52 protein-coding genes (1 of these 52 only partly in view) are annotated in these 57,497 nt (G+C 61.4%); 15 read left to right on the top strand and 37 right to left on the bottom strand.

All coding sequences use genetic code 11. The annotated features are described in order from the left end of the window. Positions 1-408, top strand: partial view of a type IV pili methyl-accepting chemotaxis transducer N-terminal domain-containing protein gene (locus tag IE095_RS05030; protein WP_189410517.1) — the end only. Its footprint begins 516 nt before the window's first position; the window shows 408 of its 924 coding nt (coding positions 517-924); its start codon lies beyond the left edge, outside the window; its stop codon occupies positions 406-408. Between the two features lie 49 nt (positions 409-457). On the opposite strand, the gene IE095_RS05025 is transcribed toward IE095_RS05030, so the two are convergent. From IE095_RS05025 to IE095_RS05010, 4 genes are read right to left on the bottom strand one after another with little or no spacing between them, the layout of a single operon-like run. Further along, entirely contained in the window at positions 458-1,183 is a 726-nt protein-coding gene (locus IE095_RS05025; RefSeq protein WP_189410516.1) for a proteasome-type protease, read from the bottom strand. A gap of 30 nt (positions 1,184-1,213) precedes the next feature. Continuing rightward, positions 1,214-2,017, bottom strand: coding sequence for a transglutaminase family protein (locus IE095_RS05020; protein ID WP_189410515.1), 804 nt, complete (start codon positions 2,015-2,017; stop codon positions 1,214-1,216). Further along, the gene (locus tag IE095_RS05015) at positions 2,017-2,967 is read right to left on the bottom strand and encodes an alpha-E domain-containing protein (RefSeq protein WP_189410514.1); all 951 of its coding nucleotides are present in this window, start codon (positions 2,965-2,967) and stop codon (positions 2,017-2,019) included. Before IE095_RS05015 ends, IE095_RS05020 begins: the two co-directional genes overlap by 1 nt. 4 nt (positions 2,968-2,971) lie before the next feature. Beyond that, complete coding sequence (locus tag IE095_RS05010; RefSeq protein ID WP_189410546.1) at positions 2,972-4,363, bottom strand: circularly permuted type 2 ATP-grasp protein; 1,392 nt, start codon at positions 4,361-4,363, stop codon at positions 2,972-2,974. Positions 4,364-4,573: 210 nt separating this feature from the next. On the opposite strand from IE095_RS05010, the gene IE095_RS05005 reads away from it, so the two are divergent. The 3 genes from IE095_RS05005 to IE095_RS04995 are packed head-to-tail and all read left to right on the top strand — an operon-like array spanning position 4,574 to position 8,607. Further along, positions 4,574-5,908, top strand: coding sequence for an Nramp family divalent metal transporter (locus tag IE095_RS05005; RefSeq protein ID WP_229804515.1), 1,335 nt, complete (start codon positions 4,574-4,576; stop codon positions 5,906-5,908). 42 nt (positions 5,909-5,950) lie between these two features. Then, positions 5,951-7,021 carry a ligase-associated DNA damage response exonuclease gene (locus IE095_RS05000; protein WP_189410512.1) on the top strand — a complete coding sequence of 357 codons (1,071 nt, stop codon included), beginning with the start codon at positions 5,951-5,953 and terminating at the stop codon, positions 7,019-7,021. After that, on the top strand, positions 7,018-8,607 hold the full coding sequence (locus tag IE095_RS04995; RefSeq protein WP_189410511.1) for an ATP-dependent DNA ligase: 1,590 nt from the start codon (positions 7,018-7,020) through the stop codon (positions 8,605-8,607). Before IE095_RS05000 ends, IE095_RS04995 begins: the two co-directional genes overlap by 4 nt. Here the strand turns inward: IE095_RS04995 and IE095_RS04990 are convergent. Continuing rightward, complete coding sequence (locus IE095_RS04990; protein WP_189410510.1) at positions 8,604-10,733, bottom strand: calcium-binding protein; 2,130 nt, start codon at positions 10,731-10,733, stop codon at positions 8,604-8,606. The genes IE095_RS04995 and IE095_RS04990 overlap by 4 nt on opposite strands. A 166-nt stretch (positions 10,734-10,899) precedes the next feature. Here IE095_RS04990 and IE095_RS04985 point away from each other — a divergent pair, with 166 nt between their 5' ends. The 3 genes from IE095_RS04985 to IE095_RS04975 all read left to right on the top strand — a co-directional run bounded on the left by IE095_RS04985 (position 10,900) and on the right by IE095_RS04975 (position 14,724). Then, positions 10,900-12,717 (top strand): M3 family oligoendopeptidase, encoded by a 1,818-nt coding sequence (locus IE095_RS04985; protein WP_189410509.1) that lies wholly within the window; start codon positions 10,900-10,902, stop codon positions 12,715-12,717. A gap of 154 nt (positions 12,718-12,871) precedes the next feature. Beyond that, the gene (locus IE095_RS04980) at positions 12,872-13,720 is read left to right on the top strand and encodes a hypothetical protein (protein ID WP_189410508.1); all 849 of its coding nucleotides are present in this window, start codon (positions 12,872-12,874) and stop codon (positions 13,718-13,720) included. Between the two features lie 101 nt (positions 13,721-13,821). Further along, positions 13,822-14,724 (top strand): hypothetical protein, encoded by a 903-nt coding sequence (locus IE095_RS04975; RefSeq protein ID WP_189410507.1) that lies wholly within the window; start codon positions 13,822-13,824, stop codon positions 14,722-14,724. Here IE095_RS04975 and IE095_RS04970 read toward each other — a convergent pair. The 8 genes from IE095_RS04970 to IE095_RS04930 all read right to left on the bottom strand — a co-directional run bounded on the left by IE095_RS04970 (position 14,721) and on the right by IE095_RS04930 (position 24,185). Further along, the gene (locus IE095_RS04970) at positions 14,721-15,707 is read right to left on the bottom strand and encodes a Gfo/Idh/MocA family protein (protein WP_189410506.1); all 987 of its coding nucleotides are present in this window, start codon (positions 15,705-15,707) and stop codon (positions 14,721-14,723) included. The genes IE095_RS04975 and IE095_RS04970 overlap by 4 nt on opposite strands. Positions 15,708-15,743: 36 nt before the next feature. Continuing rightward, on the bottom strand, positions 15,744-16,751 hold the full coding sequence (locus IE095_RS18270) for a hypothetical protein (protein WP_229804513.1): 1,008 nt from the start codon (positions 16,749-16,751) through the stop codon (positions 15,744-15,746). 105 nt (positions 16,752-16,856) lie between these two features. Then, positions 16,857-17,969: a hypothetical protein gene (locus tag IE095_RS04955; protein ID WP_189410503.1), complete on the bottom strand. Its 1,113-nt coding sequence runs from the start codon at positions 17,967-17,969 to the stop codon at positions 16,857-16,859. A 20-nt stretch (positions 17,970-17,989) separates the two neighbouring features. Continuing rightward, a complete protein-coding gene (locus tag IE095_RS04950; RefSeq protein ID WP_189410502.1) occupies positions 17,990-19,837 on the bottom strand; it encodes a DUF4422 domain-containing protein in 1,848 nt (615 codons plus the stop codon). Between the two features lie 17 nt (positions 19,838-19,854). Then, entirely contained in the window at positions 19,855-20,796 is a 942-nt protein-coding gene (locus IE095_RS04945) for an NAD-dependent epimerase/dehydratase family protein (RefSeq protein WP_189410501.1), read from the bottom strand. 1 nt (position 20,797) lies between these two features. Next, positions 20,798-21,964 carry an NAD-dependent epimerase/dehydratase family protein gene (locus IE095_RS04940; RefSeq protein WP_189410500.1) on the bottom strand — a complete coding sequence of 389 codons (1,167 nt, stop codon included), beginning with the start codon at positions 21,962-21,964 and terminating at the stop codon, positions 20,798-20,800. 116 nt (positions 21,965-22,080) lie between these two features. Continuing rightward, complete coding sequence (locus tag IE095_RS04935; RefSeq protein WP_229804511.1) at positions 22,081-23,034, bottom strand: glycosyltransferase; 954 nt, start codon at positions 23,032-23,034, stop codon at positions 22,081-22,083. Further along, positions 23,031-24,185: a UDP-galactopyranose/dTDP-fucopyranose mutase family protein gene (locus IE095_RS04930; protein WP_189410499.1), complete on the bottom strand. Its 1,155-nt coding sequence runs from the start codon at positions 24,183-24,185 to the stop codon at positions 23,031-23,033. Before IE095_RS04930 ends, IE095_RS04935 begins: the two co-directional genes overlap by 4 nt. A 109-nt stretch (positions 24,186-24,294) precedes the next feature. Between IE095_RS04930 and IE095_RS04925 the strand changes: the two genes are divergently transcribed. Beyond that, on the top strand, positions 24,295-25,122 hold the full coding sequence (locus IE095_RS04925) for an inositol monophosphatase family protein (protein ID WP_189410498.1): 828 nt from the start codon (positions 24,295-24,297) through the stop codon (positions 25,120-25,122). 88 nt (positions 25,123-25,210) lie between these two features. Next, positions 25,211-26,203 carry an MDR family oxidoreductase gene (locus IE095_RS04920; protein WP_189410497.1) on the top strand — a complete coding sequence of 331 codons (993 nt, stop codon included), beginning with the start codon at positions 25,211-25,213 and terminating at the stop codon, positions 26,201-26,203. Positions 26,204-26,339: 136 nt separating this feature from the next. Here IE095_RS04920 and IE095_RS04915 read toward each other — a convergent pair whose 3' ends face one another. From IE095_RS04915 to choX, 18 genes are all read right to left on the bottom strand, one after another. Then, positions 26,340-26,762, bottom strand: coding sequence for a c-type cytochrome (locus IE095_RS04915; RefSeq protein ID WP_189410496.1), 423 nt, complete (start codon positions 26,760-26,762; stop codon positions 26,340-26,342). A 45-nt stretch (positions 26,763-26,807) separates the two neighbouring features. Beyond that, positions 26,808-27,953, bottom strand: a complete 1,146-nt coding sequence (locus IE095_RS04910) for a fumarylacetoacetate hydrolase family protein (protein ID WP_189410495.1) — start codon at positions 27,951-27,953, stop codon at positions 26,808-26,810. Beyond that, positions 27,946-28,854, bottom strand: coding sequence for an SMP-30/gluconolactonase/LRE family protein (locus tag IE095_RS04905; RefSeq protein ID WP_229804510.1), 909 nt, complete (start codon positions 28,852-28,854; stop codon positions 27,946-27,948). The genes IE095_RS04910 and IE095_RS04905 overlap by 8 nt, the downstream gene beginning before the upstream one ends. A 99-nt stretch (positions 28,855-28,953) precedes the next feature. Next, entirely contained in the window at positions 28,954-29,652 is a 699-nt protein-coding gene (gene urtE / locus IE095_RS04900) for an urea ABC transporter ATP-binding subunit UrtE (protein ID WP_229804509.1), read from the bottom strand. Next, entirely contained in the window at positions 29,649-30,392 is a 744-nt protein-coding gene (gene urtD / locus IE095_RS04895) for an urea ABC transporter ATP-binding protein UrtD (RefSeq protein ID WP_189410494.1), read from the bottom strand. Before urtD ends, urtE begins: the two co-directional genes overlap by 4 nt. Beyond that, positions 30,389-31,621 (bottom strand): urea ABC transporter permease subunit UrtC, encoded by a 1,233-nt coding sequence (gene urtC / locus IE095_RS04890; protein ID WP_189410493.1) that lies wholly within the window; start codon positions 31,619-31,621, stop codon positions 30,389-30,391. Before urtC ends, urtD begins: the two co-directional genes overlap by 4 nt. 187 nt (positions 31,622-31,808) lie before the next feature. Beyond that, entirely contained in the window at positions 31,809-33,755 is a 1,947-nt protein-coding gene (gene urtB / locus IE095_RS04885; RefSeq protein WP_189410492.1) for an urea ABC transporter permease subunit UrtB, read from the bottom strand. Positions 33,756-33,811: 56 nt separating this feature from the next. Further along, on the bottom strand, positions 33,812-35,107 hold the full coding sequence (gene urtA, locus IE095_RS04880) for an urea ABC transporter substrate-binding protein (RefSeq protein WP_189410491.1): 1,296 nt from the start codon (positions 35,105-35,107) through the stop codon (positions 33,812-33,814). A gap of 278 nt (positions 35,108-35,385) precedes the next feature. After that, the gene (scpA, locus tag IE095_RS04875; RefSeq protein WP_189410490.1) at positions 35,386-37,524 is read right to left on the bottom strand and encodes a methylmalonyl-CoA mutase; all 2,139 of its coding nucleotides are present in this window, start codon (positions 37,522-37,524) and stop codon (positions 35,386-35,388) included. 94 nt (positions 37,525-37,618) lie between these two features. Further along, positions 37,619-39,604, bottom strand: a complete 1,986-nt coding sequence (locus IE095_RS04870; RefSeq protein ID WP_189410489.1) for an acetyl-CoA carboxylase biotin carboxylase subunit — start codon at positions 39,602-39,604, stop codon at positions 37,619-37,621. A gap of 93 nt (positions 39,605-39,697) precedes the next feature. Further along, a complete protein-coding gene (locus tag IE095_RS04865) occupies positions 39,698-39,940 on the bottom strand; it encodes a YMGG-like glycine zipper-containing protein (protein ID WP_189410547.1) in 243 nt (80 codons plus the stop codon). 354 nt (positions 39,941-40,294) lie between these two features. Further along, positions 40,295-40,690: a hypothetical protein gene (locus IE095_RS04860; protein ID WP_189410488.1), complete on the bottom strand. Its 396-nt coding sequence runs from the start codon at positions 40,688-40,690 to the stop codon at positions 40,295-40,297. Between the two features lie 42 nt (positions 40,691-40,732). Further along, positions 40,733-40,861 (bottom strand): hypothetical protein, encoded by a 129-nt coding sequence (locus tag IE095_RS18570; protein WP_268247710.1) that lies wholly within the window; start codon positions 40,859-40,861, stop codon positions 40,733-40,735. Positions 40,862-40,964: 103 nt separating this feature from the next. Then, a complete protein-coding gene (locus IE095_RS04855) occupies positions 40,965-41,306 on the bottom strand; it encodes a DUF6497 family protein (RefSeq protein ID WP_189410487.1) in 342 nt (113 codons plus the stop codon). Between the two features lie 7 nt (positions 41,307-41,313). Next, positions 41,314-42,846, bottom strand: a complete 1,533-nt coding sequence (locus IE095_RS04850; protein ID WP_189410486.1) for an acyl-CoA carboxylase subunit beta — start codon at positions 42,844-42,846, stop codon at positions 41,314-41,316. Between the two features lie 110 nt (positions 42,847-42,956). After that, positions 42,957-43,991, bottom strand: coding sequence for a choline ABC transporter ATP-binding protein (gene choV, locus IE095_RS04845; RefSeq protein WP_189410485.1), 1,035 nt, complete (start codon positions 43,989-43,991; stop codon positions 42,957-42,959). Beyond that, positions 43,988-44,848 carry a choline ABC transporter permease subunit gene (gene choW / locus IE095_RS04840; protein WP_189410484.1) on the bottom strand — a complete coding sequence of 287 codons (861 nt, stop codon included), beginning with the start codon at positions 44,846-44,848 and terminating at the stop codon, positions 43,988-43,990. Before choW ends, choV begins: the two co-directional genes overlap by 4 nt. A 71-nt stretch (positions 44,849-44,919) precedes the next feature. Beyond that, positions 44,920-45,837, bottom strand: coding sequence for a choline ABC transporter substrate-binding protein (choX, locus tag IE095_RS04835; protein ID WP_189410483.1), 918 nt, complete (start codon positions 45,835-45,837; stop codon positions 44,920-44,922). A 108-nt stretch (positions 45,838-45,945) separates the two neighbouring features. Between choX and betI the strand changes: the two genes are divergently transcribed. From betI to IE095_RS04815, 4 genes are all read left to right on the top strand, one after another. Further along, a complete protein-coding gene (betI, locus tag IE095_RS04830; protein ID WP_229804508.1) occupies positions 45,946-46,515 on the top strand; it encodes a choline-binding transcriptional repressor BetI in 570 nt (189 codons plus the stop codon). A 17-nt stretch (positions 46,516-46,532) separates the two neighbouring features. After that, positions 46,533-48,044 (top strand): choline-sulfatase, encoded by a 1,512-nt coding sequence (gene betC / locus IE095_RS04825; RefSeq protein ID WP_189410481.1) that lies wholly within the window; start codon positions 46,533-46,535, stop codon positions 48,042-48,044. Next, entirely contained in the window at positions 48,044-49,693 is a 1,650-nt protein-coding gene (gene betA, locus IE095_RS04820; protein WP_189410480.1) for a choline dehydrogenase, read from the top strand. The genes betC and betA overlap by 1 nt, the downstream gene beginning before the upstream one ends. Before the next feature lie 70 nt (positions 49,694-49,763). Continuing rightward, positions 49,764-49,997 (top strand): HP1242/YdcH family protein, encoded by a 234-nt coding sequence (locus IE095_RS04815; RefSeq protein ID WP_189410479.1) that lies wholly within the window; start codon positions 49,764-49,766, stop codon positions 49,995-49,997. Positions 49,998-50,069: 72 nt separating this feature from the next. On the opposite strand, the gene IE095_RS04810 is transcribed toward IE095_RS04815, so the two are convergent. From IE095_RS04810 to IE095_RS04785, 6 genes are all read right to left on the bottom strand, one after another. After that, a complete protein-coding gene (locus IE095_RS04810) occupies positions 50,070-51,434 on the bottom strand; it encodes a helix-turn-helix domain-containing protein (protein WP_189410478.1) in 1,365 nt (454 codons plus the stop codon). 59 nt (positions 51,435-51,493) lie between these two features. Continuing rightward, positions 51,494-52,702: a multidrug effflux MFS transporter gene (locus IE095_RS04805; RefSeq protein WP_189410477.1), complete on the bottom strand. Its 1,209-nt coding sequence runs from the start codon at positions 52,700-52,702 to the stop codon at positions 51,494-51,496. Between the two features lie 72 nt (positions 52,703-52,774). Beyond that, positions 52,775-53,128 (bottom strand): DMT family protein, encoded by a 354-nt coding sequence (locus tag IE095_RS04800; RefSeq protein ID WP_189410542.1) that lies wholly within the window; start codon positions 53,126-53,128, stop codon positions 52,775-52,777. Between the two features lie 182 nt (positions 53,129-53,310). Further along, positions 53,311-53,613: a hypothetical protein gene (locus tag IE095_RS04795; protein ID WP_189410476.1), complete on the bottom strand. Its 303-nt coding sequence runs from the start codon at positions 53,611-53,613 to the stop codon at positions 53,311-53,313. Between the two features lie 114 nt (positions 53,614-53,727). After that, a complete protein-coding gene (locus tag IE095_RS04790) occupies positions 53,728-54,189 on the bottom strand; it encodes an REP-associated tyrosine transposase (protein ID WP_189410475.1) in 462 nt (153 codons plus the stop codon). Positions 54,190-54,396: 207 nt separating this feature from the next. Then, entirely contained in the window at positions 54,397-55,671 is a 1,275-nt protein-coding gene (locus tag IE095_RS04785; protein WP_189410474.1) for a 4-aminobutyrate--2-oxoglutarate transaminase, read from the bottom strand. Positions 55,672-55,787: 116 nt separating this feature from the next. Here IE095_RS04785 and dprA point away from each other — a divergent pair, with 116 nt between their 5' ends. Together dprA and IE095_RS18265 are read left to right on the top strand one after the other, a co-directional pair. Further along, entirely contained in the window at positions 55,788-56,885 is a 1,098-nt protein-coding gene (gene dprA / locus IE095_RS04780; RefSeq protein ID WP_189410473.1) for a DNA-processing protein DprA, read from the top strand. A 114-nt stretch (positions 56,886-56,999) separates the two neighbouring features. Continuing rightward, the coding region (locus tag IE095_RS18265) for a toprim domain-containing protein (protein ID WP_229804506.1) at positions 57,000-57,497 on the top strand (498 nt) is incomplete at its 3' end.

The following is a 57,497-nucleotide window of genomic DNA, read 5'->3' as shown; positions in this document are numbered from 1 at the left end:
CCGCCGGAACTGCTTCAATCGCACGCTCTGACGCTGGACATCGTGGGTCGTCAGCGGTCGCTGGCCCTGCAAATGGCGAAAGAGGCCTGTGGTCTGGCGAATGGCAACAAGGTGGTGGGCAACAGCTTCCGCTTTGCGAAAACCGTGCGCCTGTTCGAGGCGTCGCTGAACGCCTTGGCGAACGGCTTCCCCGCCGCCGGGGTCATCACCCCGCCGACGCCGGAAATCGCGGCCAAGATGGCCGAGATCCAGGCCGATTGGGCTGCGGTCAAGCCGGATGTCGAAGCGGCGGTGACGGGTGTCGATCCGGCAGCCTCGGTCGAGCTATACAAAAAGCTGGATGCGATCACGACGAAGTTCGATGAAGTCACGCTGATGTATGTGACGGCCAGCAAGTCGGGCATCTGACCTCTGGTCCCGGAAACAAAAAGGGCGGCCCTTGGGCCGCCCTTTTTCGTTACAGCGTGATCCGCGTGAACCCGTCCCGCAGGGCTAGACTCCAGGCCTCGCTCATCGCGCGGAAACTTTCGTCCCCCGCCTCGATCCGCCGCTTGCTGTCCACCTTGCAGGCATCGCGTTCGATGACCAGCAAATCAAGGGGCATCCCCACGGACAGGTTCGACCGCAGCGTCGAATCCATCGACAGAAGCACCGCCTTTTGCGCATCGGCAAGGCTCGTCGTCCGCTTGACCACACGGTCCAGAATAGGCTTGCCGTATTTGTGTTCGCCAATCTGCAAAAAGGGTGTGTCCTCGGTCGCTTCGATAAAGTTCCCTTCCGGATAGATCAGGAACATCCGCATCTCGCCGCCCTTGCGCTGCCCCGCCACGATCATGCTGGCGCTGGCCAACTGGTTCATCGCCGACAGCTTTTCTTCGACCTCGGACCGCACCTTGGCCAGCATCGCGCCGACGATATCGGCCACCTTCAGCATGGTCGGGGCCAGCAGGATCGAGGTTTCGGGCGTGGACTCGGGGTCTTCCATCGCCTCGCGCAGGCGGGCGATGGTGGTCTGCGTGACCGACAGACTGCCCGCTGTCATGATCGCAATGATCCGCTCGCCCGGCTCTTCAAAGATGAACATCTTGCGATAGGTCGAAATGTTGTCCAACCCCGCATTGGTGCGGGTGTCAGACAAGAGAACCATACCCTCGTTCAAAAGAAGGCCCACGCAGTAAGTCATCGGAAACTGTCCCCGGTCTTTTGTGACAGCCTATTGCTGCGCTGCCAGAACCGCAACGGTCACATCCATCGCTTCTTCGGCAATTCCCCGCGAAATGCCCCGGATCGGGGCCGCATTCTGCGCATCCAGCCCAGAACCCAACCGGATATAGCGGTCATCCGGACAGCAGCGGTTTGCCGGATCAAACCCCACCCAGCCATAGCCCTGCACATGCAGTTCCGCCCAAGCATGCGCCGCCTCATGCGCCTGCCCTTCCGCATCGGCAAACAGATAGCCCGAGACATAGCGCGCCGGAATCCCCCGCGCCCGCGCCATGGCGATCAGCGCATGGGCATGGTCCTGACAGACCCCCTGCCCCTGCGCCAAAGCCTCGGCCGCCGTGGTATGCGCATGGGTCGTGCCCGGCGCATAGGCGATGGCGCCCGCCACCGCCTCGGCCATGCGGTGCGCCACGGCCAAAGGCTCGCCCTCGCCCACCTGTGCCAGTTCGGTCAGCGCCACATCGGCCTCGGTCGGCGCGGTGCTGCGCAAATAGCTTTGCGGGGGCGTTGTTTCCTTGTGCCCCTTCAAGACCCCCACCAGATCGGTGGTTTCCACCCGTCCCGTCACCGTCACCAGAATTTCCGACACCGGCCCCCGGATCGACCAGGATTCGATCCTGTCCCCCGCCCCATCGCGAAAGCTGCCGCCCTTTTGCCCGTCGCTGACCGTCACTTGCCAGTCGATCACCTTTTGCCCGGCAAAGACCGAAGGTGTCAGCCGATGGCTTTGCACCACGCCGCGCACCGGTCGGTCGTAAACATAGCGGGTTACATGGTTCACCTGCAAAAGCATCAGCGCACATCCCCCGTCAGATAGGCATCCCGGATCGCCAAGCCCAAAGCCGCCGCATCGCCAATGAACCGCGTCAGAAATTCATGCAGCCCCTCGTCAAAGATATCCTCGACCGTCGCGCCTTCGATCCCCGCCAGCAGCGCCGCCGCCTGTTCCTGCGCCGCCAGACGCGGGCCATAGGCCGCGGCCAGCCGATCCAGATGGTTCACAAGGCCCCTTGCACAGGTGATCAGCGAACGCGGGCATTGCGGGTTCAAGATCAGGAAATGCGCGATCTTGGCCGCCGTGATGTCGCCGCCATAGGCCCAATGAAACGCCCGATGCGCCGACATTGCCCGCAACAGGGTGCCCCATTGATAATTGTCCAAGCCTGAACCAACGAATTCGACCCTTGGCAGCAGGACATAGTATTTCACATCCATCAGCCGCGCCGTGGCATCCGCCCGTTCCAGATAATAGCCGATGTTCAGAAAGTTATAGCCGTCATTGCGCAACAGCGTCGCGTCAATCGCCCCCCGCACCTGCGCCGAATTGCGCATCGTCCAGTCGGTCAGCAGGCTTAGGTCCAGCTCGCTGCGCGGTTTCCGCTCCAGCGCCCGCAATTCCTGAAAGGCCGTGTTCAGCGCATCCCAGACTTGGCTCGTCAAAGCCGTCCGCACGATCCGCCCATTCTCCCGCGCCCGCGTCACGCAGGATGATACGGAGGAGGCATTTTCCGGGTCAAAGAACAGGAAACTTTCAATGTTCCGCTGCCCCGGCTCGCTGTATTTATGCGCAAACAGATCGCGCGCGCCCAAGGCTTGCAGCAGGCTGTCCCATTCGCTGCGATAGCCATGGGCCGAGGGGATCAGGCTGATCCGGCTGCCCACCTCTAACAGACGCGCGGCGGTTTCGGCGCGTTCCATGTAACGTGCAATCCAGAACAGGTTGTCGGCGGTGCGGCTTAACATCTGATCACTCCGCCAAGACCCAAGTGTCTTTCACGCCCCCGCCCTGCGAGGAATTCACCACCAGCGACCCATCGGTCAGCGCCACCCGCGTCAGCCCGCCGGGCACAAGGTCGATGCTTTCGCCGCACAGGCAATAGGGCCGCAGATCGACATGGCGCGGCGCGATGCCTTCTTCCACAAAGGTTGGCGTTGTGGACAGTGCCAGCGTGGGCTGCGCAATGTAATTGCTGGGGTCCGCCTTGATCTTGTCGCGGAACAATTCGATCTGCGCCTGCGTCGATTTCGGGCCCACGAGCATCCCATAACCGCCCGAGCCATGCACCTCCTTCACCACCAGATCGCCCAGATTTTCCAGCACATATTGGCAATCATCCGCCTTGCCGCATTGCCATGTCGGCACGTTTTGCAGGATCGGTTCTTCGCCCAGATAGAACCGCACCATTTCCGGCACAAAGGTATAAACCGCCTTGTCATCCGCCACACCCGCGCCGGGGGCCGAACAGATGGAAACCCCGCCCGAACGATAGACATCCATCAGACCGGGAATGCCCAGCATACTGTCAGGGCGGAAACACAGCGGGTCGATATAGGCATCATCCATCCGCCGATAAATCACATCCACCCGGCGCGGGCCTTCGGTGGTGCGCATCCAGACGAATTCGCCCTCGACAAACAGATCCTGCCCCTCGACCAGTTCGATCCCCATCAGATCGGCCAGAAAGCTGTGTTCGTAATAGGCCGAATTGAAATGCCCCGGCGTCAGGATCACCACCGTTGGCTCGCCCTTGCATTTCGCGGGGGCCACGCTGGCCAAGGTCCGCCGCAGTCGGGCGGGATAGCTGTCCACCGGCTGAATCCGATTTTCGCGGAACAGGTCGGGGAACATCCGCATCATGATTTCCCGGTTTTCCAGCATATAGGACACGCCCGATGGCGTTCGGCAATTGTCCTCCAGCACAAAGAAATCCTCGGGGCCCGTCCGCACGATGTCGATGCCCACGATATGGCTATAGACCCCCTTGGGAGGCACGATCCCCACCACGGCCTGCTCATAGGCCTCGTTCTGATAGACCAACCGCGCCGGAATACGCCCGGCCCGCACGATCTCACCACGGCCGTAAACATCCAGCAGAAAGGCGTTCAGCGCCCGCGCCCTTTGCTTGATCCCCCGTTCCAGCTTTGACCATTCCTGCCCGGTGAACACCCGTGGGAACATGTCAAAGGGGATCAGCCGATCCGGATCGCCGCCTTCGCCATAGACCGCAAAGGTGATGCCGATCCGCCGGAACAAGGCCTCTGCCTCGGCCTGTTTCATCTGCCGCAGGGGGGCGGGCATGCTTTCCGTCCAGTTGGCCAGCCTTGCATAGGGCGGACGGGTTTTGCCGTCCTGGAACATCTCGTTGAAATAGGTCACCGGGCACCCCCTTTGACCCAAGGTTAAGCGCCGCTTGCCATGCCGCGAAAGGGGCTTTGCACGATTTTCGCCCAATGCGCGGCATATGCCCAATATTTGGGCATATGCCGCGTGCTTTCCGCCCCATCACCGGGCTTGACAAGCACGCCACCCGCGTCATTTATGCAATTGCAAATCATTCGCAGGTTCTTGATGTCCACTCCCACCCAAGGCTGGCGCCGCCAGAACGACCGCCCCTCGTTGTCCGAGGTGTTCCGCTCCATCGCCGTCACCACTGGCACCACCCCCTTCCGCCGCTTCTTTGCCTTTGTCGGGCCGGGCTATCTGGTGGCTGTCGGCTATATGGATCCCGGCAACTGGGCCACGTCCCTCTCGGGCGGGGCGATGTTTGGCTATGCGCTGCTGACGGTCGCCCTGCTGTCGAACATCATGGCCATCCTGCTGCAATCGCTTTGCGCCCGCCTTGCCATCGCCTCGGGCCGCGACCTAGCCCAAGCCTGCCGCGATGCCTATCCGGCCTGGGTGGCCTGGCCTTTGTGGATCTTTGCGGAACTGGCGATCATTGCGACCGACTTGGCCGAGGTGATCGGCACCGCCATCGGTCTGAACCTGCTGTTCGGCATCCCCTTGGAAATCGGCATTTTCATCACCGCAGGCGATGTCTTCCTGATCCTCTGGCTGCAAAACAAAGGTTTCCGCAAGATCGAGGCGCTGATCATCGCCCTGTTGATGGTGATTGCCGTTTGCTTCGTGCTGCAAATCGCCATGGCTGACCCCGATTGGGGCGCGGTGATCAAGGGCTTTGCCCCGACCACCGAAATTGTGACCAACCCGGCCATGCTTTATCTGGCCTTGGGCATCATCGGGGCCACGGTCATGCCACATAACCTTTATCTGCATTCCGGCATCGTTCAGACCCGCGCCTATGGCGACACGACGGGCGAAAAGCGCCACGCACTGCGGATGGCCACATGGGATTCGACCATTGCCCTGATGTTCGCCCTGACGATCAACGCCTCGATCCTGATCCTGGCCGCCGCGACCTTCCAAGCGAATGGCGAACATGAAGTGGTCGAAATTGACCGCGCCCATGCCCTGCTGACCCCCCTTCTGGGTTCGTCGCTGGCCCCTATCCTGTTCGGCATCTCGCTGCTGGCCTGCGGCTTGAACGCAACGGTGACGGCCACCATGGCGGGGCAGATCGTTATGGAGGGTTTCGTAGCCCTGCGCATCCCGCCTTGGGCGCGGCGGTTGGTCACGCGGATGCTGGCGATTGCCCCGGCCATGGCGGTGATCCTGATCTGGGGATCGAAAGAGACCGGCCAATTGCTGATCTTGTCGCAGGTTGTCCTGTCCTTCCAACTGCCCTTTGCCATCGTGCCCTTGGTCATGTTCACTGCCAGCCGCGCCAAGATGGGCGATCTGGTCGCCCCCCGCTGGCTGACCGCCGCCTGTGCGGTGATTGCCGTCGTCATCATCGCGCTGAACGTGAACCTGCTTTACACGGTGGCGATGGAAGGCCTCTGACGCAGCCCTTCCCAAAGCCGCGCGCCGTGCTAGCTTTGCCGCATGGCGCGCGACAACCTTCTGACCTTCACCGACAAAGGCATCTTCTGCCCCGAAGGCGGTTTTTACATCGACCCCTGGCGTCCGGTGGACCGCGCCCTGATCACCCATGGCCATTCCGACCACGCCCGCCCCGGACACAACCGCTACCTATCCACCGACAAAGCCGCCCCCGTGATCCGCGCCCGTCTGGGTGACATCACCATCGACACCATCCCCTATGGCGAAACGCGGGCGATTGGCGGCGTCAACGTCACCTTCCACCCCGCAGGCCATGTGCCGGGATCGGCGCAGATTGCCGTGGAACGGGGCGGCGAGGTCTGGGTCGTATCAGGGGATTACAAGGTGGAAAATGACGGGCTTTCCGAAGCGTTCGCCCCCGTCCCCTGCCATACCTTTATCAGCGAATGCACCTTCGGCCTGCCGCTGTTCCGCTGGCAGCCGCAGGCGGCAATCACCGCCGACATCACCGACTGGTGGGCCAAGAACCGCGCCGAGGGTCGCATCTCCATCATCTCCGCCTATTCCCTCGGCAAAGCCCAGCGCCTGATGGCGATGCTGGGGCATCAAGGCCCGATCCTCACCCATGGGGCCGTCACCCACATGACCGACATCCTTCGTGATCAGGGCTACAACCTGCCCCCCACCATCCACGTCACCCCCGACATCACCCACAAAACCCACCCCGGCGCGCTGGTCGTTGCCCCCGGTTCCGCCCTTGGCACCCCTTGGGCCAAACGCTTTGGCGATGCCGCCGAGGCCACCGCCTCGGGTTGGATGGCCCTGCGCGGCATCCGCCGCAGGCGGGGGGCGACCACGGGCTTTGCCCTGTCCGACCATGCCGATTGGCCCGGCCTGAACCAAGCCATCCGCGCTACAGGCGCTGAACGCGTCTTTGTCACCCATGGCTACACCGCCCCCTTCCGCCGCTGGCTTTCGGAACAGGGCTATGACGCGGGCATCATCGAAACCGCCTATCATGGCGACGATGCCCAAGACCCTGATTTCATGTTGCCAGAAATACCTCCAGGGGGTGCGGGGGGCGGGCAGCCCCCCGTTGCGACAGAGACATGAAGCGTTTCGCTGAACTTTTCGCGGCCCTCGACACCACCACCTCCACCGCCGCCCGCACCAAGGCGCTGGCCGAATACTTCCGCACAGCCCCCGAAGCCGACCGTGTCTGGACCGTGGCCCTGCTGTCCGGTCGCCGCCCCAAGCGCGTCGTCAACGCCACAGAACTGCGCAACTGGGCGGCTGAGGCGGCGGGTCTGCCGCTTTGGTTGTTCGAGGAATCTTACAATGTCGCAGGCGATCTGGCCGAAACCATCGCCCTTCTCCTCCCCCCCGCCACCACCGACGCCGATCCTACGCTTGACCAAGCCCTCCGCCAGCTCATCCAACTCGCAGGCCAGCCCGAACCCATCCGCAAACAAGCCACCCTCGCCGCTTGGGCCCAGCTTCAGGGCGATGCCCGTCTCCTCTACACCAAACTCATCACCGGCGGCTTTCGCATGGGCGTGGCGCAAGGCCTCATGACTCGTGCTTTGGCGCAAGCGACGGGCGTCGAGGAAACCACCCTCGCCCACCGTCTGATGGGCGATTGGAAACCCGAAACGACAGGCTTTCATGCCCTGATCGAAGGCGACGGCCAACAGGGGGCCCGCCCCTACCCCTTTGCGCTCGCCTCGCCTTTGGAAGCCGAACCCGAAACCCTTGGCCCCGTCACCGACTGGCTTGCTGAATGGAAATGGGACGGCATCCGCGGCCAGATCATCGCCCGTCCCGGCGCTTTCGCGGTCTGGAGCCGAGGGGAAGACCTGATCACCGACCGCTTCCCCGAATTCGCCGCCTTGGCCGATTTCCTGCCCCCCGGCACGGTGATTGACGGCGAAATCCTCGCTTGGGACGGCGTGGCCCCCCTGCCCTTTGCCGCCCTGCAAACCCGGATTACCCGCAAGACGGTTTCCAAGGCCCAAATGGCCAAGGCCCCCGCCCATATCCTCGCCTATGACCTGCTGGAAGACGCCGGTGAAGACATCCGCCAACAGCCCCTTGCCCATCGCCGCGCGCGTCTGGCCACCATCCTTGCACAAATTCCCCCCAGCTTGCCCCTGTCCCTATCCCCCCAGATCACCGCGCAAGACTGGCCAGAACTGACCGCCGAGCGCGCCAAAGCCCGCGACAAACAGGCCGAAGGCCTGATGCTGAAACGCCTTTCCTCCCCCTATCATCAGGGCCGCAAGCGCGGCGATTGGTGGAAATGGAAGCTGGATCCCTATGCCGTCGATGCCGTCATGCTCTATGCCCAAGCGGGCCACGGTCGCCGCGCCAATCTTTACACCGATTACACCTTTGCCGTCCGCGACGGGAACGATCTGGTGCCTTTCACCAAGGCCTATTCCGGCCTGACCGATGCCGAATTCAACCAGATTACCGCTTGGGTGAACCGCAACACTTTGGAACGCTTTGGCCCGGTTCGGCGGGTCAAGCCGGAACTGGTGTTCGAGATCGGGTTCGAAGGCATCCAAGCCAGCCCGCGTCACAAATCGGGCCTCGCGCTGCGCTTTCCCCGAATGTTGCGTTGGCGGCAGGACAAGGCGCTCGATCAAATCGACACTTTGGAAAGCCTGCGCGCCTTGTTGGCCGGGACCAAGCCCTAAAGCCGCAGATAGTCATATTCGGGCTTGAGGCTGTAGATCACGAAATCAGCCGCTGTCAGAAGCGGCTTGTTGTCCAGAATGGCCACCAGAATGGCCGCATCGCCGCCCGCGCCATCGGCATCATGGAACAGACGGCCTGTGCTGCGGTCATAAAGAATGCGGTCGCTGGCATCCTTGGCCGTAGTGCCCAGAACGAAGGCCCCCGCCGCCAGCATTTGATGTTTCTGCGCCCAAACCAGATTTGCATAGCCATCGGCATAGAAATGAATCGTGTCATCTTTCGCGTTGAAATCCGTGATGTGATCCACGCCCTCGGCAGACCAAAGCAGGCCGTCCTGCAAAACCGGCAGCGGGGCATTGATGCTGGTCAGACCTGCGGCGATGACAAAGGTGTCTGCCCCCCCGCCGCCTGTCATGGTGTCCAGACCTTCGGCCCCTTCCAGCCTGTCCTGGCCGCCCCCGCCGTTCAGCCGGTCATCACCGCCCTGCCCCACAAAGGTATCCGCCCCGCCCGCGCCTGTCAGGTTGTCGGCCCGGTCAGAGCCGATGACATCCAGCCGTTCAAAGCCACGGATTTCCAGCGTCGCAATCGACACCTGCGAAACACCGCCGGAAACCAGCGTCAGATCAATGGCATGATCCCAATCCAGCCGCAGTTCCAACAGGTCATTGCCCGCACCGCCGTCCAATGTGTCCAGCCGATAGTTGCCCTCCCAGACGGGGATTCCGTCATAGAGAAAGCAGGTGATCCGATCATCGCCTGCGCCGCCCTGAACCAGATCGGCCCCACCTTCGCCGTCCAGACTGTCATTCCCTGCACCGCCAGCCAGCGTATCGTCGCCCCTTGCGCCGGTGATGGTATCGGCCAACTGGCCCCCTGTCAGACGATCCGCCTGCCAACTGCCCCCCAGTCTGACCTTTTCGATGCCCGTCGCGACGAAGCCGTCAAAAGAGGTGACGACCGTGCCATTGGCCTTCAGTTCAAAATTCAGGGCCGGGCCGCCTTCGAAGGCGCCGTAGTTGTAAAAGTTCAACGTATCGATGCCCGCGCCGCCATAGATCGTATCCCGGCCATCGGTCAGAAGGCTGAATTCTTCAAGGCCGGTGCGCCGACCGATCCAGTGAAACTGGTCATTGCCCCCACCGCCAAACAGCAGATCATCCCCGTTGGCCCCGCTGATCGTATCGGCATAGGCCCCACCGCGCACCGTATCGTTCAGAGGGCCCGTCATCGAATTGCTGCCGTAAAAGCTTAACTTCTCGAACCCTTTGGCCTGAAGGCCGGGCAGATTGACCGGCTTTGAGATATCGACCGATACCGCTGTCGACCCGTTAAAACCAAAAGGATAATTGCGATAAGGTTCGCCCGAGTCCAGCCGCAGTTCCAGCGTATCCACGCCCTTGCCGCCTTGGAGGACATTGCCCGCGATGCTGGAGAGAACCTTGATGGCCAGCCGATCATCGCCTGCGCCCAGATCAACCTTGTTCCGCCCCAGTTCCACCCAGACATCGTCGCGACCCGCGCCGGTGCGGATGTCGGTGTTGAAAAACAGCGTCTGTTCACTTTCGGGCGTGCCGATGACCACGCGGTCGGCCAGCGCGCCGCCGCGAATGGTCCAAAGGTTCACCGGGGGCGCTGCACTGTCGAACTGGCGCCAGATTTCCACGTCCAGCCGCTCAAACCCGGACAGGATGGCCCCCGGCAGCGTGTTGCCGCTGGCTGCACCGACTGAAATTCTGATCTGCGCGATGGGGGTCGTCATTTCAGAAACCGTCAGTTCCAACTTTAGCAGATCAATCCCCGCGCCTCCGTCAAGCCGGGTCAGGACGGGGGCATTGAGGTCATCGGGCCTTAGATAGATAAGCCCGGCGTAAACCTCGTCATTGCCGGCACCGCCGTAAACGTGCATCCCGTCCCGCGGGTCGGTAGCGGTCCGCCCGCCGAAAAGAAAACCGGCCGAGATATCGTCGTCGCCCTTGCCGCCATAAAAACGGTCATAGGTCGGCATCAAGTCGGACGGAATGTTCGTGCTGGCCAGCGTATCATTCCCTGCCCCGCCATAGATCAAATCTCCGTTCTCGCCGCCCTTCAAAATGTCAGCGGCCCCGGTTCCCAACAGCTTCATTGCGTCCCCCACCCCTTACTATAACGTTTGCATAAAGATTCCCGGCGGGTTGAGTCAACGGATTTGGCGAGGACGGGATCGGGGGATCCGGTGCCGAAAACTTGGTCCATGCCTTGCGCTTTTGCCCCCCCCGCGCCTAGATGCTGTCGATACATAGGAGAGCGCGATGCAACAGATGGTCTGGGATGCCAACGCAAACGGGGCGGGAAACTTCGGCGACCTGCCGGAATGGGATCTGAACGATCTGTACACCGGGCCGGAATCGAACCAGTTCAAACATGACATGGGCTGGCTGGAAAAAGCCTGCACCGATTTCGCCGCGCAATACGAAGGCAAACTGGCGGGCCTTTCCGCCGCCGCACTGCTGACCTGCGTGCAGGATTATGAACAGATCGACATCACAGCCGGGCGGATCATGTCTTATGCGGGCCTGCGCTATTACCAGAACACGATGGACAGCGACCGCGCCAAGTTCATGGCTGATGCGCAGGACCGTGTGACCCAATTCACCACGCCGCTCGTCTTCTATAGCCTCGAATTCAACCGGCTGGACGATACCCACCTTTCGGGTCTTCTGGCCGCCAACCCAGACCTTGCCCGCTACAAGCCCGTCTTTGACCGCATGCGCGCCATGCGCCCGCACCAGTTGTCGGACGAGATGGAAAAATTCTTGCACGACCAATCCGTCGTGGGCGCCGCCGCTTGGAACCGCCTGTTCGATGAAACCATGGCAGGCCTGATGTTCGACGTGGCGGGGGAAGCGGAACCGCTGAACCTTGAATCGACCCTGAACCTTTTGACCGACGCCGACCGCAGCAAACGCGAGGCCGCGGCACGCGCCTTGGCCGTGGTCTTTGACAAACATGTCAAACTGTTCGCACGCGTCCACAACACGCTCGCCAAGGAAAAGGAAATCGAGGATCGCTGGCGCAAGATGCCCACGCCCCAGACCGGGCGGCATCTGTCGAACCATGTGGAGCCCGAAGTGGTGGAGGCGCTGCGCAATGCGGTGGCTGCCGCCTATCCGAAACTGTCGCACCGCTATTACCGGCTGAAGGCGAAATGGATGGGGCTGGACCGTTTGCAGGTCTGGGACCGCAACGCCCCCCTGCCCACGGAAACGCCCCGTGTGATCGACTGGGCCGAGGCGCGGGAAACGGTGTTGTCGGCCTATGGCGCGTTTTCGCCCGCCTTGGCCGATCTGGCGAAACCTTTCTTTGACAAGGGCTGGATCGACGCCGGGGTGAAACCGGGCAAAGCGCCGGGGGCCTTTGCCCATCCGACCGTCACCACCGTTCACCCCTATGTCATGCTGAACTATTTGGGCAAACCGCGTGACGTGATGACCCTGGCGCATGAGCTGGGCCATGGCGTCCATCAGGTTTTGGCGGCGGGTCAGGGGGAATTGCTGTCCTCCACCCCCTTGACGCTGGCCGAAACCGCCTCCGTCTTCGGCGAAATGCTGACCTTCCGCCGCCTGCTGGATGGCGCGAAAACCCCCGCCGAACGCAAGACCCTGCTGGCAGGCAAGGTCGAGGATATGATCAACACCGTCGTTCGGCAGATCGCCTTCTATGATTTCGAATGCAAACTCCACGCCGCGCGGGCCGAAGGGGAACTCACCCCAGACGACATCAACGCGCTGTGGATGTCGGTTCAGGCGGAATCCTTAGGCGATGCCTTTGACTTCATGGACGGCTACGAAACCTTTTGGGCCTATATCCCCCATTTCGTCCATTCCCCCTTCTACGTCTATGCCTATGCCTTTGGCGACGGTCTGGTGAATGCGCTTTATGCGGCCTATGCCAGCGGCCTGCCGGGGTTCGAGGACAAGTATTTCGACCTGCTGAAAGCGGGCGGGTCAAAGCACCACAAGGAACTGTTGGCCCCCTTTGGTCTGGACGCCAGCGACCCGAAATTCTGGGACAAGGGCCTGTCGATGATCGCGGGCTTTATCGACGAGCTGGAGGCGATGGAGGGCTAACCCCCCAAAGCCCAAAGCAAAATGGCCCCCGCACCACGGGGGCCATTTATTTTTCACGAACACTTGATCGCACCCCCAGCTTGCATAAATCACGCGTCCCGGCGGTTGCGTGGTCTTGCCACGGATCAGCCCGGCCTGACAAAAAGGCTGGACGATGCCCCTGTTTATCCAATCCCTCCCCCTCTCCCTCAGCACCTTCTGGCGCTATCTCATCCTGCTGCCGTTTTTGGCACTGGCGACGGTCCTCATCCTGTTTGCCACGGCCTTCGTGCCCCTTGTCGGCTTTCTTTTGCCTGGTATGGCCAGCGCCTTTGTCACCCTCATCGGCCTGCGCTGCGCCCTTGCCGCCAAAGGCTATGCCAACACGCCTGACTTGGGCAAACTCGTCGGCGGCAGCCTTCTGTTCAGCCTCTTGAACATCTTTGTCAGCCTGCTTGTCACCGCCCTTTTCGTCGCCAGTCAAATGGCGCTTACCCTTGCAGGGCTTGAAACGGGCGCGGGTGTGGCCATGGCCAGCTTGATCCTTCCGATGGTGCTTTTGACGGCCTATTCCTGCGCCATGGCCGTGCCCATGACCGCCACCGCCGTCGCCGCAACCGACAAGGCCCAAAAGCCCGACCCCTTCTGGGGTTTCGGCGCGGGCCTGTTCAGCATCGCCGTGCCCGTTGTCCTTGGCGTCATTCTCACCTTACCCACGGGCCTTGCCACCGAAATCTGGCTGTTCGGCATGGCGCTCTATTCGGCACTTGTCACCGCCCTCTCGTCGGTTGAAAATCCCGAGCCTTGGGGGATTCAGATCGCTTGGGGTGCGGTGATCCTCAGCACGCTGATCCTGACTTGGTTCTCCAGCTGGTTTTTTGCCACTGCGGTTCTCGCATGGGAGAAAACGAAATCCCAACGCGAGGAACGCCGCAAGGCCCCCGCCATCGAGCGCGTCAGCTCCGACAGCCTCCGCGCCCTGCGCGAGGCGCGCGAACGGGGTCAGCGCGGCCCGATGGGTTGAAAAGCGCAAGGGCCCGAAGGCCAATCCCTTCGGGCCGCCACAATCTTTGCACCCTGCCCTGCTAGGTCCAAGGCCAAGATCACCCCACCCAAGGCCTTCCCATGTTCCTGTTTTTCCAATCCATCCCCTTTTCCCTCGCCGTCTTCTGGCGTTTTCTCATCGTCTTTCCGTTCATCCTCGTCCCCGCCTTTGTGATCATTGCAGGCACCGCCCTGATTTTTCCGCCGGTCGCCCTGTTGCTCACCGCCGTTGTCTATAATTTCTGGGTTCTTGTCGGCATCCGCGCGGGGCTTGGTGCCCAAGGCTATGGCAATGGTCCTGATTTCTTTGCCCTTGTCCGCTGGGCCTTTGTCTTCACCCTGTTCCAGACAGCCTATACCATCTTCCTTGGCGCGCTGGTCTGGGCGCTTGTCACCGGCGCATCCATGCTGGGCTACAGTGAACTCGCCCCCCTGCTCTCGCCGCATGCCTTGCAAGATTGGTGGGGTCTTTTGACCGGCGCCCCCCTGCTCGCCGGTTCGGCGGCGGCTTTCTGGCTGATCAGCACGGCCCTTTGGTCTATGTCGCTGGTGCCGCAGGCCGCGGCCGCTTGGTCTTCTACCACCAAGGCTCCGCCCACCAATCTGTTCAGCGGCTTTGGCGCAGGTTTCTTTGGCCTGTTCCTCGTGACTACGGCCAGCACAGCCCTGATCCTGTGGACCCGCGCCACCGATCATATGTTGATGTTCTTTGCCCGGCTGATCAAATGGGCCATCGACGAATACACCGGTTTGCTCGAACTGCCGCCCACCGTTGGGGAACTGCTGCCCGGCCTGTTGGGCATGTTGCTCTGGGTCTGGGCCTCTTGCTGGGTCTTTGGTGCGGCGGCCTTGGCCTTTATCCACCACAGGCGCCGCGTCGAACGCGCCGCCCTTTCACGCGGGAAAGAGATTGCTCCACCCACCGACGACATCCGCAACTTGCGGCAGGCCCGCGAGCGGGCCCAGCAGGGTCTGGCCGACTAGACGGGCTTGGCCACCGCAAAAATCTGATCCACCATCGCCTGCGTCCCCTTGGAAAATTCCAGCGGGCAGGGATAGGCAACACCCTCGCGCACCGAACGCCCGAAGTTTTCCACCTGCAACTTGTAGTGTCTTGCCATCGGGAACCGTTCATAGGTCGACACAAAGCCCATCCGGTGCAATTCAAGCACCGGCTCGGCAAAGACCTCGGCGTTGAACGGTGCGGTCAGCCGGATCATCCCCGTATCGCCCTGAAACACTGCCTCTTGTCGTGGGAACAATCGCATCGAGGTCATGCCCCGATACGTGAAATCGCCCTGAGGCGCGGTCATCTTGCCCGACACCTCGGCGAAAACATCCACCCCGTTTTCATAAGCGATCCGCGCCTCCAGTGCCACAGGCTCCGCCCCCAGCACAAACCGCGCCGAGCCATAGGCATAAACCCCAATATCCGGGATTGACCCACCCCCGGTCTCGGGCCGGTTGCGGATATTCGCCCCATCCGCCCGGTTGTCATAGGTAAAGGCCACTTCCACGTGGTTTACTTTGCCAATGGCCCCCTCGGTCAGCAACTGCTTGGCCCGGATCCATTGCGGATGATGCACGATCATAAAGGCCTCAGCCGCCAGCAGGCCCGTCGCGTCCCGCTTGGCGATCACCGCGTCAAATTCCGCCGCGTTCATCGCCAGCGGCTTTTCGCACAGCACATGCTTGCCCGCGTCCAGCGCCTTCATCACCCATTCCACATGCAGATGGTTAGGCAAGGGAATGTAAACCGCATCCACTCCCGGATCGGCCAAAAGCGCCTCATAGCTGGAATGCACCTTCAGACTGGGACAGAAATCTTGAAACCCCACCGCTTTGGCCGGGTTCGACGTCGCCAATGCCACCAACTCTGCCCCAACCGCCGCATGAATCGCCGGTGCCATATGCCGCAGCGCAAAGTTCGACGCCCCCAGAACGCCCCAACGCAATACTTTTCCCATCCTTTAAACTCCCCTCGCTGTCCGGCGGCCCACGGCCTAGCCTGACTTGTTATTCGCTGCCGCTTCATCCGCTGCATTGCGAGCCTTGATCATTTCACCGATCATGGGCCCAACGAAAATCTGCATCAATTCACTTGTATCACTTGGCAACTTGGTATCGGCCAGCGCCGCCTCCGGCCCCGGCAGCGGTTCATGGAAAAGCCGATCCCGCCCGAAATAACGTTCTGCCACCTTTTGGTTCGATTCGGCAAAGCCCTCCATGTAGGCTGACCTTTGCGCATGATCCATATAATAGGACGAAACTTTTTCCAAATGTATCGCCCGATCAACCCGACCGCAGGCGCGTTCAATAAAACCGCGAAACTGTGCTTTGGCTGTGTTCAAAGGCAAATGCCGCACAAATTCTGTCATCAGCGGTGTCATGCTGGCATTGCGCTGCGACGGCATGACAAAGCCTTCATCCGCCCCAATGCCCACCAGACTCATGAACTCTTGCACCGGCCCCTCACCCATCGCCGCTCGCTCAAAGATCGCCAAGTGAATATGATCTGGCGCAACAAAATTTTCCAACTTTCGGATCACCTGATCATAATCCATCCAGAAAAAATCTTCCCGCAGGTCAAAAAATTCAGCAAAGGTCAGGTGGCAATACTTCTTAAAAAACTGCCATTTGACATTCTGCATATACCAGCTTTCCAGCCAAAGATCTTGCCGCCGCATGAACAGCACAAAATGCAGATCAAATTGCTCTTTCAGCTTGGCGAAAACCTCCAAATCCTGCACAAAACAAATGTCCTCATCGCTCAGGATCACTTTGGAAATCTTGCGCTGCGCCGCCACTTGCTCCATCAGCTTTTTTTCCAACATATCCATCTTGCCGCGCTTGGTCGCCAAGTTGATCTGCGCCTGATGCCTGCGGACGTCGAACGGATATAGCACCCCCTGCTTTGCCAAGGCCGCACGGTTTTCATACAGAAAGCTCTGGATCGACGTAGTCGCCGTCCGATGCGTGCCCATATGAATATAGAGTTTTGGCTTGGCCACGTCGCGCTGCCCTTTTGGTTGGTCTAAGCCCCCGCCAAATACGGGGTTCGCCCAGTTTTAAAGCCTTCGCTTGGCAATGGCCAGCCCAGAGGCCCCGGCCTGACCCTACGGTCGGTGGCCCCGTACCCAGGCGATGTCTTCCCCATCGTCTAGGTTTTGCAACAACCAATCCCGCAGCGCCGGCCAACTGGCCCTCGCCGCGTCCACATCCGACAATATGCCCATCTCCAGCATCCCGTCCAGATCGGGGAAGAACGGGGCTTTCCCCGCCATTTTCCCCAAAGCCACATGGACCTTATCGAACTCCTTCCGCATCAGATCGCGGTTGAAACGACCAAACATTTCAACCTCCCGATCCGCAGCCCTAGGCAACTCGGCCGGGGCCACATAGATCGCCCGAATGATCCGCCGTGACGCTTCGGCCGACAGTTCCATCCGCGCGGCCCGGCAGATCATGGAATAGGCTCTGGGAATCGACGCATTCGTATCTTCCAGCGGTGTCAAAAGCCCGGTGTTCGGCACATCCAAAAGGCGCACGATCTGCTCCACCGTGCCGCCCTCTTTTCGCACATCGGCCAAATTTCTCAGGTGAAAATCGGCTTTTGGCAACAGCTTACGCCAAGCCTCGATCAGCCGAACATAGTCGAAATGCACCCCCTGCAGATAGTCCAGCAAAGCCTCACCCCGCAGCGGCCCTGGCTTCTGTCCCACGCGCAGCCGTTGAATATCCCAGGAGGCCAGATGCAGGTCCGGTCGCCGCAGGTTCAGCACCACCCGCACTTCGTATTTTTCCAAACGCCAAGCCAACCGTTGCAAGCCCGTCGCCTCAGGCGTTCCAGCCAAGGCCGACAACACCTCGCCCGCGATCAAGACCTGCTTCGGCGCCAAAGCCTCCACCTGCCGCATCATGGTGTCCAGCATTGCCTTGCCACTGGGCAGATCGGGGTAATAGTCCGGGATCGTATGCCCGTCCTCTTCGTTCTTCAGTCGCAAAGCCAGCGCGTTATGGGGCTCATAGATGTTCAGGCTTCGCCGCCCATCATCCGCCTCGGCCCCATGCAGCAGCTCTTTCATATTCTGCGCCACGCTTTGTGGCTCGGTCGCGGGATAAAGCACCCCTTGCAGCGCCAAGGCCCGCCAATTCACCGCAAAGAACCGCTGCAAGGAACTGGATCCGGTCTTGAAATGCCCCGCATAGACGGTGATTTGCGTGCCCACGGCTGGCTCCTGATTGAATCCTAGGATTTCCGGAAAAACATTGTCCGATAGATTTTGTGCAAGGTTGGTCGCAGCGATGGATAGCGATCTGCCAATCGCCGCCCCCGCGCCGCAAATCCTGCCTTGCTAAAGATCGACAGCCGCAGATCCGGGTCAATGGCCGATCCCGGCCCCCCCACCGCCGCCGACAGGGTGCTCAGATAGAAGGGTGTCTTCATCAACGCCTGCCAGTAAAGCTGCCCGAAATCGACCTCCACCACCTCCCACGGCTTATAGGATTTGGCCGCGTAATGCACCACAAAGGGGGCCCGCTTTGCCGCCATCGCCTCATCAAAATTCGCCTTCGGCACATTCGTATAGGCAGCACTTCGGCTGTTGAAGACATTGTATTTCGCAGGCAACCGATAATAGCTGTCCTTGAAATAGCTATTCAGCAGATCCTGATCGCGGAACAGAAAACGCGATTTTTCGACCCGTGCCAGCAGATCCCGCCCCGTTGCCACCACATCCATCGCCGCAAAGTTGAACACCAGCAGGCCAGCATTGAAATAATGGCTGATTTGCGCATCCGATAGCCCCAGCACCTTGCGCTGATACTGATACAAATCCGGCACCTCCGGATCGACCGTGCTGACAGGCACCGTCAAAGTTCGCGTCATAATATGGTCCGTCACGCCGGCAATCTTGTTGTCCCCCATAGGCACGTCAAAGATTTCCGCCACATCCCCCGTCACGATCATATCGCTGTCGATATACAATAGCCGCTTCAGCGTCGGCAGCAGCTCAAACAGCAAAAAGCGGTTGTAAGTCGCATTCGACGGTGCCCGGGTCGAAGAACGATAGCTGTTCTCGAATGGGTTGCCGACATTGATCGCATGCAGTGTCGCGTTCCGATAGGGTCGGAAAAGGGATGCAAACACCTCCAGACGGGCCGGATCAATGTCGGAAAAAAGGTAAAAGAAATTATAGTGCCGGTCCGCACCCGCATGTTGCAGCACACTCGCCACCATCGCCGCTGCATGCGGCAGATAGGCATCGTCCGAGGAAAAGGCGATGTTCACCTGCTCCGCCCCGTTGAAACTGTCATCGGCGCAATAGGGAAAGACCAGCGTTTCCGACAGGTTCAGGATGTTCACTTCCCGCAGTTTCGTCTGCGGATGATCGGCCATGTATTTCCGCACGAAAACCGTGAACAGCCGTTCCGAGATGAACCCCAGATAGCGCGACTGATAGGCGTTATAGTGATCCCGCGCCACATCGGCCGCATCCAGACGGCCCAGCACGTCAAAGACAAAGGCGCAGTATTCGTCGACGATCTCGCGCCGCGCCAGAAACATGTTCGCCAGCCGCACATCGCAGTCCGACATCACCGCATTGTAATGCTCCAGATAGGCTGGGTGATGATCCCGGATGATCGCATCCACCACCGCCAGATCGTCGGGCCGATGCCGCGTCCGGTAATTGTCCCGCATGGTCAGACTCATCCGATGCAGTTTCGGCACCACCAGATCGACATCGCCATTGGCCGCCAGCCAACGCTCCGCCGCCGCCGCATAATCCGCCGTCCGCAAGGTTGCAGGCTTTTGCTCTGCCGCCTCGCCCGCAAACGTCCCGTCAAAATCTAGCAGACGACGGTAATGCATCAGGCCAATATGGCTGCTGTCCCGGTCGTTCTTCCAGGCCCAATACAGCGCCGTCAGCTCGCAATAGCGCCCATTCTTCGCGCTGATATTCTCGCCCGTATCATCGCCGATCATGCCCAGCAAAGGCTTGCCCGCCTTGGCCCGACCCACATGAATGGGGCGGATTGAGACGCTGTCGATCAATGTCGAAAACTTGTGATAGGCGGTATAGAGTGACGCTTTCATCGCGGCATTTCCCAAAATCAGGCGCCGGGCTTCCACAAATCCGCATGCGCATCAAACCATTCGATGGTCTTTTCCAGACCGGGGCGCAAAGTCACCTGCGCCGTGAATCCCAAATCCGCCGAGGCCTTATGCCCTTCGGCAAAATTTTCCGCCACCTCGCCCCGCCGCGCCGGATGTCGGATCAACTGACTGTCGTTCTTCCGCCGGATCGACAGCATTTCCGCCGCCAGATCGACAATCCGAACGCCGGTGTTCGTTGACAGGTGATAGGCATCCCCCGCCTTCGTGTCGCTTTCCAGTCCCAGGGTCAGCCCCCGCACCAGATCTTCGACATAGATGAAATCCCGCACCGGATCGCCATAGACGACCAGCGGCTCCCCCTTGTCAATCGCCACAAGATATTTGTTGAAAACCCCCTGCTTATGCGCCGACCAAGGCCCATAAACATTGGCGAAACGGCACATCAGCGTGTTCAGCCCGTAGGATTCCGCAAAGGCACACAGATAGCCCTCGCAGGCCAGCTTGCTGGCCCCATAGGGCGAAATCGGCCGGGGCACCGACTTTTCGTTCACCGGCGGCGCCGTATTGCCCATCAGGGCCCCGCCAGTTGATGAAAACACCAGTTTGCCCACGTCATTGGCCACCGCCGCCTTCAAGACGTTCAGCGTGCCAACGACGTTCACCTGAAAATTCGTATCCGGGTCTTCAATCGATTCCACCACCGAACCATAGGCCGCCAGATGGAAAATCGCCTCTTGGCCCTTGAATGCCGTCTTCAGCGCCTCGCCGTCGCGGATATCGGCGCGCACCACCCGCACGTCCAACCCGTCGAGATAGGCCGCACGCCCCCGGTCAAAGTTGTCCAGAATCGTGACGTCATACCCCTTGCCCAGCAAAAGCCGGACAAGGTTGGCCCCAACAAACCCGGCCCCGCCGGTGACAAGGACGGGTTTGGCCATGTTACTTTTTCACCCAGAGCGATTCGCAGGGAATGCGAGTCAGGTCAGCGCGATGCTTGTACTTTTCCGCGATTTCCTTGACCTCTTCCAACAGCCCCGCTTCCAGCTTGGTCGGGTTCAGGCCCAGTTTCAGGAAGTTGTCGTTCCGCACGATCAGATCGTTTTCCGCATCTTCCTTGCGCGGGTTGTCCATCGGCTTGATGGTGGCCCCCGTCAGTTCCGACACCAGTTTCGCCAGATCGCGCACCCGGTGCGTTTCGGTCACTTGGTTCATGATATGAACCTTGTTGCCCTTAGCGGGCGGGTTCGTCACGGCCAGTTCGATGCAGCGCACGGTATCCTTGATATGGATGAAGGCGCGGGTCTGCCCACCCGTGCCATGCACGGTCAGCGGATAACCCACCGCCGCCTGCATCAGGAAACGGTTCAGCACTGTGCCATAGTCGCCATCATAGTCAAAACGGTTGATCAGACGTTCATCGCGCTTGGTCTGATCGGTCTGCGTGCCCCAGACGATACCCTGATGCAGGTCGGTCACCCGCATCTGGTCGTTCTTGGCATAGTAGGCAAAGATGATCTGATCCAGCGACTTGGTCATGTGATAGATCGAGCCGGGGTTTGTCGGATACAGAATATCCTGATCCACCAAGCCCTTGTTCGGCACGTCCAGCTTTACCGGCAGATAGCCTTCCGGGATCGGCAGCCCAACCGAGGAATAACCGTAAACCCCCATCGTCCCCAGATGGACGACGTGGATATCCAGCCCCGATTCCACCACAGCGGCGCAGAGGTTGTTCGTGGCGCTGATGTTGTTGTCCACCGTGTAACGCTTGTGCCAGGACGATTTCATCGAATAGGGCGCGGCCCGCTGTTCGGCGAAATGCACCACCGCGTCGGGCTTTTCCTTCACCAGCAGCTGCACCAGCTCGGCATAGTCTTTCGACAGGTCCAGATTTTCAAAACCCAGCGTCTTGCCCGACACTTCTTTCCACGCCTTGATCCGCGTCTGGATCGGCGAGATCGGCGTCAGGCTTTCCACCGACAGCTCATTGTCGATGTCGCGGCGCGACAGATTGTCCACGATGATGATGTCGTGGCCCAGATCCGACAGGTGCAGCGCGGTCGGCCAGCCGCAGAAACCATCGCCACCAAGGATAAGAACTTTCATCTGTCCATCGCTCTTTTGTTAGGAACCCATGGGCCCTTTGGCCCCATATTTGGCTATGGGTGATAGTCAGTTTGCGCAGCAAAGGAAAGGGGGGACTCTCTACCGCCCCTAGCGCCTTACCCAGCGGCAAGCGCAAGAATTTGCGCATGGGGGCGGTGGCGCTGGCCCTTCCACGCATCCGACAGCGCCAGTTTCAGCAGACGACGATAGATCACCCGCTCCTCACCCTGCAAACGCCGCGCATTCCAGAACCATTTCGGCACCATCAGCGCCATCAACGGCCAGAACAGCACCGGCCCCGCCGCCAGCCGGTAAACGAACCAACGGTTGCGATGCAGGTAATAGGTCTTCCACAAAGGTCGCCAGATTTCGCCCGGTGCCGCCTGCGCACAATCATGGTCAAAGACCAGCGCCGGATCGAACAATGTCCTTCCGCCGCGTTTTGCCAAAGACAACGTATACAGAACATCATCGCCATAGATGAACAGCCGCCCATCCGGATAGCCCGCCAGCTCCACCGCCCGCCGCGACAGGAACAGCCCCACGAAAGACGCCCCGTCAATCGCGCTTTGCCCCGCCTCCGGCGCATAGGCCGCATCGCTGACGTGAAAGCCCCCCCGCCCCCCGGTCAGGGCCTTCCAGAACGATCGGGCCGAGGCAAACGGGTTCACCCAAGGCCGGTTCATCTCCACCAGCCCCCCCCCCGGATAAAACACCGCCCCTGCCACCGCGTCGGCCTCGGGCACCGCTGCCTTGAACCGCGCCAAAGTGCCCGCCCGTGGCCGCGCATCATCATCCATGATCACCAGCCAATCCGGATCAAAACGGTCCACCGCCGCTTTCATCCCGATCTCAAACCCCATCGCTCCGCCGCCATTTTCCTTTGGCTCGATCAGCGTCAGGCGAGGGTCATGCAAGGACCACAGCCATTCCCGGCTGCCATCATTCGACCCATTGTCCACCACCACCAGATGATCGACCGGCTCGGCCAGCAGCCGTTCGATGGTGATCTGCAACTGCGCCAGCCTGTTGTAGGTTACAACAACGGCGGCAAGGACCGGCTCGCTCACAATGGATTGACCGTAAACGCCGGCATCACCCCGCCCTCGGCAAAGGCCTTTTCCGCCAACCGCGCGCAGTCCAGCGCCTCGCGGATCGTCACATCCATATCCAGGTAACGATAGGTCGCCAGACGCCCGACAAAGGTCACCCCCTTCTCCCACTTCGCCCGTTCCACATAGCCGCCCAGCATCGCCTTTTCGTTCACCAGACGGATCGGATAATAGGGAATGTCATCCGGCCCGCATTCCCGGCTGAATTCGCGGTAAAGCACCGATTTCGCATGGCTTTCCCAGGGCGCGAAATGTTTGTGTTCCGTGATCCGCGTATAGGGCACCTCTTCATCCCCATAGTTCATCACTGCGCAGCCCTGATAATCCCCCTCATAGGTAAACCGCTCAAAATCCAGCGTCCGATAGCCCAGCCGCCCCAGTTCATAGTCAAACCAACCGTCCAACGGCCCCGAATAGAACACATGGTCATAGTCCTTTGCCTGATCGCGCGAAAACCGCGTATTCAGGCTGACCGTGATCCCCGGATGGTTCAGAATGCTTTCCACCATCGCGGTATAGCCATTCTGCGGCATCCCCTGATGCCGATGGTTGAAATAATTGTCGTCGTAATTGAACCGCAGCGGCAGCCGCTTCAGAATGCTCGCTGGCAATTCCGTCGGGTCACAGCCCCATTGCTTCAGCGTATAGCCCCGGAAAAACGCGTCATACAGATCCCGCCCCACAAAGCGCAGCGCCTGATCCTCGAACGTCTGCGGATCGGTGATGCTGGTATCGGCCTTGGTTTCAATAAACGCCTTCGCCTCATCCGGGCGCAGCGTTTCGCCAAAGAACTGGTTGATCGTATGCAGGTTCACCGGCAGCGAATAGACCCGCCCTTGCGAGGTGGTCTTCACCCGGTTCTTGAACGGCAGAAACACCTCATGCGCGTTCACATAGGCCCAGACTTCCTCATCATCCGTATGAAAGATATGCGGCCCATAGGCGTGAACATTCACCCCCGTCTCGGCGTCACGATACATATGGCAATTGCCTGCAATATGGTCGCGCGCATCGACGATATGGACCTTATGCCCCGCCTCGGCCAGATGCCGCCCGATGACCGCGCCCGAAAGCCCCGCCCCCACCATCAACAGCGATTTCTGCGCCATGTTCTGCCTCTTTTGCTTTCCTCGGGCGGTAAAGCGGCAGGGGGGTAAAGTCAATTCGGGGGTTGCATCCTGCTGCCGCCACGGCCAGCAAGAGGCGAAGGAGAATGCCATGCCATTTGACACGAACGACCGCGCCGAACTGATCCGCATCGCGCGGGCCGTCGCCAAGGCCGAAGTGATGCCCCGCTTTCGCAACCTGAATACAGCCGCCGTCGGCACCAAGAAAGACGCGCATGACATCGTGACCGAGGCCGATACCGCCGCCGAGGCCGCGCTGACCGCCGCCTTCCAAACCACCTTTCCGGGGCTTGATGTGCTGGGCGAAGAGGCAATTGCCGCCAACCCCGCCATCATCGAACGCCTCGATGCCCCCGGCACCACGATCATCATCGACCCGATCGACGGCACTTGGAACTATGCCGCAGGCCAGACCAATTTCGGCATGATCCTGTCTGTCGTGCAGGATGGCGTCACGCTGTTCGGCCTGCATCTCGACCCGGTGATGGATGACTGGATCTGGGCCGCCCCGGGCGAAGGCGCGCATTGGGCCCGCGAAGGGGCCACCCGCCCCATCCATGCCCGCGGCGAATTGCCCTTGAACCAGCGCATCGGCCTCATGTCACCCGCCCTTTTCCCCGCCGAAAAGCGCCCGCAACTGGTGACCACCGTGCTGGCCTATGGCCGCGCCCTGTCACCCCGTTGCGCCGCGCATGAATACCGCCTGATCGCCGAAGGCCATGCCGATTTCGCCCTTAGCGCCGTGCTGAACCCCTGGGACCACGCCGCCGGAACCCTGATCGTGGCCGAGGCGGGGGGCCATGCCGCCCTTCTCGATGGCCGCCCCTATTCCGTCCGCACCCGCCAGGGCGTGCTGCTGACGGCGGCGAACAAGGCGACTTGGGACGAGGCGGCAGAACGTCTGTCCTTTCTGATGTGACTTGCACCTGCGCCCCAGAACGCTAGCCTTCTAAAACCCCCTCCCCCCTGTGGGGAGGGTTGGGGTGGGGGGCAAAGGGAGGCCGATCATGTTCAAAGCACTGGTGATGGAACGCGACGGCGACGGCCCTGCCACCGCCCATATCCGCGAACTGGACGAGGCCCTTTTGCCACCCGGCGATGTCACCGTTGCCGTCGAATATTCCTCACTCAATTACAAAGACGCCCTCTGCCTCTCGCCCCATGGCGGCGGGCTGGTCAAAGCTTGGCCCCATATCCCCGGCATTGATCTGGCCGGCACCGTCGAGACCTCCACCGATCCCCGCTACAGACCCGGCGACAAGGTCGTCCTCACCGGTTGGCGCGTCGGCGAAATCCATTGGGGCGGCTATGCCACCCGTGCCCGCGTCAAGGCCGATTGGCTGGTGCCTCTGCCCGAGGGCCTTTCCACCCGCCAAGCCATGGCCGTGGGCACCGCAGGCCTCACCGCCGCCTTGGCCCTTCTGGCCCTTGAAGACCACGGCCTGACCCCGGAAAAGGGCGAATTGCTGATCACCGGGGCCGCAGGCGGTGTTGGTTCCGTCGCCACCGCCCTCGCCCATGCCGGGGGCTACCGCGTTGCCGCCGTCACCGGACGCCCCGAAACGGAACCCTATCTGCGCGATCTGGGGGCCACCCGCATCCTTCCCCGCGCCGATCTGGCCGAAACCGTCAAACGCCCGCTGGAGTCTGAGGCTTGGGCCGGATGCATCGACGCCGTCGGTGGCCCCATGCTGGCGCGCATCCTTGGCCAGTTGCAATACGGTGCCTCTGCCGCCGCCGTCGGCCTTGCAGGCGGGGCCTCACTCCCCACCTCCGTCATCCCCTTCCTTCTGCGCGGCGTGAACCTTCTGGGCATCGACAGCGTCACCCAACCCTTCCCCGCCCGCCAACGCGCTTGGACCCGCATCGCGCAAGACCTGCCGCTGGACAAACTGGAAAGCATGATCCTCCCCGCCACGCTGGCCGACCTGCCCGACCTGGGCCAAGCCATCCTCGCAGGGCAAGTGCAGGGCCGCGTTGTTGTGGATGTAAGGGGCTGATCGCCCGTTTGACCTGAGAGGAACAAAGGGCTGTGCGCGCCCATGGGGGCGGCGGGCACGGCCCGGCTGGTCGCCGGGCGGCGCTTGTGACTTCCGCCATCTGTCAAAGGCAGAAAAATGGACGCCACGCCGCCCTTTACTCCTGCAAACCCTGCACCACCTCGGCCAGTTGCACCAGCCGCAAGGGCGTCGGCGTCGCGATCCCGTCGCCGCCGTCAAACAGCACATTCGGCGAGTCCAGCAATTCGCTGAACTTCGGCATCACTCGCCCCCCGTCCCGCGCATCCTGATAGCCCCAGATCTGCGCCATCACCTGTGTCGCCTGAAACGCCCCGCCATTCCGCGCCGCGATTTTGGTCAGGTCTGCCGGTTTCTTCGCCAACCCCGCCGCCGCTGGACCATCGCCCTTGCCGCCCGCCCCATGACAAGCCGCGCAGTAATTGGCGAAATCCTCGGCCCCGCTGGGCACATCGGCCTTGTCCGCCGCCTTGTCGCCCTGACAGGCGGCAAGCCCCAGAAAAGCCAAGACAACAAAGGGTTTGCGAAAGAACGGCGTCATCCTGGCCTCACTGCTGGGTTTCCCCATGTAGGCCCGCCTGCAACCCTAAAGCAAGCCCCGCCCCGCCAGATTGCGCATCAAGGCCCCTGCCCCAAACACCCATTCCGGCGCTTCCGTCGAAAACCGCACCGTGTTGACCAAAGCCCCCAGCGCAGGCGTCGCAATCACCACCCGGTCGCCCAGATGATGCGTGAACCCCTGCCCCGGTCCGTCCCTGTCTTGCACTGGTGCAAACATCGTCCCGCAATACAGCATGAACCCATCGGGATATTGGTGATGCCGCCCCCAGGCCTGCGCCACAAGGTCCGCCGGATCTCGGCTGATCTCGGCCATGCTCGACCGACCGTCCAGCACAAAGCCGTCCGTCCCTTCCACCCGCAGCGTCAATTCCGCGCTTCGCACATCGTCCAGACTGAACGACGTATCAAACAGCCGCACAAAAGGCCCAATACTCGCCGCCGCATTGTTGTCTTTCGCCTTGCCCAACAACAGCGCCGAGCGCCCCTCGACGTCCCGCAGGTTCACATCATTGCCCAGCGCGGCCCCCACGATTTGGCCCTTCGACGACACCGCCAGAACCACCTCCGGCTCCGGGTTGTTCCACTGGCTAATCGGGTGCAGGCCGACGGAGGCCCCCCAGCCCACCGCCGCCATCGGCGGGGCTTTGGTGAACACTTCGGCATCCGGCCCGATGCCAACTTCCAGATACTGGCTCCACAAGCCTTCGGCCTTGAAAAGCCGCTTCACTTCCATGGCCTTTTCGCTGCCCGGCACCAAATGCCGCAGGTTATCGCCCAGAATCCCGCCCAGCTTTTCCCGTATCGCCAGCGCCCGGCTCGCATCGCCCGCCGCCCTTTCCTCAATCACCCGCTCGATCATCGACCGCGCAAAGGTCACCCCGCAGGCCTTCACCGCTTGCAGATCGCAGGGGGCGAGCAGATGCGTCACCTCGCCCACGGGCTCCACACTCGCCGCCGCAATATCCACCAGCGCGCCAAGGTCTTCCCCGGCAATCCCCGCCACGAAAGCCACAACATCCGCCTGTTCCAGCAAATCTCGCATCGTCGGCGCGGCTTTCGTCGTGATGTCCACCACCCGGCCCTGCCGCACGGTCACGACACAAGGCCCAACCCCCGCCCGCCAAACCCGGCCCACGAACAGCCCCTCAGCGGGCAATCCCAGATCAGCCATAATAGGAAACCCCCTGCGTGTTCAGATAGATCGACCGCAAGCTGGTCGTCGCACAAATAAACAGCCGGTTCCGCTTTGGCCCGCCGAAACAAACATTCGCCACCCCTTCGCCGGTCAGGATCTTGCCCAGCAAGGTGCCATCCGAGGCAAAGCAATGCACCCCATCCCCCGCGCTGGTCCAAAGGTTCCCCGCCCTATCCAGCCGGAACCCGTCAAAGAACCCGCAATCGCTTTCGCAGAACATCACGCCCCGCCCGACACCCTTACCATCCACCGGATAGGCATGGATCGCCCGCGCGCGCGAAGGGTCATGCGTCTGGCCGCTGTCGGCCACATAAAGCACGCTTTCATCTGGCGAAAAGGCCAGCCCATTCGGCTGCCCCAGATCGCCAATCACCAAATCCACCGTCCCATCCGGGTCGATCCGATAGACATTCGACGCGCCAATCTCACTGTCGGCCTTGTCGCCCTCGTAATCCGTGTCGATCCCATAAGACGGATCGCTGAACCAGACCGACCCATCCGACTTCACCACCACATCATTCGGGCTGTTCAGCCGCTTGCCCTGATAATGGCTCGCCAGAACCACTCGCCGCCCGTCATGTTCCACACGGGACACGCAACGCGCCAAATGTTCGCAACAGACCAGCCGCCCCTGACGGTCAATCGTATGGCCGTTCTGAAAACCCGCGGGCTGCTGGAAGGTGCTGACCCGCCCATCACTTTCGTCCCAGCGCAAAAGCCGGTCGTTCGGGATGTCGGAAAACACCAGATAGCGCCCCGCCGCATGATAGGCCGGACCTTCCGCCCAGCGCGCGCCCGTCCAAAGGGTTTCCATCCCCACATTCATCAGAATCAGCGCCGTGAACCGCCGATCCCGAATGTCATAAAGCTCTTCCATCGCGGCATCCCTCTTCCCCGCTTGCGATAAAGCAGAAACGGGCGGCACAGGACAACAGGCGATCTATATGTCAGACAAATTAATTTTGTCAGGATGCGCTCAGACCGAAACCTCGGCCCGCAGAATGTCGCGCGTCAGCTCCGCCTTGCTGCCCTGCATCGCCACAGAACCCCGCCGGAACACATAGAACTGGTCCGCCAACCCGTAAGCAAAATCAAAGAACTGCTCGACCAGAATGATCGCCATATCCCCCTTGCCCTTCAGATATTCGATCACCCGCCCGATCTGCTGAATGATGTTCGGCTGGATGCCTTCGGTCGGTTCGTCCAACAGCAGGACACGCGGCTTCATGATCATCGCCCGCGCAATCGCCAATTGCTGCTGTTGCCCGCCGGAAAGATCGCCGCCCCGCCGATGCGCCATGTCTTTCAGCACCGGGAACAGATCGAAAATCTCATCCGGGATCTTATGTTCTGCGCGCGGCAACAGGGCATAACCCGTTTCCAGATTTTCCCGCACCGTCAAAAGCGGAAAGATCATCCGCCCCTGCGGCACCACCGCCAAGCCCCGCCGCGCCATATCCTGCGCCCGCGCCCGGCCCACATCCTCGCCACCCAAGCGCACCAGCCCCCCCGAACGCGGATGGCTGCCCGCCAAGGCTTTCAGGAATGAGGTTTTCCCAACCCCATTCGTCCCCATGATGCAGGTCACCTCACCCGCCTTGGCGGCAAAGTCGATGCCATACAGAATCTGGCTTCCGCCATAGTGCAAAGTCAGCCCTTGGGTTTCCAGCATCATCCGCGCCCCAGATAAACATCAATCACTTGCGGGTTCGCCGTCACATGGTCCAGCGACCCTTCGGCCAGCACCGAACCTTCGTGCAGCACCGTCACCTTGCAGTTCAGGCGGCGCACGAACTCCATGTCATGCTCGACCACCACCACCGCCCGCGTTTTCGCCAGATCGACCAGCATCGCTGTCGTCTGTTCCCGCTCCGCCAAGGTCATCCCCGCCGCCGGTTCATCGACCAAAAGCAACCGAGGCTCCTGCGCCAGCAGCATCCCAATCTCCAGCCATTGCTTCTGCCCGTGGCTCAACTCCCCCGACTTTCGCGCCAACTGATCCGCCAGCCCCACTTGCGCCGCCAGTGCCTGCACGCGCGCCATATCCTCAACCTTCGGTTTCCAGAACAAAACCCGCCAAGGGCTGCGGTTGGCCTTCAAGGCCATCAGCAGGTTTTCCGTCACTGACTGATCTTCAAACACCGTCGGGCGCTGAAACTTGCGCCCCACCCCCGCCCGCGCAATCTGCGCCTCGGATAAGGACAGCAACGAAACCGACCGTTCCCCAAAGGTCACCGTCCCCGTATCGGGCCGGGTTTTCCCCGTCACGATGTCCATGAACGTGGTCTTCCCCGCCCCATTCGGCCCGATCACCGCCCGCAACTCGCCAATGCCGATGTTGAACGACAGGTTGTTGATCGCCCGGAACCCGTCAAAGGTCACCGACACGCCCGACACTTCCAAAAGCGCGCTCATGCCTCGGCCTCCTTTTCCATCAGCGACCCATCATCCGGCCCCAAAGCCGCGCCCTTCCGGTCCGGGCTGCGCCGCCCGCTGAACCGATCAAACAGCCCGCCAAAGCCCTTGGGCGCAAACAGTGTGACCGCCACAAAAGCCCCGCCCAGCAGCACCAGCCACCAATCCACCCAGTTCACCGTATAGAACCCTAGGGGGATCGACGGTGCCCGCCCGCCCGTGAACCAGCTGGACAGCAAGGACACAAAGGCCGCGCCAATCACCGCCCCATAAAGCCGCCCCCGCCCCCCAATCGCCACCCAGACCGCCAGATAGATCGAGGCGATGGGGGCCAGTTCCGCCGGGTTGATGATCCCCGCCTGCGGGTAGTACAGCACCCCCGCCAAGGCCGCGATAATCGCCGTCAGGGTGAACAGGAACAGCTTATAGCCTTCCACCGAATAGCCCAGAAACCGCACCCTCTGCTCATCATCCCGGATCGCCCGGATCACCGACCCGAACTTGCCCGAGACGACAAAGGACAGGGCGATATAGCCCAGGCCCAAGGCCAAAGCGCTGGCCCAGAAGAACCAGATCGACAGCTTGTCTTGGCCCACATCGCCCAACCCCGGAATGTTCTGCAAGCCCGACAGCCCGTTGTTGCCACGCAGCCCGCTGTCATTCTGGAACAGATACAACGACAGCGCCAAGGTCATCGCCTGCGTCAGGATCGACAGGTAAACCCCTGTCACCCGGCTCCGAAACGCCAGCCAGCCAAAGACCAGCGCCAGCAGGCCCGGCACCAGCACCGCCATCGCCATTTGCAGCGGGAAGGAATGTGCGAAACTCCAGATCAGCGGAAAATCCGACGACCCCACCACCCCGAAAATCTGCGTCGCAATGCCTTGGGTGATCTCCTCTGCCGTCGCGGGCAGCGGGCTTTGCGCCAAGGCCTGCACGACGATTTCTTCCGTCCGCGCATACATCAGCCACATGCCCGCCATATAGCCGCCCAGCGCGAAAAACGCCATGTGGCCCAAGGACAGAATGCCCGCATAACCCCAGATCAGATCCATCGCCAAGGCCACCAGACACAGGCACAACGTCTTGCCCAAGGTCTTGACGAACGAGGTAGAGATCAGCGGCGCGCCATAGGCCTCGGACATCAGCGTGATGGCCAGCGTGAACAGCGCCAGACAGGCGATAAAGATCAGCACAGAACGGTTCTGGGCAAGATAGGTCTTGGGCATCATTGGAACTTTCCGTTGGCCGGGGTTTGCGCTTGGGGCCAAAGACCCCCCACCCCATCCCTCCCCACAAGGGGGAGGGGGGCGCTATGAACATCTGTCACACTGGATGACGGGCGGAAGCCGGGGGCCCCCTCCCCCCCTGTGGGGGAGGATGGGAGGGGGGGCTGGGGGATCACTTCAAACATCCTCAATCCCCCGCCGCACGACCCTTGAGGGCAATGATGCCCCTAGGCCGGAACTGGATGAACAGGATGATGAACAGGATCATATAGGTCTGCGCCGCCAGCGTGTTCGACGGGTTCAACCACTCGATCACCTTTTGCAGCCCGCCGATCAGCGTGGCCCCCGCCAGCGTCCCCCAGATATTCCCCACACCGCCCACGACCACCGTCATGAAACTTTGCACGATATAATCATTGCCCAGTTCCGACGTGACCTTGGCAAACAGCCCAATCGCCACACCCGCGATCCCCGCAATCCCCGAACCAATCCCAAAGGTCAGCATGTTGATCCGGTCCGGGTTGATCCCCATGCTTGCCGCCATCCCCGGGTTCTGCGTCACGGCGCGGACTTGCAGCCCCAGCCGTGTCCGCTTCATCAGCCACAGGAAGAACCCAAGGAACACCATCGCCAGCACGAAAATCGCAATACGGATATAGCTGATCGACACCACATCATTCAGCACCCAAGCCCCATCCAGCCAAGCCGGGGCCGTCAAAGGCCGGGCCTGCGTGCCAAAGATATTCTTCGCCAGTTGCTGCAAGGCAATCGACACGCCAAAGGTTGCCAGCAAGGTCTCCAGCGGGCGTTTATAGAGGTGCCGGATGATCAGCCGCTCCATCGCTACCCCCGCCGCAAAGGTCACGGCAAAGGCCAAGGGCAGGGCGATCAGGATCGACAGCGTATAATTCGGCACGAACAACTGCACGACATAGCCGGTATAGGCCCCCATCATGATGAACTCACCATGCGCCATGTTGATTACCCGCATAACGCCGAAGGTGATCGCCAGACCAATTGCCGCAAGGAAATAGATCGACGCAAGCGAGATCGCATCCAGCGCCAGATCGGCGGCCTGCATCGCCCCAACCTTGGTGCCAATCCCCCCCAGCGCCGCCTGCGCTGCCGCCGTCACCGCCGGGTCCGCCTCGGCATAAACATCCACAAAGCGGTGCGCCTTGATCGCCGCATCCACTTCCGCCTCGGTCGCAGCCGCAGGCACCAGCCCCGCCTTTTCCAAGGCGTCATAGGCTTGGTCCCGCGCCCCCTGCGTCGCCAATTCGGCCAAGGCCACGCCTGCGACGGCCCCGTCCTTCAGGTTCGCCGCCAAAGCCGCCCGCTGATCCGCCAAGGTCAGCCGCGCGGGTGCCAGCCCCGCGCCCACCAGCAAATCATAAGCCTCATCCCGCGACAGATCGCGCCCGATGGTCAACTCTCGCGCCAGATTGGCCCCTTCAGGCAGTTCGCCCGCCAAGGCCTGCCGCTTGGTCGCCACCAGCGGGTTCAAAGCGCCCCGCACATCCAGCCCAAGGTCCGTACCAAACCCCTGAATGGCCGCGACCCGAGCTGCCGAATCCACGTCGAATTGCAATGTCAGCAGCCGCTCCAACCGCTGCTTCTGCGCCAGCAGCGCCGCGTCGTCCTCCCCCGCAATCGAACCCCGCAAGGGCCCCAAATGGTCGGCCGAAGGGTCCCGCGCGATGCTGTCCAGCGCCGCTTTGCGCGCGGCCATATCCGGGCCAGATAGGGTAAACTGCACAAGCGCCGTCGCAATCAACCCCCGCACCCCCGCGTTCGGCTTCAACTCCGTGATGTCCGCTTTTGCCGCCGTCCCCGCCGCTTTCCCCGTCAGATCGGTCAGCACAAATCCCTCGCCCTCTGCCGCCAAGATGAACAGCGCCCCATCGGCCTTCCGCAGACCCAGCCGCTTCCCCTCCCAAGCCTGCAAAATCTGCGCCGCCATCGGGTCGCCACTCGCCGCCAGTTCAGCAATGAACGGCCCAATCGTCTGGCGTGAAGGTTTTTCGATCAGCGCCCGATTGGCCTCGATCAGGGCGGCGGCCTCGCCTTCGGCGCGGGCAAGACCCGGCAAAAGCAAAAGCACCACCAGCAGGGTGCGCAGCAGCAATGTCATGGGGAATTCCGTTGTGGGAAAAGGGGGCGGACAGGCCGCCCCCTTTGGTCAAAGGATCAATAGTTCGACTTCAACTGCACGCAGGTCGAAGTTTCCTTGTTGTACATCCCGCAGTTCAGGTCTTTCCAATCGGCTTCCAGCACTGCCGATTCCGGCAGGAAATCGGTCCAAGCATCACCCGGCACCGGCTCGGTCTGGCTGATGATGTCAAACTGCCCATCCGCCCGGATTTCGCCAATCAGAACCGGCTTGGTCAGATGGTGGTTCGGCAGCATTTCCGATTCCCCACCCGTCAGGTTCGGGAATTTCTGCCCGATCATGGCCGCCGAAACTGCGTCTACCTCGGTCGTGCCGGCCGCCGTCACCGCGTTCACCCACATGTTGAACCCGATGTAATGCGCCTCCATCGGGTCATTCGTCACCCGCTTGTCGTCCTTGATGAACGCCTTCCACGCCGCGATGAACTCGGCATTCGCCGGGGTATCCGCCGACATGAAATAGTTCCACGCCGCCAGATGGCCCACCAGGTTGGACGTATCCAGACCCGAAAGCTCTTCCTCACCGACCGAGAAAGCCACCACAGGCAGCGTCTCCGCCGTCACGCCCGCCGCCGCCAGTTCTTTGTAGAAACCGATGTTCGCATCGCCGTTGATGGTGGAGATCACGCCGACCTTTTTACCATCCGCGCCCAAGGCCACCACATCGGCCACGATCTTCGACCAATCGCTGTGCCCGAACGGCGTATAGTTCACAAAGATATCTTCCTTGGCGATGCCTTTGGATTGCAGATAGCTTTCCAGAATGTTGTTCGTCGTGCGCGGATAGACATAGTCGGTGCCCAGCAGCGCGAATTTTTCCACGCCCAGCTCTTCCAGATAGTAGTCCACCGCCGGAATCGCCTGCTGGTTCGGCGCAGCCCCCGTGTAGAACACGTTTTTCGACGATTCCTCGCCCTCATACTGCACCGGATAGAACAGCAACCCGTTCAGCTCTTCGATGACCGGCAGCACCGACTTGCGCGACACAGACGTCCAGCAGCCGAACATCACATCGACCTTCGACACGGTCAGCAATTCCCGCGCCTTTTCCGCAAACAAAGGCCAGTCCGAGGCCGGATCGACCACCACCGCCTCCAGCTTTTTGCCCAAAACGCCGCCCTTGGCGTTCTGCGCCTCGATCAGCATCAGCATCGTGTCTTTCAGCGTCGTTTCCGAAATCGCCATCGTCCCCGACAGCGAATGCAGCACGCCCACTTTGATCGTCTCTTCCTGCGCAAAGACCGTGCCCGGCAGCGCCGTTACGGCAACCCCGGCGGCCCCACTGGCCAACAATGCGCGACGCGAAAGTTCCATCTGTCCATCCCCTGTTCGGGCCGTCTGAAGGCCTTCCCTTTTCCGGGCAAGGCGCAGATATTCAAACGGCAACATCAGTTGCACCCCGTGCGGTGGTGACGGACTTCCACATCAGCTCGCCACCGCACACCATTTCCTGCCAGATCGCTCTGGCCTTGGTCAGAACAGCCGCTGAAAAGATTGGCCGCAACGGCATGAGGTCGCTTTCATGACCAAGGGCGACGGAATCCGCCGCCCTGCCCAAGGCTCATGCACAAATTTCACGCAATGGTGAATATTTAGGCGAAACGCTCATCCAAGGGTTCATTCGTCCGACGGATCAGCCCAAGAATCTGGCGCGCTGCATCCGGAATGGGCGTTCCGGGGCCGAAAATCGCGCGTACGCCATTTTCATAAAGGAATTCATAATCCTGCTGCGGAATCACCCCGCCACAGACCACGATGATATGCCCCGCCCCCCGGTCGCGCAGCGCCTGCACCAATTGCGGCGCCAGCGTCAGATGTCCCGCCGCCTGAGATGAAATCCCCACCACATGCACCCCGCGCGCAATCGCATCCTCGGCGGCCTCCTCGGGCGTCTGGAACAAAGGCCCCATTTCGGCGTCAAACCCGATGTCAGCAAAGCCCGTCGCGATGACCTTCGCCCCCCGGTCATGCCCATCCTGCCCCATCTTCACCACCAGAATGCGCGGCCTGCGTCCCTCCACTTCAGCAAAGGCATCAATCTGGCGCTGGATCGCCGCAAAGCGTTCATCCCCCGCAAAGGCCGCCCCATAGACCCCCGCCAAAGTCTTCACCTCGGCCTCATGCCGCCCAAAAACCCGCTCCATCGCCAGGCTGATTTCCCCGACGCTCGCCCGCGCCCGCGCCGCATCCACCGCCGCCGCCAAAAGGTTCCCCCCTTCCGCCGCCCGCCGCGTCAACTCCGCCAGCGCGGCCTGACACGCCGCCTCGTCGCGCCCAGCCCGCAAAGCGGCCAGCCCCGCCACCTGCCCCGCCCGCACCGCATGGTTGTCAATCGCCCGGATCGCCACCGCATCCGCCTGCTCTGGCCGATACTTGTTCACCCCGACGATCACCTCATCCCCCCGGTCAATCATCGCCTGCCGCTTGGCCGCCGTCTCCTCGATCCGCAGCTTTGGCATCCCCGTCGCCACCGCCTTGGTCATGCCCCCCAAGGCCTCCACCTCTTCCATCAAGGCCCAGGCCGCCTCGGCCATCTCAGCCGTCAGGCTTTCCACATAGTATGACCCGGCCAAAGGATCGACGACCTTCGTCACCCCCGTCTCTTCCTGCAAGATCAACTGCGTGTTTCGCGCGATCCGTGACGAAAACTCCGTCGGCAGCGCCATCGCCTCATCAAAACTGTTCGTATGCAGGCTCTGCGTCCCCCCCAAAGCCGCCGCCAAGGCCTCATAGGCCGTCCGCACGATGTTGTTATAAGGGTCTTGCTCCTGCAAGCTGACACCACTGGTCTGGCAATGCGTCCGCAACATCAGGCTTTCCGCCTTTTGCGCCCCGAACCCCGCCATCACCCGATGCCACAGCGTCCGCGCCGCCCGCAGCTTGGCCGCTTCCATAAAGATGTTCATCCCGATGGCGAAAAAGAACGACAGGCGCGGCGCGAAATCATCCACCTTCATCCCCCGCGCAAGGGCCGTCCGCACATATTCCCGCCCATCCGCCAGCGTAAAGGCCAGTTCCTGCACCAAATTCGCCCCGGCCTCTTGCATGTGATAGCCGCTGATCGAAATCGAATTGAACTTCGGCATTTCCGCCGCCGTGTATTCAATAATATCCGCAATGATCCGCATGCTGGGTTCCGGCGGATAGACATAGGTGTTCCGCACCATGAATTCTTTCAGAATGTCATTCTGAATCGTCCCCGATAGCGCCGCCTTGGAAACCCCTTGCTCCTCCCCCGCCACGATGAAATTCGCCAAAATCGGGATCACCGCCCCGTTCATCGTCATGCTGACCGAAATCTTGTCCAAGGGAATTCCGTCGAACAGAACCTTCATATCCTCGACAGAATCAATCGCCACGCCCGCCTTGCCGACATCGCCTTCCACGCGGGGATGATCCGAGTCATAGCCCCGATGCGTCGCCAGATCGAAGGCGACCGAGACCCCCTGCTGCCCCGCCGCCAACGCCTTGCGGTAAAAGGCGTTGCTCTCCTGCGCCGTCGAAAACCCGGCATATTGCCGGATCGTCCAGGGGCGGCCAGCATACATCGTGGCCCGCACCCCCCGCGTGAAGGGCGCCACCCCCGGCAAGCCCGGATCGCCCGGCACATCGCTGGCGGTGTAAAGCGGCTTCACCGCAATCCCCTCCAGCGTCGCCCAAGTCAGACTGTCAGGCTCGCCCCCGCGCAATTCTTTCCGCGCCAAGGCTTCCCAAGTGGCTTTGTCCGTCATCGTCCTACCCCGTAGGGTGCGCATTCATGGCGCACCATCCCGCTCGCCCCATCCGTAGGGTGGGTGAAACCCACCACTCGCCCAGACAACGCCCTCACGCAAACTCCAAAATCACCTCATCCACCCGCAGGCTCTGCCCCGCCCTGGCATGCACCTTCCCCACCACGCCCGAACGCCCGGCCCGTAGGATATTCTCCATCTTCATCGCCTCGACGGTTGCCAAGGCCTGCCCTTCCTGCACCTCATCCCCCTCAGCCACCGCCAGCGAAACGACCAGCCCCGGCATCGGGCACAAAAGGAACCGCGACGTATCGGTCGGCTGCTTCTCGGGCATCAGCGCCGCCAGTTCCGCCTGACGCGGCGTCTGCACCAGCACCTTCAAATCCGCCCCCCGCAGGCGCAGCCGGAACCCCATCGGCACCTTGCCGACCTTCATCACCAAGGGCTGACCGTCCACCACCATCCGCGCCAGCGTCTGCCCCGGCACCCAATCGCCTTCAACCCGCAGCGCCCGCCCGCCGATGGAAACCGTCGCCCCGCCCTTGTCCGCCGCAATCGTCAGCGCCAGCCGCTCCCCTTGCAGGCTGACGACCCAATCATCCCCCACCCGCCGCGTGTGGTTGTCCATCGTCCCCGAAATCCGCGCCCGCCGGATCTCCGCCACCCGATGCATCGCCGCTGCGGCGGCGGCCACCTGTTCCAGCACCGCCGCAGAAAGCACCGCCCCCTTGAATCCGTCGGGATACTCCTCGGCAATAAAGGCCGTCGTGATATTCCCTGACTGGAACCGCGGATGCCCCATGACGGCGGAAACAAAGGGCAGGTTGTGCCCGATCCCCTCCACCTCAAACGCGTCCAAGGCCGTAGCCATTCCCGCAATCACCTCCGCCCGATCCGGGGCCCAAGTGCAAAGCTTGGCAATCATCGGGTCATAGAACATGCTGATCTCGCCGCCCTCATAGACCCCCGTATCGTTCCGCAGCCCCGGCCCTTCCATCGGCGGGCGATAGCGGGTCAGCCGCCCGATTGAGGGCAGGAAGTTGCGATAGGGGTCTTCCGCATACAAACGGCTTTCCATCGCCCAGCCGTTGATCTTCAGGTCCGCTTGGGCAAACCCCAGCTTTTCCCCCGCCGCCACCCGGATCATCTGTTCCACCAGATCAATCCCCGTGATCAGCTCCGTCACCGGATGTTCCACCTGCAACCGCGTGTTCATCTCAAGAAAATAGAAATTCCGGCTGCCATCGACGATGAACTCCACCGTCCCCGCGCTGGTATAGCCCACGGCGCGGGCCAAGGCGCAGGCTTGCTCCCCCATCGCCTTCCGCGTCGCCTCATCTAAGAATGGCGAGGGCGCTTCTTCGATGACCTTCTGGTTCCGCCGCTGAATGCTGCATTCCCGTTCATGCAGATAGACGCAATTCCCATGCCCATCCGCCAGCACCTGAATTTCAATATGCCGGGGCTGCGTCACGAACTTTTCGATGAAAATCCGGTCATCCCCGAAACTCGCCGCCGCTTCGCGTTGCGATGCGCCAAAGCCTTCGCGCGCCTCGGCCTCGTCCCACGCGATCCGCATCCCCTTGCCGCCGCCGCCCGCACTGGCCTTGATCATCACCGGATAGCCGATTTCCCCCGCGATTCGCGCCGCCTCATCCCCATCGGCAATCAGCCCCATATGCCCCGGAACCGTTGAAACCCCCGCCTCCATCGCGATCTTCTTCGAGGTGATCTTGTCCCCCATCGCCTCAATCGCACCAGAGGGCGGCCCGATAAACACCACGCCCGCCGCCTCCAAAGCCGCCGCGAAATCCCGATTCTCGCTTAGAAAGCCATAGCCCGGATGCACCGCATCCGCCCCCGTCGCCCGCACCGCCGCCATGATCCGCTCAATCACAATATAAGACTGCGCCGCAGGCGAAGGCCCGATATGCACCGCCTCATCCGCCATCTGCACATGCAACGCGTTCCGGTCAGCGTCCGAATAGACCGCCACCGTCGCGATCCCCATCTTCCGCGCGGTCTTGATCACTCGGCAGGCAATCTCCCCCCGGTTCGCAATCAGGATCTTTTTGAACATCACAGGGGCCTCCGCCGCGCAAAAGAAAAGGCCACCCGGGCGGATTGCCCGGATGGCCTTGAGTTTCCCATCAATGGCCGTTGGGCCGTCAGATCACGGGTAGCGGCAACCGTTAATCCCGGGAACCGCACATGACAGCGCCCCGGCCATGCCACCGGCAGCAGCGCCGGCCAACATGTTTTCATCTTGATTGTCGGCAATAACCGCACCGATTCCCGCACCAACAAGGGCGCGACCAGTTTGGGTTTCCAGCATGCCCGGCTGACCCGGCTGCGAGACGCAGGCCGACAGGGCACCGCTGGCAAGAAGCATCGAAATGAGAATGGTTTTACGCATGGCGCTCGGCCTCCATAGTGTTTTTCTGTAACGCAGGATTTTAACGAAAGTTCCGGTTCATGAAAGCCGATTCCGTTCAGACCTTGGTCCGAACAGCGATCTTTCGCCAGAAACCCGGAAAAGCGGGGCAGTCCGGCCGGGGAAAGGCCGAACTGCCCCCAAGGGGAAGGGTAACAGTCTTGACAGATCGGGGGAAAGATCATCGCGCCTTTGCCCCTTGATGCACCCTGCCAAAGCCCCCGCACGGGTGCAAAGCCTTTGTCCGGCCCTTGCGTCAACTGCGCTGAAACTGGCCGAAATTCCAAAGGCTTGCGCGGAAAGTCGCGCATTACAACGCGGGCAGGGGCCAAGGCCTCAGTCATCCTCATCGCCCCAGTCGTCATATTCGACCGGCGCTTCATCCGGGGCAAAAGCCTCGGGAAAAGCCGTCTGCGCCCGGCTCAGGTCTAGCCGCAACAAGGCCTCATAGCTTTCGGGGTCAAACGGGTCTTCGGCGGGCACAACCTCGCGCCCAAAGACCCAGGACAGGCGCCCCGCGTCCAGATTGCCCCGCTCGAACGGCTCTTCGCCAAAATTTTCCCAGATCGCCTTGATAAAGGCCGCATCCACGGCCTTGTCCAGCTTCTTGCGATCCTTATAGCGTTCCCGCCGGATCAGCTTGGTCACGCCATCCTTATGGTTGGCGCGGCGAATGGTGAATTGAAAATCGGTGCCAGGATAGCGCCCCGGAAAGCCGCGATGTTTCAGCATGGCCGCCCTCCGCCATGCGAAGGGCGCGCCAGCCGGTCAAGATTACATCTTGCCCGTATAGGTCGGCTCGACCGAGACCGGCTCGACAACCGGCATGGGTTCAGGTTTCGGCGCGCAAGCGGCCATGAAAAGCCCCATGCAAGCGACCAGCACGACGCGGCGATAATCCATGTTCCTGTCCCTTTCCTATGTTTGGACAGCCCATCTTTAGGCAGCAAAACCATCGGCCCCAAGCCCCCTGCCCGCCCATCGGCCATTTTCGGCCCAAGGCCCATCAATACATTTCCCACACGCATTCCCCGTTCTCGATTCGATAGGCCTCGAAATACTGCAAGGCCTCGGGGGCCGCCTCCCCAAAAGGCACAAGGCGATCCGACAGCGAAATGATGATCTGGCTGGCCTCAGGGCCGATCTTGGGCAGCTGAGACAGCGCATAGCTCTGGCAAAGATGCAGCATATCTGCCGCCGCCAGATCGAAATCGACCCCCGCCAGATCAGGGGCCAGAAACCGAAAACGCGTGGTCAACCCCTCGGGGCCGGGCGCATCATTCACCACCTCGATCAGGCTGACAATCAGCCCTGACGGCGTTGTCAAAAGTTCGGTGACTTCTTCCATCAGGCCCTCATAGCGGGATGTTGTCGTGCTTTTTCCACGGGTTCTGCTGGCGCTTCCCCCGCAGGCTGGCAAAGGCCCGCGCCACCCGACGCCGTGTCGAATGCGGCATGATCACCTCATCGATGAAACCCCGCTCGGCCGCCACAAACGGGTTGGCAAAGCGCGCCTCATAGTCCTTCACCCGTGCCGCGATCTTTTCAGGCTCGCCCAATTCGCTGCGATATAGAATTTCCGTCGCCCCCTTGGCCCCCATCACCGCCACTTCTGCTGTGGGCCAAGCATAGTTGAAATCGCCACGCAGATGTTTCGACGACATCACCACATAGGCCCCACCATAGGTCTTCCGCGTCAGCACCGTCACCTTCGGCACCGTCGCCTCGCCATAGGCGAACAGCAGCTTGGCCCCATGCTTGATCACCCCGCCATATTCCTGCGCTGTGCCCGGCAGGAAACCCGGCACATCGACCAGCGTCAGAATCGGAATTTCAAAGGCATCGCAGAAGCGCACAAACCGTGCCGCCTTGCGGCTGGCATCAATGTCCAGACAGCCCGCCAGCACCATCGGCTGGTTCGCCACGACGCCGACCGTCTGCCCTTCCAACCGAATGAAACCCGTCACGATATTCCCCGCAAAGTCCCGCTGGATTTCAAAGAAATCCCCCTCATCCGCGACCTTGGTGATCAGCTCTTTCATATCATAGGGCTGGTTCGGATTGTCCGGGATCAGCGTATCCAGGCTTGCCTCCACCCGCGCCGGATCATCAAAGAACGGCCGCACTGGCGCTTTTTCCCGGTTGTTCAGGGGCAGAAAGTCGATCAGCCGCCGCGTTTCGGCCAAAAGCTCCACATCGTTATCATAGGCCCCATCCGCCACGCTCGACCGTTTCGTATGCGTCCCCGCCCCACCCAGTTCTTCGGCGCTGACCTGTTCATTCGTCACGGTCTTGACCACATCCGGCCCCGTCACGAACATGTAAGACGAATCCTTCACCATAAAGATAAAGTCGGTCATCGCGGGCGAATAGACCGCCCCCCCCGCGCAAGGCCCCATAATCAGGCTGATCTGCGGCACCACCCCAGACGCCAGAATATTCCGCTGAAAAATCTCGCCATAGGCCGCCAGCGAACCCACGCCTTCCTGAATCCGTGCCCCACCGCTGTCATTCAAACCGATGATCGGCGCCCCGTTCTGGATCGCCATGTCCATGATCTTGCAGATCTTGGCCCCATGGGTTTCTGAAACCGACCCGCCCAGCACCGTGAAATCTTGTGCAAAGACATAGACCTGCCGCCCATTTACCGTGCCCCAGCCGGTGATCACCCCATCGCCCGGATGCCGCGTTTCCTCCATGCCGAAATCACTGCAACGATGCTGCACGAACATGTCGAACTCTTCAAAGCTGCCCTCATCCAGCAGCAATTCGATTCGTTCTCGCGCGGTCAGCTTGCCTTTGGTATGCTGCCCTTCCACACGCCGCGCCCCGCCGCCCGCCCGCGCCTCGGCCCGCCGCGCCTCAAGCTCTGTCAGAATGTCCTTCATCGCGCCCTCCGCCCCGGCCTGCCTGTAACCTAAGATGCACAGGCCGGGGCGAAAAGCAAAATCGGGATAATTTGCAAATCATTGGCAAGGGCAACCCTGCAATTTGCAAATCAAACCCCGCGCGGGTTGACCAAGCGCCCCATCAGCGACGGCGCGCGGATCACCCCCACCACCTTGTCGCCTTCGGTCACGGTCACTTCGACCGCCCCCTTTTCGATCAGCCCCATCACCGCCTTAACCGGCGCATCGACGCCAACCTCGGGCGCACCTTCCGCCCCCGGCCCCGCGACCATCACATCCCGCGCCGTCAGCACCGCCAAGGGGTTCATATGCGCCACGAAATCCGCGACATAATCGCTGATCGGATTGGCGATGATTTCCCTTGCCGTCCCACACTGCACGATCCGCCCGCCCTCCATCAGGGCGATCCGGTTGCCGATCTTGAACGCCTCATCCAGATCATGGCTCACAAAGATGATCGTCTTCTTCAGCCGCTTTTGCAGATCCAGCAACTCATCCTGCAACCGCGACCGGATCAGCGGATCAAGGGCGGAAAAGGGTTCATCCATCAGCAAAATCGGTGCTTCGGTGGCAAAGGCCCGCGCCAAACCCACCCTTTGCTGCATCCCCCCCGACAACTCGCCCACCCGACGGTCCGCCCATTGCGACAGGTTCACCAGCGCCAATTGCCCATCGACCCGGCCCGTCCGTTCCGCCAGCGACATCCCCGCCAGTTCCAGACCCAGACCCACGTTTTCCCGCACCGTCCGCCAGGGCAACAGCCCGAATTGCTGGAACACCATCGCAATCATCGACCGCCGCACATGCAGCAAATCTGCCGCAGAGCAATTCGCCGTGTCACAGGCGAAATCCCCATGCCGCACCTTGACCGAACCGCGAACCACCGGGTTCAGCCCGTTCACCGCCCGCAAAAGCGTCGATTTGCCTGACCCCGAAAGGCCCATCAGCACCAGAATCTCGCCCTCGGCCACGGTCAGGCTGCAATCATGCACCCCCAGCACCTGCGCCGTCGCCTTCTGCACCTCGGCCCGCGTCTTGCCCTGATCCATCAAGGGCAAGGCCCGTTCTGGGCGATCGCCAAAGACGATGGAAACCTTGTCAAATGTGACTGCTGCGCCTGTCATTTCCGCGTCACCTTCAACATACGATCCAGCAAAATGGCCACCACCACGATGATGAAACCCGATTCAAAGCCCAGCTTGGTGTTGACCGAGTTCAAGGCCCGCACCACCGGCACGCCCAACCCATTCGCCCCCACCATCGCGGCAATCACCACCATCGACAGTGACAACATGATCGCCTGCGTCATCCCCGCCATGATCTGCGGCAGCGCATAGGGCAGTTCCACCTTCCACAGCCGCTGGCTTGGCGTCGCCCCAAAGGCCGTCGCCGCCTCCATCAGCGCCGTTGGTGTGCTCGCAACCCCCAGATAGGTCAGCCGGATCGGCGCGGGCAGCACAAAGATCACCGTTGCAATCAGCCCCGGCACCATCCCCAGACCAAAGAAGACAATCGCCGGGATCAGATAAACAAACGTCGGCAGCGTCTGCATCAGATCCAGAACGGGGCTCAACGCCGCATAGAGCTTTGGCCGATGCGCGCAGGCAATCCCCACCGGCACCCCAATCGCCATACAGGTCGCACAAGACAAAAGGATCAGCGTCATGCTTTCCATCGTCTGCGGCCAATAGCCCTGATTGATGATGAACAGAAAGCCTAGGCCCACCAGCGTCACAATCTTCCAACTGCGCTGCAAATACCAAGTCAGCGCCATGAAAAGGGCCACCATCAGGATGGGCGGAATCGCCATCATCACCCACAGCATCCCGTCAATCACCGATTCCATCATCAGGCGGATCAGGTCGAACACAGGCTTGCCATTCGACTGCAACCAGTCAAAAGCCGCCTTGGACCAATCCCCCACCGGAATTTTCCATGCTGTCAGCCACCCTGTCGTGGCCTCGTTCAGCGTCTCAAACATGCGTGGCCCTTCCCGAAACGGGGCTGCGAATTGAAAACGGCGGGGTCTGGCCCCGCCGTTTCAAACCGGAATTACAGACCAAAGGCCGCTTTGACCGCAGGCAGACCCTCGGCCCCGTCCTTGGTCGTGACACCCGCCAGCCAAGCGTCCAGCACCGCCGGATTCGCCTTGATCCAGGCCGCCACCGCCGCATCCGGGTCTTCGCCACCGTCCAGAATCTTGCCCATGATCTCGTTTTCCATGGCCAAGGTGAAGGTCTGGTTGGTCAACAGCTTGGCCACATTCGGGCATTCCGCCGCATAGCCTTTGCGCGTCACCGTATGAACCGTGCCTTCCCCGCCAAAGAAATCTTCGCCGCCGGTCAGGTATTTCAGATCAAAGTTCGCGTTCATCGGATGCGGTTCCCAGCCCAGGAAGACCACGCCCTTCTGGTCGGGATAGAAACGCGACACCTGTGCCAGCATCCCCTGTTCCGAGCTTTCGACCACTTCCATCCCTTCCAAGGCCTTTCCAGCCTCGGTCAGCGAAATCAGATAGCCGTTGCCTTCGTTCCCCGGCTCGATCCCGTAGACCTTGCCTTCCAATTCTTCCTTGAACTTCGGCACGTCGGCATAGGTTTTCAGGCCCTTGTCATAAAGATAGGTCGGCACAGCCAAGGTATATTTCGTGCCCGTCAGGTTCGTCGTCAGCGTTTCAATGCTGCCACTTTCCAGATAGGGCCCGATCGCCCCGGCTTGTGCGGGCATCCAGTTGCCCAAGAATACGTCCACATCGCCCGATTCCAACGAGGCGAAAGTCACCGGCACGGCCAGAATCTTGACATCGACGCCATAGCCCAGCGCAGTCAAAACTTGTTTCGTGGCCGAGGTTGTCACCGTGATATCGGTCCAACCCACATCCGAAAAGGCAATGCTGTCACAGCCTTCGGCGTAAGCGGCAGATGCCATGCCCGAAAGGGCGGTGGCAAGAAGCAGATGTTTAAGGGTCATGGCAGGCTCCCTGAGTTTTTGTTGATTGACGAGTCAATAAACTTCGGTCTACCCCCGTCTGGCAAGCAAAATCTGCGAAAGGCCCGGGGTTCGATGCCAAAGATTGGAATGGAGCCTATCCGAAAGGCAGCGCTGGTCAACGCCACGATTGTCGAAATCGGTCGGGCGGGCAATCTGGATGTCACCGTCAGCCAGATTGCAAAACGTGCAGGCATGTCTTCGGCACTGGCCCATCACTATTTCGGATCGAAGGAAGACATGTTTCTGGCGGCCATGCGCCATGTCCTTGCGATCTATGGGGCCGAGGTGCGCGGCGCTTTGTCCGTCGCCAATGGCCACAAGGGCCGCTTGCAGGCGCTGGTGCAAGCCTCGTTCAGCGCCGCCAGTTTCCGGCGCGAGGTGGTGGGCGCTTGGCTCACCTTCTATGTCATGGCCCAGACCCTGCCCGAGGCGAAACGCCTGCTGAACATCTATCAGGGCCGCATCCGCACCAACCTTTGCCACGACCTGCGCCCGCTTGTCGGTGCCCGCGCGCCCCGTGTGGCCGATGCCTTGGCCGCGCTGATCGACGGCGTCTATCTGCGCCAGATCGTCCAAACCAGCCCCGATGCCCGTAAACAGGCGATCAGCCTCGTTCTCTCGGTGCTCGACAATGAAATTCAACAAGGCCCGGTCTGAAGACCCAAGGGGAAAAAATGTCCAAAAAGCCCAACATCCTGATCTTCATGGCCGATCAACTCGCCGGCCCCTTCTTCCCCGATGGTCCCGCCGATTGGCTGCATGCCCCCAACCTCAAGGCCCTTGCCGCAAAGTCGGTGCGCTTTTCGCAGACCTATACGGCGTCCCCCCTTTGCTCGCCCGCCCGCGCCGCCTTCATGTCGGGGCAATTGCCCTCGCGCAACGGCGTCTATGACAATGCCGCTGAATTCCGCAGCGACATCCCGACCTATGCCCACCACCTGCGCCGTGCGGGCTATCGCACCATCCTCTCGGGCAAGATGCATTTCGTCGGCCCCGACCAGATGCACGGGTTCGAGGAACGCCTGACCACCGACATCTACCCCGCCGATTTCGGCTGGACCCCCGACTACCGCAAGCCCGGCGAACGCATCGACTGGTGGTATCACAACATGGGTTCCGTCACCGGTGCAGGCATCGCCGAAATCACCAACCAAATGGAATATGATGACGAGGTGGCCTTCCACGCCACCCAACGCGTCTATGACCTGTCACGCGGGGCCGACGACCGCCCTTGGATGATGACCGTCAGCCTGACACATCCGCATGACCCCTATGTCGCGCGCAAGAAATACTGGGATCTGTACAACGACTGCGCCTATCTCGACCCCGCCACGGCCCCTATCCCCTATGCTGAAAGCGACCCCCATTCCCAGCGCATCTATAAGGCTTCGGACGCCGCGAACTATGACCTGACGGATGAGATGACCCGCCGTTCGCGCCAAGCCTATTTCGCCAACATTTCCTATGTCGATGACAAGATCGGCGAGGTTCTAGAGGCGCTGAAAGCGACCCGCCAAGAGGCGATCATCCTCTTCCTGTCAGACCATGGCGATATGCTGGGCGAACGCGGCATGTGGTTCAAGATGAACTTCTTTGAACATTCGGCGGGCGTCCCGCTGATGATTTCCGCGCCCGGCATCACCCCGGCCCACATCGACACGCCGGTATCGACCCTCGACGTGACCCCCACCCTCTGCGCACTGGCCGGGATTGATCTGTCCGAGGTCATGCCTTGGACCGACGGCACCTCACTCCTCCCCCTCATGCAGGGCCAAACCCGCGCCGAACCCGTCGCCATGGAATATGCCGCCGAGGCGTCCGAGGCGCCGATGGTCGCCCTGCGCCGCGGCCCGTGGAAGTTGGTTTTGTGCAAACTTGACCCCGACATGCTGTTCAACATGGCCGACGATCCGCAGGAATTGCACAATCTCGCAGCCGATCCCGCCCATGCCGAAACCCTGTCTACACTGAAAACAGAGGCGCTGGCCCGCTGGGATCTTGACCGTTTCGACGCCGATGTCCGCGCCAGCCAAGCCCGGCGCTGGGTCGTTTACGAAGCCTTGCGCAATGGTGCCTATTTCCCATGGGATTTCCAGCCGCTGCAAAAAGCCTCCGAACGCTACATGCGCAACCATATGGATCTGAACATCCTCGAAACCTCCAAACGCTTTCCAAGGGGGGAATGATGGCCTCTGAATTCGTCATCGTCGGGGCCGGTTCCGCCGGATGCGCCATGGCCTATCGTCTGGCGATGGCGGGCCGCAGCGTCACCATCATCGAACACGGCGGCACTGATGCCGGGCCGTTCATCCAGATGCCGGGGGCGCTTTCCTACCCCATGAACATGGGCATCTACGATTGGGGCCTCAAATCCGAACCCGAACCCCATCTTGGCGGCCGCGTTCTGGCCACCCCCCGCGGCAAGGTCATTGGCGGTTCCTCCTCGATCAACGGCATGGTCTATGTCCGGGGCCATGCCCGCGACTTTGACACATGGGAAGAAATGGGTGCCCAAGGCTGGGCCTATGCCGATGTCCTGCCCTATTACAAACGCATGGAACACTGGCACGGCGGCCCCGCCAGCGAATACCGTGGCCACGATGGCCCCCTCCACATCACCCGTGGTCCCCGCACCAACCCCCTGTTCAACGCCTTCATTCAGGCGGGCGAACAGGCGGGCTATCCGGTGACGGGCGATTACAACGGCCAACAGCAAGAAGGCTTTGGCGCGATGGAGGCGACGATCTGGAAAGGTCGTCGCTGGTCCGCCGCCAACGCCTATCTGCGTCCCGCGCTGAAAACGGGCAAAGTCCAACTCATCCGCGCCCTCGCCCGCCGCGTCACCTTTGACGGCCTTCGCGCCACGGGGGTCGAGGTGCGGCGCGGCGGAGTCTTGGAAATTATCCCCGCCGCGCGCGAGGTGATCCTTGCCGCCTCGTCGATCAACAGCCCGAAAATCCTGCTGAATTCTGGCATAGGCCCCGCGGCGCAACTGCGTTCGCATGGGGTCGCGGTTCTGGCCGATCGAGGAGGGGTCGGCCAGAACCTGCAAGACCATCTTGAAATCTACATGCAGTTCGCCGCCCGCCAGCCCATCACGCTCTATAAATACTGGAACCTCTTGGGCAAGGCGATGGTCGGCGCGCAATGGCTGTTCACCCGCACCGGCCTAGGGGCATCGAACCAGTTTGAAAGCTGCGGCTTCATTCGTTCCCGCGCGGGCATCGACTATCCCGATATCCAATACCACTTTCTGCCCATCGCCGTCCGCTACGACGGCAAGGCGGCGGCCGAGGGCCACGGCTTTCAGGTCCATGTCGGCCCCATGCGGTCCAAGTCGCGCGGCGCGGTCACGCTTCGATCCTCCGATCCCGAGGCCCCGCCTGAAATCCGCTTCAACTATATGTCGCACCCCGACGATTGGGATGAATTCCGCCGCTGCATCCGCCTGACGCGCGAAATCTTTGGCCAACAGGCCATGCAGCCCCATGTCAAACATGAAATCCAACCTGGCGCGGGCTATCAGACCGATGAGGAACTGGACAATTTCATCCGCCAGCACGCCGAAAGCGCCTATCACCCCTGCGGCACCGCCCGTATGGGCCGCGCCGATGATCCGATGGCCGTGGTCGACCCCCAAGCCCGCGTGATCGGCGTCGAAGGGCTGCGCGTCGCCGACAGCTCGATCTTCCCGCAGGTGACGAACGGCAACTTGAACGCCCCCTCGATTATGGTGGGGGAAAAGGTCTCTGATCACCTTTTGGACAAGATGCCCCTGCCCCGCTCCAATCTGGAACCCTGGATCAACCCGAACTGGGCCCAATCCCAGCGCTGATTGATCCGGATCAAGGCGGCAAACCCTCTCCTCTGGCAAACTTGCCAAGCAAGACACCAGAGGAGAAGGCATGTCCCACACCCCGCATGAACTGATCGAAGAATTCCCCGGCAAGGCCGAGACCATCCAAAGCCTGAAACAAACCAACGCCCATTTCGCCCGGCTGGCCGAGGATTATCACCAGCTCAACCGCGAAATCCACGCCATCGAAACCCATGTAAAACCCGCGTCCGAAGACACCGAACGCCAATTACGGCGGCAAAGGATGCAGCTGAAAGACGCCATCGCCGCCTTGCTCGCCTGACCCTTCGGCCCGGCCTGCGCCCCTCTGCGCGCGCAGGCCACCGCTTCGTGGGGCCGGCCCTTGATCACCCCTTCATTCGCCAATCTCATAGGGCAGGATCCCGCGCCGGTCCGGGTCGATCCGCAGCCCATGCGCCAAGGGCGGCACCGACCTTTGCGGACAGTGCGGTCGTTCGCAGATCCGGCAGGAAATGCCAATCGGATCAAACCCGCCCTTTAGATCCATCCCATCGGCATAGACCAGATCGCCCGCATGGCCGATCTCGCAGCCCAGGCCGATCGCATAGCGCCGCATCGGCGCGTGGAAACTGCCCCCCGATTTCGTCACATCCCGCGCCAGACAGAAATACCGCAACCCATCCGGCGTTTCTGCCAATTGTCGCAGGAAACGCCCCGGCGTCTCAAACGCCGCATGCACGTTCCACAAGGGACAAGCCCCCCCGAACCGCGCGAATTGCAGCTTTGTCGCCGAATGCCGCTTCGTGATCGTCCCCGCCCGGTCCACCCGCACGAAAAAGAACGGAATCCCCTTCGCCCCCGGCCTTTGCAGCGTCGACAACCGATGCGCCACCTGCTCCAGCGACGCCCCGAACCGATCCGCCAACCGCTCCAGATCGTGCCGTTCCTCCCGCGCCGCCGCCAGAAACGCCCCATAGGGCATCAACGCCGCCCCCGCAAAATAGTTCGCCAGCCCCACTTTTGCGATCGCCCGCGCCCCTTCCGCCTGAAACCCCGCCGCGTCCAGCGCCGCCTCGATCAGCGACCCTTGCGTCAACAACCCCAGCTGATGCAGCACCTGAAACCGCCGCGTCGCCCCGCTCGCCCGCCCCGACAGCGTCAGCCGCCGCGACCCCGCCTCATACCGCCGCAGATCCTCCCCCCCCAACGCCAGCCGCACACCCATCCGCGCCAGGGCCGCCTCCGCCCCTTCCCCCCCCAGCGCAAAGGCCTCGCCCGCCCGGTCAATCGCATCCAGGTAATTGTCCCGATAGTGAAAGAAATCCCGCACCTCATCCCAAGGCGACAGTCCCCGCACCTCTTGCCCCAGCGCCGCATCCAGCCCCGCCAGCCGATCCTGCCCCTGCCGATAGGCCCGGTGCAGATCCAGGAACGCCCGCGCCAGCGCCGGCGCATTGCTCGCCGCCAGCCGCATATCCGCCAGACCCGGCGCCACCCCCACAAAGACCGGATCCGCCAGCACCTCCCGCAGGTCGCTCACCACCCGCTCGGCATCCCCCTGGCTCAGCTCACCCACGTCAAAGCCGAACTCTCGCGCCAGCGCCAGAACCACCCCCGTCGACACCGGCCGATTGTTCTGCTCCATCTGGTTCAGATAGGGCGGCGACACCCCCAGCTTGGCCGCAAAGCCCGCCTGCGACAGCCCCAGCCGGCCCCGCAACTCTCGCAGCTTTACCCCCGCATACAGCTTTTGATGCATCGCCCCGCCCCTTTGCAAATCACGCTACGCCTTTGCAAAGTCAGCCGTCAACCAAAGCGTCACCCCGCCCGCATCACCGCCCGCGCCCGCACGATCACCCATTGCGCCGACGCCACCCCCAGAACCGATGTCCCAAACATCACCCAGACCAGCGGTGTCGCACTGCCCCCCTCCAGCAACCAACCCGCCAAGGCCGCCAAAGCCGCCCCCCCGGCAATCGTGATCGCCCCGCCCAGCCCCGCCGCCGACCCCGCCAATTCCGGCCGCACCGACAGCATCCCCGCATTCGCACTCGGCAGCAAAATCCCGTTCCCCAGTCCCACCGGAATCATCAGCCCAAAGAACGCCACCGCCCCCATCTGCCCCGCCAGATCCAGCAGCACCATCGCCGCCATCCCCGCCGTCCCCACCAAGGCCCCCAGCATCACCATCCGGTTCAGCCCCAGCCGCACCGAATACCGCCCCGAAAAGTAATTCCCCGCCATATAGCCAATCGACGGTGCCGCGAAATAAGCCCCCAAAGTCGCCGCATCCATCCCATACAGCGTCGACCCCACATAGGGTGCCCCCCCCAGAAAGGCGAAAAACGCGCCCGAGGCAAAGGCCGCCGCCAGACAATAGCCCCAGAACCGTTGCGATTTCAGCAGCGACGGCCAGGCCCGAACCTGATCAATGAACCGCCCGTTGCCCTTGGGGGCTGTCTCGCCCAGATCCTGCCAAAGCAGTGCGAACAGCACCACACCGCCCCCCGCCAGCAACCAGAAGGTCGATTGCCAGCCAAAGGCCTTGTCCAGCATCCCCCCCACCGCCGGCCCCACCATCGGCACCAGCGACATCCCCATCGTCACATAGCCAATCCAGCTGGCCGCCTGATCCGCTGGCACCACATCCCGCACCACCGCCCGCGACAGCGCAAAGGCCGAGGCGATCACCGACTGCACCATCCGCGCCACCACAAAGGTTTCATAGTTCGGCGCAAACAGGGCCACCAAGGTTGCCACCGTGAAGATCACCACCGCCGCCAACAGCACCGGCCGCCGGCCAAACCGGTCAGAAATCGGGCCGATCACAATCTGGATCACCGCCGTCATCGCCAGATACAGCGACACCGTCAGCTGCATCAGCGCGTAATCCACCCCAAAATGCTTGGCCATCGACGGCAAAGAGGGGGAATAGATGTTCAACGACAGCGCCCCCAACCCGCAAATCAGGATCAGGGTGGCGATATGGGGCGGGCTGGTCCGGTCAAGGAAACGGGTCTGGCGCATGCCCCTTGGCTAGGCCCCCGCGCCGCCCCTGTAAACGGCCCGAATGCACAGAAATTCAGCGTCTCTGTGGGTTCAGGCCCATTTGTGAAAGATGAAAAACGCGCCCAGCGCGATGAAACTGAACCCCAGCAGATGGTTCCAGCCCAGCGGCTCCTTCAGATACCAGACCGAGAACACGGCAAACACCGACAGCGTCAAAACCTCTTGAATGGTCTTCAACTGCGCCGCGTTGAAATGCCCATGCCCAATCCGGTTGGCCGGCACCTGCAAGACATATTCAAAAAACGCGATCCCCCAAGAGACCAGAATGACGGTCAGCAAGGGCGCCGTCTTGAACTTCAGATGCCCATACCAGGCAAAGGTCATAAAGATGTTCGACATCAGCAACAGGCCGATGGTCAGGACGGGAACAGGCAGGTTCATGATGGGACTCGGGGGTTGGTTGGGATGGGCTTGGATAGGGCCGAGTGGGGGGTGGGGGCAAGGGGGGTGGGGGGCAACACCCCCTGCGGCCGATCACCTCAAATGGATATTCGCCGTAAGGTGCGCATTCATGGCGCACCATCACGCGCGAAAAGGTGCGCCCTGAAGGCGCAACCTACGGATTTCTATACGATTTGACACGCCTCTTGAAATGTCACCCACCGATAATCGCCCGTCGTTTGAACGCACCATTTGTAAGCTGTGAAAGGCCCCTCTTTTTCGGAATTAAAACAGACAACTGCCGGAACAACCATCAATCCTTTCGATCCGTCCTCCAAAATATCGTGATCAAACGCGACAACACGCAAACCCGCATGGATAGGAACAATACGTCCATCAATATCTTGAGCTTCGTCCCGCTTTGAAAATGCAAAGACCCCGGCCCCAAGGCTTCGATTGAAATCCACCCAAACAAGCGCCATTTTCATGCCTTCATTTCAAAACAAAATGTTCCTCGGTTAAAATGCTGCAAACCAACCCCCTTAGGGTGCGCATTCATGGCGCACCATCACGCGCGAAAAGGTGCGCCATGAAGGCGCAACCTACGCATCTCTGTGATAACTCGAATAAACCCAATCCTTCGGATGATCAACCAAACCGTGTTTGACGGGATTATGCCAACAATATCCGATGTGCGCCGCAAGGTCACTTTCGTCGCGGATGTGATGCTCCCAAAACCGCCGTTGCCACAACCCATGTTCCCGCCGCGCCACATGGCTGGCGCGTTGCGCTGTTTGCGGCATGGCGCGGGAGAACCGCGCCTTGATCACCGCCCAGCGGGTGGAATAATCGGTGTCGCCCTCGGGCAGGGTCCAGACGGAATGCAGATGGTCGGGCAAAACGACCCAAGCCACGATGGCAAAGGGACGTTCGTGACGGGTCTGGCGCACCGCTTCGCGTAAGGCTTGGACATGATCAACCAGCAACGAAGACCCGCGTTGCGCAAGGTTCACCGTGAAAAAGATCGAAGCACCCTTTTGGCGCGGGCGAAGATATTCCGACATCGGGCATGAGTGACAGGTGATGGTTAAGAAAGCGTTGTAGGGTGCGCATTCATGGCGCACCATCACGCCGCAAAAAGGTGCGCCATGAATGCGCACCCTACCAAAAGGCCCCCATTCGACACCCCCCAATCACCCTTACCAAAGGGTAAACGCCAAAACGTTTACCCTTCCCTTTCAACGCCTTACGCGACTTTTCACGCGTGAAAACTACAGCCGCGCGGCCTTGACCGACTCCTCCAAAATCCCCAAGGCTTCCGTAAAATGCGCCTCCGGAATCGTGATCGGGGCGAGGAATCGGACGACGTTTCCATAGACCCCACAGGTTAGCAAAATCAGCCCCCGTTTCAAAGCCTCGGTCCGAACCCGGCCGGTAAAGCCCGCATCCGGCTCGCCCGACCCCGGCTTTGCAAATTCCACGGCGACCATGAAACCGGGGCCGCGGATGTCGGAAATTTCGGGGGTGGTGGACCGGATTTCCTCCAGCTTCTGTTTCAACCGCGAGCCCAGTTCATTGGCCCGGGCGCACAGGTTTTCCTCCTCGATCACATCCATCACCGCATGGGCCGCTGCAATTCCCAACGGATTGCCGCCATAGGTGCCGCCCAAACCGCCGGGATGGGCCGCGTCCATCAGGCTCGCCTTCCCCGTAACCGCCGCCAGCGGCAGCCCCCCCGCCAACCCCTTCGCCATGGTGGTCAGATCCGGGGCCACATCATAGCCATGCATGGCGAACAGGTTCCCGGTGCGGGCAAAGCCGGTCTGAACCTCGTCGGCAATCATCACGATCCCATGCTCATCACAAAGCTTGCGGATCGCGCGGACAAGGTCCGCCGGGGCCGGGTTGAACCCGCCCTCCCCCTGCACCGGTTCAAAGATGATGGCCGCGACCCGACCCGGATCAAGGTCCGCCTTGAACAGCTTGTTGATGCCCGCCAGCGAATCCTCGGTCGAAATCCCCTGCGGCCCCATCGGGAAAGGCACGTGCCAGACATCGGGCATCATCTGGCCAAAGCCTTTCTTGTAAGGCTCCACCTTCCCCGTCAGCGACATGCCCATAAAGGTGCGGCCATGGAACCCGCCGCCAAAAGCAATCACCCCCGACCGCCCCGTCGCGATCCGGGCGATTTTCACCGCATTCTCACAAGCCTCGGCCCCCGTCGTCACAAAGACGGTCTTCTTCGGGAAATCCCCCGGCACCGCTACATTCAGCCGCTCGGCCAGCCGGATATAGGGCTCATAGGGCAGCACCTGATGGCAGGTATGGGTGAACTTGGTCATCTGATGCGCCACCGCCGCCATCACCTTGGGATGGCAATGCCCCGTGTTCACCACCGCAATCCCCGCCGCAAAGTCGATATAGCGGTTGCCCTCCACATCCCAAACCTCGGCATTCAGCGCCCGGTCGGCATAGATCTGCGTCATCATGCCCACGCCACGGGAAATGGCATCATCCCGGCGCAGGGCGATTTCGGCGTTCAGCATGGTCGTCTCTCCTGTTGGTTTGGCGGCATTTGATCAAATTCCGCGCGGCGGATCAACGAGTCGATTCACCCAAGCTTAACCAATTCGCGCGATGACAAGGGAAAGTGGAGATTCCTATGGCCCGCGACCAAGACATGATCGACAAACTGCGTCTTATCCGTTCGCGCCGGGTCGGGCCTGTGACTTGGCATCGGCTGCTGGCGGAATATGGCAGCGCCGCAGCCGCCCTTGCCGCCTTGCCCGATGTGGCGAAGGCGGCCGGCGTCAAAGACTATGAATGCTGTCCCGAAGGCGTTGTCTTGACGGAAATGGCCGCAGGCCGTCGCGCGGGGGCGCGGCTCGTCTGTCACGGCACAGCGGACTATCCCCCCGCACTGGCCGAACTGTCTGATGCGCCCCCGATTTTATGGGTCAAAGGGCGGCAGGATTTGCTGGCGCGACCGATGCTGGCGCTGGTCGGCGCGCGGAATGCCTCGTCCTTGGGCATTCGCATGGCGCGGCGTTTGGCGGAAACGCTGGGTCAGACCCATGCCATCGTCTCGGGTCTGGCGCGGGGCATCGACACAGTGGCGCATGAGGCAGCGCTGGACAGCGGCACTGTGGCCGTGCTGGCAGGCGGCATCGACGTGATTTATCCCGCAGAAAATACCGATCTGGCGAAGAAACTGGCCGAGAAAGGCTGCCTGATCAGCGAACAGCCGCCCGGCACCGAACCGCAAGCGCGGCATTTCCCCCTTCGCAACCGCATCGTATCCGGGCTGTCGCGCGCCGTGGTGGTGGTCGAGGCGGCCAGCCAATCGGGCAGTCTGATCACCGCGAAACTCGCCTTGGAACAGGGGCGCGAGGTGATGGCCGTGCCCGGCCATCCCTTTGACGGGCGCGCGGGCGGCTGCAATGCGCTGATCCGCGACGGGGCCATTCTGGTGCGCGGGGCCGAAGATGTGCTGGCAGCACTAGCCCCCACCAACATCGCTGCTCCCGTGCGGCGGATGGAACCGGCGCCACCACCACCCGCACCCACGCCCCGCCCAACCAACATCAGCCAGTTGCACCAGCAAATTCTGGACCGGCTGGGCCCCAGCCCCCTGGCCGAGGATCAGTTGATCCGTGACATCGGCTTGCCCCCCGCAACGCTCGCCCCGGAACTGCTGAACCTTGAACTTGAGGGCCGGGTGCAACGCCAGCCGGGTGGTCTGCTGGCGCGGATTGCCTGATCTTTCGCGGCAAAATCAGCGCGCAAAACCCTATAGCAGGCGGTTCCTTGACAAGATCGCCCCCCGCCCACATGTTGCCCGGCGTTCTGTAGGGTCTTGAAGGATGAGGGATTCATGGCTGTCGTAGTGGTTGAATCGCCCGCCAAGGCTAAGACAATCAACAAATATCTGGGTTCGGATTACACCGTTCTGGCGTCTTACGGCCATGTCCGTGACCTGCCGCCCAAGGATGGTTCGGTCAACACCGAAGACGGATTTTCCATGCTTTGGGAAGTTGCGGCCGAAAGTCGCAAGCATGTGAAGGCCATCGCCGACGCCTTGAAAACCGATGACCACCTGATTCTGGCGACCGACCCTGACCGCGAAGGCGAGGCGATTTCCTGGCACCTGCAAGAGGCGCTGGCCTCAAGCCTGAAGAAGGGCAAAAAGGTCGAACGCGTGACCTTCAACGCGATCACCAAGGCGGCTGTCACCGAGGCGATGAAAAACCCGCGTCAGGTGGATGGCCCACTGGTCGAGGCTTATCTGGCCCGCCGCGCGCTGGATTATCTTGTCGGCTTCAATCTGTCGCCGGTGCTGTGGCGCAAGCTGCCGGGCTCGCGTTCGGCGGGG

This window comes from Neogemmobacter tilapiae, assembly GCF_014652215.1.
GTDB lineage: Bacteria > Pseudomonadota > Alphaproteobacteria > Rhodobacterales > Rhodobacteraceae > Neogemmobacter > Neogemmobacter tilapiae.
Note: the sequence above shows the minus strand (reverse complement) of the source record. Positions and strands in the feature narration are given on the sequence as shown.

What these genes read in the sequence shown, in the direction of transcription:
- IE095_RS04805 (WP_189410477.1), bottom strand. Translation starts at nt 52,702, where the DNA reads ATGCGCCAGACCCGTTTCCTTGACCGGACCAGCCCGCCCCATATCGCC.
- urtC (WP_189410493.1), bottom strand. Translation starts at nt 31,621, where the DNA reads ATGCCCAAGACCTATCTTGCCCAGAACCGTTCTGTGCTGATCTTTATC.
- IE095_RS04995 (WP_189410511.1), top strand. Translation starts at nt 7,018, where the DNA reads ATGAAGCGTTTCGCTGAACTTTTCGCGGCCCTCGACACCACCACCTCC.
- IE095_RS04930 (WP_189410499.1), bottom strand. Translation starts at nt 24,185, where the DNA reads ATGGCGCAGAAATCGCTGTTGATGGTGGGGGCGGGGCTTTCGGGCGCG.
- scpA (WP_189410490.1), bottom strand. Translation starts at nt 37,524, where the DNA reads ATGACGGACAAAGCCACTTGGGAAGCCTTGGCGCGGAAAGAATTGCGC.
- betI (WP_229804508.1), top strand. Translation starts at nt 45,946, where the DNA reads ATGGAGCCTATCCGAAAGGCAGCGCTGGTCAACGCCACGATTGTCGAA.
- IE095_RS04790 (WP_189410475.1), bottom strand. Translation starts at nt 54,189, where the DNA reads ATGTCGGAATATCTTCGCCCGCGCCAAAAGGGTGCTTCGATCTTTTTC.
- IE095_RS04940 (WP_189410500.1), bottom strand. Translation starts at nt 21,964, where the DNA reads ATGAAAGTTCTTATCCTTGGTGGCGATGGTTTCTGCGGCTGGCCGACC.
- IE095_RS04910 (WP_189410495.1), bottom strand. Translation starts at nt 27,953, where the DNA reads ATGGCTGATCTGGGATTGCCCGCTGAGGGGCTGTTCGTGGGCCGGGTT.
- IE095_RS04865 (WP_189410547.1), bottom strand. Translation starts at nt 39,940, where the DNA reads ATGCGTAAAACCATTCTCATTTCGATGCTTCTTGCCAGCGGTGCCCTG.
- urtB (WP_189410492.1), bottom strand. Translation starts at nt 33,755, where the DNA reads ATGACATTGCTGCTGCGCACCCTGCTGGTGGTGCTTTTGCTTTTGCCG.
- betC (WP_189410481.1), top strand. Translation starts at nt 46,533, where the DNA reads ATGTCCAAAAAGCCCAACATCCTGATCTTCATGGCCGATCAACTCGCC.
- IE095_RS04870 (WP_189410489.1), bottom strand. Translation starts at nt 39,604, where the DNA reads ATGTTCAAAAAGATCCTGATTGCGAACCGGGGGGAGATTGCCTGCCGA.
- IE095_RS04855 (WP_189410487.1), bottom strand. Translation starts at nt 41,306, where the DNA reads ATGGAAGAAGTCACCGAACTTTTGACAACGCCGTCAGGGCTGATTGTC.
- IE095_RS04975 (WP_189410507.1), top strand. Translation starts at nt 13,822, where the DNA reads ATGTTCCTGTTTTTCCAATCCATCCCCTTTTCCCTCGCCGTCTTCTGG.
- IE095_RS04925 (WP_189410498.1), top strand. Translation starts at nt 24,295, where the DNA reads ATGCCATTTGACACGAACGACCGCGCCGAACTGATCCGCATCGCGCGG.
- IE095_RS04905 (WP_229804510.1), bottom strand. Translation starts at nt 28,854, where the DNA reads ATGGAAGAGCTTTATGACATTCGGGATCGGCGGTTCACGGCGCTGATT.
- IE095_RS04945 (WP_189410501.1), bottom strand. Translation starts at nt 20,796, where the DNA reads ATGGCCAAACCCGTCCTTGTCACCGGCGGGGCCGGGTTTGTTGGGGCC.
- choV (WP_189410485.1), bottom strand. Translation starts at nt 43,991, where the DNA reads ATGACAGGCGCAGCAGTCACATTTGACAAGGTTTCCATCGTCTTTGGC.
- urtE (WP_229804509.1), bottom strand. Translation starts at nt 29,652, where the DNA reads ATGATGCTGGAAACCCAAGGGCTGACTTTGCACTATGGCGGAAGCCAG.
- IE095_RS04795 (WP_189410476.1), bottom strand. Translation starts at nt 53,613, where the DNA reads ATGAAAATGGCGCTTGTTTGGGTGGATTTCAATCGAAGCCTTGGGGCC.
- IE095_RS04815 (WP_189410479.1), top strand. Translation starts at nt 49,764, where the DNA reads ATGTCCCACACCCCGCATGAACTGATCGAAGAATTCCCCGGCAAGGCC.
- IE095_RS04785 (WP_189410474.1), bottom strand. Translation starts at nt 55,671, where the DNA reads ATGCTGAACGCCGAAATCGCCCTGCGCCGGGATGATGCCATTTCCCGT.
- IE095_RS04850 (WP_189410486.1), bottom strand. Translation starts at nt 42,846, where the DNA reads ATGAAGGACATTCTGACAGAGCTTGAGGCGCGGCGGGCCGAGGCGCGG.
- IE095_RS04915 (WP_189410496.1), bottom strand. Translation starts at nt 26,762, where the DNA reads ATGACGCCGTTCTTTCGCAAACCCTTTGTTGTCTTGGCTTTTCTGGGG.
- IE095_RS05010 (WP_189410546.1), bottom strand. Translation starts at nt 4,363, where the DNA reads ATGTTCCAGGACGGCAAAACCCGTCCGCCCTATGCAAGGCTGGCCAAC.
- IE095_RS05025 (WP_189410516.1), bottom strand. Translation starts at nt 1,183, where the DNA reads ATGACTTACTGCGTGGGCCTTCTTTTGAACGAGGGTATGGTTCTCTTG.
- IE095_RS04985 (WP_189410509.1), top strand. Translation starts at nt 10,900, where the DNA reads ATGCAACAGATGGTCTGGGATGCCAACGCAAACGGGGCGGGAAACTTC.
- IE095_RS05005 (WP_229804515.1), top strand. Translation starts at nt 4,574, where the DNA reads ATGTCCACTCCCACCCAAGGCTGGCGCCGCCAGAACGACCGCCCCTCG.
- IE095_RS05015 (WP_189410514.1), bottom strand. Translation starts at nt 2,967, where the DNA reads ATGTTAAGCCGCACCGCCGACAACCTGTTCTGGATTGCACGTTACATG.
- choW (WP_189410484.1), bottom strand. Translation starts at nt 44,848, where the DNA reads ATGTTTGAGACGCTGAACGAGGCCACGACAGGGTGGCTGACAGCATGG.
- IE095_RS04950 (WP_189410502.1), bottom strand. Translation starts at nt 19,837, where the DNA reads ATGAAAGCGTCACTCTATACCGCCTATCACAAGTTTTCGACATTGATC.
- IE095_RS05020 (WP_189410515.1), bottom strand. Translation starts at nt 2,017, where the DNA reads ATGCTTTTGCAGGTGAACCATGTAACCCGCTATGTTTACGACCGACCG.
- IE095_RS04810 (WP_189410478.1), bottom strand. Translation starts at nt 51,434, where the DNA reads ATGCATCAAAAGCTGTATGCGGGGGTAAAGCTGCGAGAGTTGCGGGGC.
- IE095_RS04990 (WP_189410510.1), bottom strand. Translation starts at nt 10,733, where the DNA reads ATGAAGCTGTTGGGAACCGGGGCCGCTGACATTTTGAAGGGCGGCGAG.
- IE095_RS04920 (WP_189410497.1), top strand. Translation starts at nt 25,211, where the DNA reads ATGTTCAAAGCACTGGTGATGGAACGCGACGGCGACGGCCCTGCCACC.
- urtD (WP_189410494.1), bottom strand. Translation starts at nt 30,392, where the DNA reads ATGAGCGCGCTTTTGGAAGTGTCGGGCGTGTCGGTGACCTTTGACGGG.
- betA (WP_189410480.1), top strand. Translation starts at nt 48,044, where the DNA reads ATGGCCTCTGAATTCGTCATCGTCGGGGCCGGTTCCGCCGGATGCGCC.
- dprA (WP_189410473.1), top strand. Translation starts at nt 55,788, where the DNA reads ATGGCCCGCGACCAAGACATGATCGACAAACTGCGTCTTATCCGTTCG.
- IE095_RS05000 (WP_189410512.1), top strand. Translation starts at nt 5,951, where the DNA reads ATGGCGCGCGACAACCTTCTGACCTTCACCGACAAAGGCATCTTCTGC.
- IE095_RS18570 (WP_268247710.1), bottom strand. Translation starts at nt 40,861, where the DNA reads ATGGATTATCGCCGCGTCGTGCTGGTCGCTTGCATGGGGCTTTTCATG.
- IE095_RS04860 (WP_189410488.1), bottom strand. Translation starts at nt 40,690, where the DNA reads ATGCTGAAACATCGCGGCTTTCCGGGGCGCTATCCTGGCACCGATTTT.
- IE095_RS04970 (WP_189410506.1), bottom strand. Translation starts at nt 15,707, where the DNA reads ATGGGAAAAGTATTGCGTTGGGGCGTTCTGGGGGCGTCGAACTTTGCG.
- urtA (WP_189410491.1), bottom strand. Translation starts at nt 35,107, where the DNA reads ATGGAACTTTCGCGTCGCGCATTGTTGGCCAGTGGGGCCGCCGGGGTT.
- choX (WP_189410483.1), bottom strand. Translation starts at nt 45,837, where the DNA reads ATGACCCTTAAACATCTGCTTCTTGCCACCGCCCTTTCGGGCATGGCA.
- IE095_RS04980 (WP_189410508.1), top strand. Translation starts at nt 12,872, where the DNA reads ATGCCCCTGTTTATCCAATCCCTCCCCCTCTCCCTCAGCACCTTCTGG.